General features: G+C 66.6%; 49 protein-coding genes and 1 pseudogene (1 of these 50 running past the window's edge). 12 read left to right on the top strand and 38 right to left on the bottom strand.

The window, feature by feature from the left end; translation table 11 throughout:
- The 4 genes from NQ036_RS08035 to NQ036_RS08020 all read right to left on the bottom strand — a co-directional run.
- Positions 1 to 597: the 5' portion of an excinuclease ABC subunit UvrA gene (locus tag NQ036_RS08035; RefSeq protein WP_257058208.1), read on the bottom strand. 2001 nt of this gene lie to the left of the window's left edge; only the first 597 of its 2598 coding nucleotides appear in the window; the start codon lies at positions 595 to 597; its stop codon lies beyond the left edge, outside the window.
- 61 nt (positions 598 to 658) lie between these two features.
- Positions 659 to 1225 (bottom strand): amino-acid N-acetyltransferase, encoded by a 567-nt coding sequence (locus NQ036_RS08030; RefSeq protein ID WP_257048199.1) that lies wholly within the window; start codon positions 1223 to 1225, stop codon positions 659 to 661.
- Between the two features lie 50 nt (positions 1226 to 1275).
- Positions 1276 to 2610, bottom strand: a complete 1335-nt coding sequence (locus NQ036_RS08025) for an MFS transporter (protein WP_257058207.1) — start codon at positions 2608 to 2610, stop codon at positions 1276 to 1278.
- 53 nt (positions 2611 to 2663) lie between these two features.
- A complete protein-coding gene (locus NQ036_RS08020) occupies positions 2664 to 3827 on the bottom strand; it encodes an amidohydrolase (protein ID WP_257058204.1) in 1164 nt (387 codons plus the stop codon).
- Positions 3828 to 3963: 136 nt separating this feature from the next.
- Here NQ036_RS08020 and NQ036_RS15660 point away from each other — a divergent pair, with 136 nt between their 5' ends.
- Positions 3964 to 4755, top strand: a complete 792-nt coding sequence (locus tag NQ036_RS15660) for a TM2 domain-containing protein (RefSeq protein ID WP_306439980.1) — start codon at positions 3964 to 3966, stop codon at positions 4753 to 4755.
- A 174-nt stretch (positions 4756 to 4929) separates the two neighbouring features.
- Here NQ036_RS15660 and NQ036_RS08005 read toward each other — a convergent pair whose 3' ends face one another.
- From NQ036_RS08005 to NQ036_RS15805, 3 genes are all read right to left on the bottom strand, one after another.
- Positions 4930 to 7467, bottom strand: coding sequence for an ATP-dependent Clp protease ATP-binding subunit (locus NQ036_RS08005; protein WP_257048194.1), 2538 nt, complete (start codon positions 7465 to 7467; stop codon positions 4930 to 4932).
- A gap of 228 nt (positions 7468 to 7695) precedes the next feature.
- Positions 7696 to 7896, bottom strand: a complete 201-nt coding sequence (locus tag NQ036_RS08000) for a hypothetical protein (protein WP_257058200.1) — start codon at positions 7894 to 7896, stop codon at positions 7696 to 7698.
- Positions 7897 to 8403: 507 nt separating this feature from the next.
- Positions 8404 to 8556 carry a PLDc N-terminal domain-containing protein gene (locus tag NQ036_RS15805; protein ID WP_373566583.1) on the bottom strand — a complete coding sequence of 51 codons (153 nt, stop codon included), beginning with the start codon at positions 8554 to 8556 and terminating at the stop codon, positions 8404 to 8406.
- Between the two features lie 205 nt (positions 8557 to 8761).
- Between NQ036_RS15805 and NQ036_RS07995 the strand changes: the two genes are divergently transcribed.
- Positions 8762 to 10021: a sensor histidine kinase gene (locus NQ036_RS07995; protein ID WP_257058197.1), complete on the top strand. Its 1260-nt coding sequence runs from the start codon at positions 8762 to 8764 to the stop codon at positions 10019 to 10021.
- A 115-nt stretch (positions 10022 to 10136) separates the two neighbouring features.
- Positions 10137 to 10883 carry a response regulator transcription factor gene (locus NQ036_RS07990; protein WP_257058195.1) on the top strand — a complete coding sequence of 249 codons (747 nt, stop codon included), beginning with the start codon at positions 10137 to 10139 and terminating at the stop codon, positions 10881 to 10883.
- Here NQ036_RS07990 and NQ036_RS07985 read toward each other — a convergent pair.
- From NQ036_RS07985 to dacB, 15 genes and pseudogenes are all read right to left on the bottom strand, one after another.
- Positions 10877 to 11218, bottom strand: coding sequence for an Lsr2 family protein (locus NQ036_RS07985; protein WP_257048187.1), 342 nt, complete (start codon positions 11216 to 11218; stop codon positions 10877 to 10879). The genes NQ036_RS07990 and NQ036_RS07985 overlap by 7 nt on opposite strands.
- Complete coding sequence (locus NQ036_RS07980; protein WP_257058193.1) at positions 11184 to 11426, bottom strand: hypothetical protein; 243 nt, start codon at positions 11424 to 11426, stop codon at positions 11184 to 11186. Before NQ036_RS07980 ends, NQ036_RS07985 begins: the two co-directional genes overlap by 35 nt.
- A 52-nt stretch (positions 11427 to 11478) precedes the next feature.
- On the bottom strand, positions 11479 to 13011 hold the full coding sequence (gene lysS, locus NQ036_RS07975) for a lysine--tRNA ligase (protein ID WP_257058191.1): 1533 nt from the start codon (positions 13009 to 13011) through the stop codon (positions 11479 to 11481).
- Positions 13012 to 13031: 20 nt separating this feature from the next.
- A complete protein-coding gene (locus NQ036_RS07970) occupies positions 13032 to 13922 on the bottom strand; it encodes a Rossmann-like and DUF2520 domain-containing protein (RefSeq protein WP_257048184.1) in 891 nt (296 codons plus the stop codon).
- A gap of 42 nt (positions 13923 to 13964) precedes the next feature.
- Positions 13965 to 15782, bottom strand: coding sequence for a PH domain-containing protein (locus tag NQ036_RS15655; protein WP_306427586.1), 1818 nt, complete (start codon positions 15780 to 15782; stop codon positions 13965 to 13967).
- A 6-nt stretch (positions 15783 to 15788) separates the two neighbouring features.
- Positions 15789 to 16367 carry a PH domain-containing protein gene (locus NQ036_RS07955; protein ID WP_257048183.1) on the bottom strand — a complete coding sequence of 193 codons (579 nt, stop codon included), beginning with the start codon at positions 16365 to 16367 and terminating at the stop codon, positions 15789 to 15791.
- On the bottom strand, positions 16364 to 16882 hold the full coding sequence (locus tag NQ036_RS07950) for a DUF3180 domain-containing protein (protein ID WP_257048181.1): 519 nt from the start codon (positions 16880 to 16882) through the stop codon (positions 16364 to 16366). Before NQ036_RS07950 ends, NQ036_RS07955 begins: the two co-directional genes overlap by 4 nt.
- Before the next feature lie 54 nt (positions 16883 to 16936).
- Positions 16937 to 17878 (bottom strand): 2-amino-4-hydroxy-6-hydroxymethyldihydropteridine diphosphokinase, encoded by a 942-nt coding sequence (gene folK / locus NQ036_RS07945; RefSeq protein WP_257048180.1) that lies wholly within the window; start codon positions 17876 to 17878, stop codon positions 16937 to 16939.
- Positions 17875 to 18720, bottom strand: coding sequence for a dihydropteroate synthase (folP, locus tag NQ036_RS07940; protein WP_306428191.1), 846 nt, complete (start codon positions 18718 to 18720; stop codon positions 17875 to 17877). The genes folK and folP overlap by 4 nt, the downstream gene beginning before the upstream one ends.
- A 92-nt stretch (positions 18721 to 18812) precedes the next feature.
- Positions 18813 to 19376, bottom strand: a complete 564-nt coding sequence (folE, locus tag NQ036_RS07935; RefSeq protein WP_257048178.1) for a GTP cyclohydrolase I FolE — start codon at positions 19374 to 19376, stop codon at positions 18813 to 18815.
- Between the two features lie 332 nt (positions 19377 to 19708).
- Positions 19709 to 21946 (bottom strand): annotated as a pseudogene (gene ftsH / locus NQ036_RS07930) (ATP-dependent zinc metalloprotease FtsH); the annotation flags it as partial.
- 198 nt (positions 21947 to 22144) lie between these two features.
- Positions 22145 to 22696, bottom strand: coding sequence for a hypoxanthine phosphoribosyltransferase (gene hpt / locus NQ036_RS07925; protein ID WP_257048177.1), 552 nt, complete (start codon positions 22694 to 22696; stop codon positions 22145 to 22147).
- Positions 22697 to 22737: 41 nt separating this feature from the next.
- Positions 22738 to 23946, bottom strand: a complete 1209-nt coding sequence (gene tilS / locus NQ036_RS07920; protein ID WP_257058185.1) for a tRNA lysidine(34) synthetase TilS — start codon at positions 23944 to 23946, stop codon at positions 22738 to 22740.
- Entirely contained in the window at positions 23933 to 25039 is a 1107-nt protein-coding gene (locus tag NQ036_RS07915) for a zinc-dependent metalloprotease (RefSeq protein ID WP_257058182.1), read from the bottom strand. Before NQ036_RS07915 ends, tilS begins: the two co-directional genes overlap by 14 nt.
- Positions 25040 to 26518, bottom strand: a complete 1479-nt coding sequence (gene dacB / locus NQ036_RS07910) for a D-alanyl-D-alanine carboxypeptidase/D-alanyl-D-alanine-endopeptidase (protein WP_257058179.1) — start codon at positions 26516 to 26518, stop codon at positions 25040 to 25042.
- Between the two features lie 169 nt (positions 26519 to 26687).
- Here dacB and NQ036_RS07905 point away from each other — a divergent pair, with 169 nt between their 5' ends.
- Together NQ036_RS07905 and NQ036_RS07900 are read left to right on the top strand one after the other, a co-directional pair.
- The gene (locus NQ036_RS07905; RefSeq protein WP_257058177.1) at positions 26688 to 27176 is read left to right on the top strand and encodes an inorganic diphosphatase; all 489 of its coding nucleotides are present in this window, start codon (positions 26688 to 26690) and stop codon (positions 27174 to 27176) included.
- A 149-nt stretch (positions 27177 to 27325) separates the two neighbouring features.
- Positions 27326 to 27976, top strand: a complete 651-nt coding sequence (locus NQ036_RS07900; RefSeq protein WP_257058175.1) for a VOC family protein — start codon at positions 27326 to 27328, stop codon at positions 27974 to 27976.
- Positions 27977 to 28055: 79 nt separating this feature from the next.
- Here the strand turns inward: NQ036_RS07900 and NQ036_RS07895 are convergent, their stop codons facing one another.
- From NQ036_RS07895 to NQ036_RS07840, 12 genes are all read right to left on the bottom strand, one after another.
- Complete coding sequence (locus tag NQ036_RS07895) at positions 28056 to 28940, bottom strand: CPBP family intramembrane glutamic endopeptidase (protein WP_257058173.1); 885 nt, start codon at positions 28938 to 28940, stop codon at positions 28056 to 28058.
- Positions 28937 to 32800, bottom strand: a complete 3864-nt coding sequence (locus NQ036_RS07890; RefSeq protein ID WP_257058170.1) for an efflux RND transporter permease subunit — start codon at positions 32798 to 32800, stop codon at positions 28937 to 28939. The genes NQ036_RS07895 and NQ036_RS07890 overlap by 4 nt, the downstream gene beginning before the upstream one ends.
- 128 nt (positions 32801 to 32928) lie before the next feature.
- A complete protein-coding gene (locus tag NQ036_RS07885) occupies positions 32929 to 34278 on the bottom strand; it encodes a family 10 glycosylhydrolase (RefSeq protein WP_257058168.1) in 1350 nt (449 codons plus the stop codon).
- A 220-nt stretch (positions 34279 to 34498) separates the two neighbouring features.
- Entirely contained in the window at positions 34499 to 35863 is a 1365-nt protein-coding gene (locus tag NQ036_RS07880; protein WP_257058166.1) for an MFS transporter, read from the bottom strand.
- Positions 35860 to 36444, bottom strand: a complete 585-nt coding sequence (locus tag NQ036_RS07875; protein ID WP_257058165.1) for a nitroreductase family protein — start codon at positions 36442 to 36444, stop codon at positions 35860 to 35862. The genes NQ036_RS07880 and NQ036_RS07875 overlap by 4 nt, the downstream gene beginning before the upstream one ends.
- An 8-nt stretch (positions 36445 to 36452) precedes the next feature.
- The gene (locus NQ036_RS07870) at positions 36453 to 37556 is read right to left on the bottom strand and encodes an Ltp family lipoprotein (protein ID WP_257058163.1); all 1104 of its coding nucleotides are present in this window, start codon (positions 37554 to 37556) and stop codon (positions 36453 to 36455) included.
- 79 nt (positions 37557 to 37635) lie between these two features.
- Entirely contained in the window at positions 37636 to 38157 is a 522-nt protein-coding gene (msrA, locus tag NQ036_RS07865; protein ID WP_257058152.1) for a peptide-methionine (S)-S-oxide reductase MsrA, read from the bottom strand.
- Positions 38158 to 38186: 29 nt separating this feature from the next.
- Complete coding sequence (locus tag NQ036_RS07860; protein ID WP_257058150.1) at positions 38187 to 39698, bottom strand: amino acid permease; 1512 nt, start codon at positions 39696 to 39698, stop codon at positions 38187 to 38189.
- 118 nt (positions 39699 to 39816) lie between these two features.
- On the bottom strand, positions 39817 to 40485 hold the full coding sequence (locus tag NQ036_RS07855) for a peptide deformylase (RefSeq protein ID WP_306439978.1): 669 nt from the start codon (positions 40483 to 40485) through the stop codon (positions 39817 to 39819).
- A gap of 82 nt (positions 40486 to 40567) precedes the next feature.
- On the bottom strand, positions 40568 to 41470 hold the full coding sequence (locus NQ036_RS07850) for a CoA ester lyase (RefSeq protein WP_257048018.1): 903 nt from the start codon (positions 41468 to 41470) through the stop codon (positions 40568 to 40570).
- Positions 41471 to 41631: 161 nt separating this feature from the next.
- Positions 41632 to 43299, bottom strand: a complete 1668-nt coding sequence (locus NQ036_RS07845; protein ID WP_257058149.1) for an L-lactate permease — start codon at positions 43297 to 43299, stop codon at positions 41632 to 41634.
- 297 nt (positions 43300 to 43596) lie between these two features.
- Positions 43597 to 44868 (bottom strand): M20 family metallopeptidase, encoded by a 1272-nt coding sequence (locus NQ036_RS07840; RefSeq protein WP_257058147.1) that lies wholly within the window; start codon positions 44866 to 44868, stop codon positions 43597 to 43599.
- A 96-nt stretch (positions 44869 to 44964) separates the two neighbouring features.
- Between NQ036_RS07840 and kynU the strand changes: the two genes are divergently transcribed.
- From kynU to NQ036_RS07825, 3 genes are all read left to right on the top strand, one after another.
- Positions 44965 to 46302 carry a kynureninase gene (kynU, locus tag NQ036_RS07835; RefSeq protein WP_257058142.1) on the top strand — a complete coding sequence of 446 codons (1338 nt, stop codon included), beginning with the start codon at positions 44965 to 44967 and terminating at the stop codon, positions 46300 to 46302.
- A 130-nt stretch (positions 46303 to 46432) separates the two neighbouring features.
- Positions 46433 to 47008 (top strand): hypothetical protein, encoded by a 576-nt coding sequence (locus tag NQ036_RS07830; protein WP_257058140.1) that lies wholly within the window; start codon positions 46433 to 46435, stop codon positions 47006 to 47008.
- An 85-nt stretch (positions 47009 to 47093) separates the two neighbouring features.
- On the top strand, positions 47094 to 48722 hold the full coding sequence (locus tag NQ036_RS07825; RefSeq protein WP_257058139.1) for an NAD(P)/FAD-dependent oxidoreductase: 1629 nt from the start codon (positions 47094 to 47096) through the stop codon (positions 48720 to 48722).
- Positions 48723 to 48740: 18 nt separating this feature from the next.
- On the opposite strand, the gene NQ036_RS07820 is transcribed toward NQ036_RS07825, so the two are convergent.
- From NQ036_RS07820 to NQ036_RS07805, 4 genes are all read right to left on the bottom strand, one after another.
- Positions 48741 to 49970 carry an acyl-CoA dehydrogenase family protein gene (locus NQ036_RS07820; protein ID WP_257058137.1) on the bottom strand — a complete coding sequence of 410 codons (1230 nt, stop codon included), beginning with the start codon at positions 49968 to 49970 and terminating at the stop codon, positions 48741 to 48743.
- A gap of 71 nt (positions 49971 to 50041) precedes the next feature.
- On the bottom strand, positions 50042 to 51382 hold the full coding sequence (locus tag NQ036_RS07815) for a beta-ketoacyl synthase (protein ID WP_257058134.1): 1341 nt from the start codon (positions 51380 to 51382) through the stop codon (positions 50042 to 50044).
- Complete coding sequence (locus NQ036_RS07810; protein WP_257058132.1) at positions 51379 to 52989, bottom strand: class I adenylate-forming enzyme family protein; 1611 nt, start codon at positions 52987 to 52989, stop codon at positions 51379 to 51381. Before NQ036_RS07810 ends, NQ036_RS07815 begins: the two co-directional genes overlap by 4 nt.
- Positions 52990 to 53077: 88 nt before the next feature.
- A complete protein-coding gene (locus NQ036_RS07805; protein WP_257058129.1) occupies positions 53078 to 54049 on the bottom strand; it encodes a polysaccharide deacetylase family protein in 972 nt (323 codons plus the stop codon).
- A gap of 185 nt (positions 54050 to 54234) precedes the next feature.
- Between NQ036_RS07805 and NQ036_RS07800 the strand changes: the two genes are divergently transcribed.
- The 4 genes from NQ036_RS07800 (at position 54235) to NQ036_RS07785 (ending at position 57437) form a co-directional block, all read left to right on the top strand.
- Entirely contained in the window at positions 54235 to 54726 is a 492-nt protein-coding gene (locus NQ036_RS07800) for a DoxX family protein (RefSeq protein WP_257058126.1), read from the top strand.
- A 116-nt stretch (positions 54727 to 54842) separates the two neighbouring features.
- Positions 54843 to 55223: a hypothetical protein gene (locus tag NQ036_RS07795; protein ID WP_257058114.1), complete on the top strand. Its 381-nt coding sequence runs from the start codon at positions 54843 to 54845 to the stop codon at positions 55221 to 55223.
- Positions 55224 to 55570: 347 nt separating this feature from the next.
- The gene (locus tag NQ036_RS07790; RefSeq protein ID WP_257058112.1) at positions 55571 to 56290 is read left to right on the top strand and encodes a hypothetical protein; all 720 of its coding nucleotides are present in this window, start codon (positions 55571 to 55573) and stop codon (positions 56288 to 56290) included.
- Positions 56283 to 57437 (top strand): XRE family transcriptional regulator, encoded by a 1155-nt coding sequence (locus NQ036_RS07785; protein ID WP_257058110.1) that lies wholly within the window; start codon positions 56283 to 56285, stop codon positions 57435 to 57437. Before NQ036_RS07790 ends, NQ036_RS07785 begins: the two co-directional genes overlap by 8 nt.
- The last annotated feature ends 234 nt before the right edge of the window (positions 57438 to 57671 follow it).

Genomic DNA, 57671 nt, shown 5'->3' with positions numbered 1-57671 from the left:
GGGAAGCACTGCACCGGCCTCGATCGACAGGGACTCATCGGGGACCAGAGTCGTGTCGTCGACCAGGCGCACGGTCCCGGTACCCGAGCACCCGGGGCAGGCGCCGGCGGAGTTGAAGGCCAGGGCCTCGGCGCCCAGGCCGAAGAAGCGCGCGTCGCACACCGGGCAGACGATCTCGTGTTCGCGGGCCACGTTCGAAGTCGGTGCCACATGGTGGCCGTTCGGGCAGGTTTGGGAGCCGATGCGGGAGAACAGCAGGCGCAGCGCGTTGAGCAGTTCGGTGGAGGTGCCGAAGGTCGAGCGGATGCCGGCCTGGCCGGGGCGCTGGCGCAGGGCCAGGGCCGCCGGCACGTGTCTGACACTGTCAACGGCCGGGCGCGAGGCCTGGGTCAGGCGGCGGCGCGTATAGGTTGACAACGCCTCGAGATAGCGCCGCGAGCCCTCGGCATAGACCACGCCCACGGCCAAGGAGGACTTGCCGGACCCGGAGACCCCGGCCACCGCCACCAGCTTCCCCAGGGGGATGTCGACGTCGATGTCGGCCAGGTTGTGGACCCGGGCCCCACGGACCTCGATGACCTGCGGTTGTTCTGACATGCGGCGGTTCGCTCCCTTCGCTCCGGAGCCCGGCCGAGGCCCGTCCTGAGCCCGTCCGGAGTCACTCCAAGTGGACGATCATCCTCGTATTGCCCAGGGTATTCGGTTTGACCCGAGCCAGGTCCAGGAACTCGGCGGTGCCCTCATCGTGCGAGCGCAGCAGTTCGCCGTAGACATCGGGCGATACGGGGGTGCCCTCGATCGCCTCGAAACCCAGGCCTGCGAAGAAGCTGGTCTCGAATGTCAGGCAGAACACCCGGGACACGCCGATCGCGCGGGCGTCGGCCAACATCTGGGTGATGAGCGCCCGGCCCACCCCACGGCGGCGGTAGTCCGGGTTCGTCGCGACCGTGCGGACCTCGGCCAGGTCGGTCCACAGCACGTGCAGGGCGGCACAGGCGACCAGGGTCTCCGTCCCGTCCGCGTGCAGGTCGACGACCAGTTGGAATTCCGGCAGGGCCTCGAAGTAGTTGACGTGGTCCTTCTCCACCAGGATCCGCTGGTCCACCAGCGGGGCGACCAGCGCGCGGATCGCTGCGACATCGGCCACGCGGGCGCGGCGGATGTACAGGCCGCCGGGCAGCGGGCGCGGGGCGAAGTGGTCAGCGGAGTCGGTGTCGGCCGTCATGCGTTCATTCTTCCATTCGTCGGCGGTGGTCGTTTGGGCACCGTGGTGGTTCAGGCGAAGACCTCGTCGTCCGTGCGCTGCGGGGCCAGGGCCAGACAGACCAGGCTGAGCAGGGACATGGCCACGAGCATGATGATGACGGACCAGATCGAGTGTGTCGCCCCGTACAGGCCGGTGGCCAGCAGTGGGGTCAGGCCCGACCAGATGGCCGCGGCCACGCTGTAGGAGAACGACAGGCTGGTCTGGCGCGATCCCGGTTTGAACATCTGCGACATGATCGCCGAGATGGGCGCCCAGGAGCCGTTGACGGCCACGCGGGTCAGGGCGAAGAGCAGGAAGATCAGCCAGATCGGGCCGGTGGACAGGGTGAGGAACATGGGAATGGACAGGGCGCAGAACACGAAGAGCGATACGGCCATGGTGCGCTTGCGCCCGATCTTGTCGGCGAACCAACCGATGATCAGGGTGGAGATCAATTCGCAGAAGGACGCCACTGACAGCACGCGCAGGAACAGATTGGCGTCCATATGGATATCGGACAGCTCACCGGTGGCGTAGCTGGTGGCGAACGTTGTGATGACGTAGTACCCGGCACCGGAGATCGGCGTCAGGCCCACGGCCAACAGCATGGCAGGCCAGTTCTCCTTGATCGCCTGGACCAGGGGCAGTTTCGGCTTGTCGCCCGAGGCCGCGCGGGCCGCCAGCTCCTGCTTGAACACCGGCGTCTCCTCGACCGTGCGGCGGACCCAGTAGCCCACGGCGATCAGCACGGCCGACACCAGGAAGGGGATGCGCCAGCCGCCGGATTCCAGGAATTCCGAGCCGTGCATGGTCAGCAGGGCGAAGATGCCCGATGACAGCAGGGCGCCCATCGCATTGCCCACCTGGGGGAAGGCACCGTAGAAGCCCTTGTACTTCTCCGGCGCGTTCTCCACGGCCAGCAGCACGGCGCCACCCCATTCGCCACCCACCGCCAGGCCCTGCACGACCCGCAGCAGCACCAACAGGATGGGAGCACCGGCGCCCAGGGTCTCGTAGACGGGCAGGCAGCCCACCAGCATCGTGGACACGCCCATGATGAGCAGGGTGAGCACCAGGGACTTCTGCCGCCCGATCCGGTCGCCGATGTGGCCGAACACGATCCCGCCCAGGGGCCGGACGAAGTAGCCGACCGCATAGGTGGCGAAGGACGCCAGGACTCCCACGAAGGCGTTCTGTTCGGGGAAGAACAGCTGTGGGAACACCAGCGCGGCGGCGGTCGCGTAGACGTAGAAGTCGTACCACTCGATCGAGGTTCCGACGAACGAGGCGATTCCGGCCTTCATCGCCTTCTTATGGCTGAATTCCGGGGGCCGGGGTGTGGCTACTAGGGCCTGGTTGGTCATAGTTCCTTCGCTGCCGCATCCACTGATGCATAACTTTTAGTAACAGTGGAAGACTATACACCCGAGGTTGCGCCCAGAGCCGCATCGATCCCGGTCAGGGCCATACACAGGGCCCCATCGCGCACGGCACGGTCGCCGGCCTCGGACACCGCGAAGCGCGCGAACTCCGGACTGTGCATGGGAGGACAACCCTCCCCCAGGCCCAGCATCGGGTGGATCGCCCTGAACCGGTGGGACACATTGCCCATATCGGTCGACCCCGCCAGCGGCGAGGGCCCCGGCAACGGGCGCCCCAGTTCGGCCGAATGCCCGGCGAAGACCGCCTCGAGTTGTGGATCCGGCACGATGTCCAGATACGGTTTGCCGATCTCCTCGATCTCCACGGTGGCGCCGGCGGCCAGGGCGCCGGCGCGCAGGCAGCGCTGCAGGACCTCGTCGACGGCGGCCAGGGAATCCTGCGTACCGCCGCGGACCATGAACTCGGCTTCCGCCAGCGCGGGGATGACGTTCGAGGCGCTCCCGCCCGAGTGCACCGCATAGTGGATCTGCTGGTCGGCCGCCAGCTGCTGACGGTTCAGGCCGATCGCGGTGAGCGCCACCGTCAGCGCGTCCAGCGCGTTGACACCCTTCTGCGGGGCCATCGAGGCGTGGGCGGCGCGGCCGTGGAAGCGCACCGTGTAGCCGGCGCAGGCGTAGGGCCGCATGCCGGTGGAATCGTGGTCGGCGGGGTGGATCATCATGGCGACCGAGGTCCCGGCGAAGGCACCGGCGTCCAATAGGTCGATCTTGCCGCCGGTGGTCTCCTCGGCCGGGGTGCCCAGCAGGCGGACGGTGGCGTGCAGTTCGTCCGCCAGCGGGGCCAGGGCCGCGAAGGCGCCGGCGGCCGCTGCGGCGATGATGTTGTGCCCGCAGGCGTGGCCCACTCCGGGCAGCGCATCGTATTCCGCGCAGATGGTGATCCCGAAGCCCCCGGTACCGGCGGTGGCAAGTAGCGCAGTCTCCAGCCCGCCGACGCCGGTTGTCACCTGCGTGCCGGGAATACCCCGGGCGAATTCGGCCAGGTGGGCCAGAGCGTGGAACTCCTGCGAACCCGGTTCCGGATCGGCGTGGATGGTGTGGCTCAGGGTCACCAGAGCCGGTTCGATCCCGGTGATGGTCGCCCGGGCTGCTGTGGCCGGGGTGTTCTTCGGGTCGGTATTGCGCGTATCTGCTGGCATGGGTTCATTCTTCCACCGCCGAAACCGCGCCCGGTCGTTGCATCCGAGTGTGATGGGGCTTGCGTTAGGCTGAGGGAAACCTGTTATCGACAACATCGCCAAACACAGAATCCGCAAACAGAATCGCAGACCGCCGATGAATGATCAGACCCAACTCGTGGCCGCACAGATGGCCTACGACAATGAGAAGAAGACCCCCCTCCCCGCATGGCTGCTCTGGCTCTTCCTCGGTTCGCTGGGCGCCCACCGCTATTATCTGGGCCGCACGGGCAGCGCCGTCACCATGACGATCCTCTACGCCATCGGCTGGATTCTGATCTGGTTCGTCGGCATCGGCCTGATCTTCTGGATCCCCGTGTGGATCTGGCTGATCATCGACGCCTTCCTCATCAACGGCATCATCAGGGAGGTCAATACGCGCAAGCAGCAGGAGATCTTCCGCCGCTACGGCGTGATGGCCCCGGGCGCCGGCGCCTCGCAGCCCGGCTACGCCTACCCCTCCCCACAGCAGATGCCGGGCGCACCGTCTCAGGGGCAGCTGCCGCAGGGCTACCCCGCAGCACAGAACTACCCCTCGGCTGGGATGCCCTACCCCTCGGCGGGCCAGGCCTATCCCTCGGCACCGGCCTACCCCTCGGCCCCGAATGCGCAGGGCTCGGCGCCCGCACCCCAAGCGCCCTCGGCACCGGCGGCCGGTTCGGCGCCGGTTCAGGGTTCTGCACCGGCGGCCGGCTCTGCCCCGCAGCCGAACGCGGCGCCGTCTGCGCCTCCCGTGTATCCTGCGACCGGCTCCCAGCCCGCAGGCTCCGCTCCGGGCTCGACCCCGGCAGCTCCGCAGTTCCCTTCGGGCCCGCCGGTGTTCGGGTCCGGAAACGCCCAGTGGCCGAACAACAACGTGCCCCCGGCCTCGGGCCCCAACCAATACTGAGCAAACCGCCACTGGGACGGCCGCTGCCGGCACCGCAGCGGTCGTTCCGGCCGCAGCGGCCACACCGCCGCCGAGGCGACACGAAAGGGGCCGGGCAACCAACTTCTTGGTTGCCCGGCCCCTTTCGTACGGTGCGAGGACGGTGCCGGCCCGCGCGGACCGGCACCTGGGCGCTTACTCGCCGGTGACCTCGGCGGAACCGAGTTCGGCGGTCGGCTCCTCGTCCGCGGGAGCGTCCGCACCCACGGCCACCGGAACCCGCTCATTGTCCTTCGCCTCGAAGGTGAACTTCGCGTCGCGGCCCTCGCCCTCGACGTCGACGGACACCGTCTGACCGGAGTGGATCTCATTGAACAGGATCCGCTCGGAAAGCTGGTCCTCGATCTCCTGCTGGATGGTCCGGCGCAGCGGCCGGGCGCCCAGCACGGGGTCGTAACCACGGTCGGCCAGCAGTTCCTTGGCGGCGTCGGAGACGACGATCGACATGGACTGATCGGCCAGGCGCTTGTTCACGCGGTCCAGGAACAGCGAGACGATCTGCAGGATCTCCGGCTTCTGCAGCTGCGGGAAGACGATGGTGTCGTCCACGCGGTTGAGGAACTCGGGACGGAAGTGCTGCTTGAGCTCTTCGTTGACCTTCTGCTTCATCCGGTCGTAGTTCGTGTCCACGTTCTCACCGGACTGGAAGCCCAGGGGTGTGCCGCGGTTGATGTCGCGGGTGCCCAGGTTCGTCGTCATGATGATGATCGTGTTCTTGAAGTCGACCTCGCGGCCCTGCGAATCCGTCAGACGTCCGTCTTCGAGGATCTGCAGCAGCGAGTTGAAGATGTCCGCGTGGGCCTTCTCCACCTCGTCGAACAGGACCACGCTGAAGGGCTTGCGGCGGACCTTTTCGGTCAGCTGGCCGCCCTCTTCGTAGCCCACGTAGCCGGGGGGCGAACCGAATAGACGCGAGACCGTGTGTTTCTCGGAGAACTCGCTCATGTCCAGGCTGATGAGCGAATCCTCATCGCCGAACAGGAACTCCGCCAGCGCCTTGGCCAGCTCGGTCTTGCCGACGCCCGTGGGGCCGGCGAAGATGAACGAACCGGATGGGCGGTTCGGGTCCTTCAGGCCGGCGCGCGTGCGGCGGATGGCCCGCGAGATCGACTTGATCGCCTCGTTCTGCCCGATGACGCGCTTGTGCAGTTCGTCCTCCATGCGCAGCAGGCGCGCGGATTCCTCTTCCGTCAGCTGGAACACCGGGATGCCCGTGGCAGATGCCAGGACTTCCGCGATGAGTTCCTCGTCGACCACGGCGGAGCCCTGGACGCCGTTGCGCCAATCGCGCTCCAGCTTCTCGCGCTCCTCCGTCAGCTGCTTCTCCGCATCGCGGCCCTCGGCTGCCTTCTCGAAGTCCTGGGCGTCGATCGCGGCCTCCTTGCGGTGGCGCGCATCGGCGATCTTCTCGTCCATGGCCTTGAGTTCCGGCGGCTCGGACAGGCGCTGGATGCGCAGCTTGGCGCCGGCCTCGTCGATCAGGTCGATCGCCTTGTCGGGGAGGAACCGGTCGTTGATGTAGCGATCGGACATGTTCACGGCCGCTGCCAGGGCGCCATCGGTGATGGTGACCTTGTGGTGCGCCTCGTACTTGTCGCGCAGGCCCTTGAGGATCTGGATCGCATCGGCCAGCGTGGGTTCGGGTACCTGGATCGGCTGGAAGCGGCGTTCCAGGGCCGCGTCCTTCTCGATGTTCTTGCGGTACTCGTCCAGCGTCGTCGCGCCGATCGTCTGCAGTTCGCCACGGGCCAGCATGGGCTTCAGGATCGAGGCCGCGTCGATCGCGCCCTCGGCCGCGCCCGCGCCCACCAGGGTGTGGATCTCGTCGATGAACAGGATGATGTCCCCGCGGGTGCGGATCTCCTTGAGCACCTTCTTCAGGCGTTCCTCGAAGTCACCGCGGTAGCGGGAGCCGGCCACCAGGGAGCCCAGGTCCAGCGTGTAGAGCTGTTTGTCCTTGAGCGTCTCCGGGACGTCGCCTGCGACGATCGCCTGTGCCAGGCCCTCGACCACTGCGGTCTTGCCGACGCCGGGTTCGCCGATCAGCACGGGGTTGTTCTTGGTGCGCCGCGACAGGATCTGCATCACGCGCAGCATCTGTTCCTTGCGGCCCACGACCGGGTCCAGCTTGCCCTCGCGCGCGGCGGCGGTGAGGTTGCGGCCGAACTGGTCGAGCACCAGCGAGCCCGAGGGCGTGCCCTCTTCGCGACCGCCGGCGGCCACGGGTTCCTTGCCCTGGTAGCCGGAGATCAGCTTGATGACTTCCTGGCGCACCTGGCCCAGGTCCGCGTCGAGCTTGACCAGGACCTGTGCTGCCACGCCCTCGCCCTCGCGGATCAGGCCCAGCAGGATGTGTTCGGTGCCGATGTAGGTGTGGCCCAGCTGCAGCGCTTCGCGCAGGCTCAGCTCCAGCACCTTCTTGGCGCGCGGGGTGAAGGGGATGTGGCCGGTGGGGGCCTGCTGCCCCTCGCCGATGATGTCGACGACCTGTTCGCGGACCTTGTCCAGGGTGATACCCATACCGTCCAGGGCCTTGGCCGCGATTCCCTCGCCCTCGTGGATGAGGCCCAGCAGGATGTGCTCCGTGCCGATGTAGTTGTGCTTCAGAAGCTTGGCTTCTTCCTGCGCCAAGACCACGACGCGACGGGCACGATCTGTAAACCGCTCAAACATGAGCCCTCCTCGAGTCAGTTGAGAGTCCGTTGATTTCTACGACTCTAAACCAGGTGACCCCGGGTTTTATTGCCATTTCGCCCTGGGCCGAAGGCGATTCAGCCAGGGGCGAAATGCAGGGGTGTGAGAGCCCTGCACGAGCCGCGACGCAGCACAGCAGCGGCCATTCCCATGTGGGTTTGCGTTTCAGTTCGACCTCATGCGGGACCGCTGCAGCGCTCACGGCCATCACACACGCGGCTGTCTGGCATCCGCCAATAACCAGAACACGGAGTACAGCACCACCCCGATGGCGGCCAGGGGGACACCCAACGAGCCGAAGGTCGAATATCCGGCCCAGACCGAACCGGCTTCTTCCGACGGCTCGAGCAAGAATCCGATGAGGAAGCTGGCTGCAAGTACTGTCACACTGCCCAGGGCCAGACCCATGATTCCAGCACCCTTTCGCAAAGCACATGAGACTCCTGATCCCAGGAGGCCCGGCACGAGGCAGCCCACGACGTGGAACACCGGATATCCACCAGGCTGGCTGACATCAGCGGCGCCGTCCACCGGGAAGAAGGTCAGGGCAAGAACCCCTGCGATCGTAAACGACAGGCCTCTGAGCATTACCACTACCGAGCTGCTTTCGCAGAAAAGTCATCCATGTCGGGGCCGCACCCGTTTCGCCTGATTGCCTTTCAGACCACCCCAAATCGCCAGCACTTGGCCGATCACGACGGCCAGCAGGGCCAGGCCCAACTCCCACCATCCCTGTGAGGCGCCTCCGCCTTCAAGTGAGGCATCAGCCTGATACCCCAACGCCACGAGGTAAACGCACGCGGCCACGACGCCAACGATTCCGACTCCGGTCACACACAGGCCTACTATCGTCTGCTTATTCACTCTTTACATTCCCTGTCTCTCTTGCTCTTGCGTGCGACACCGTATGGTCGCCTATTCGAAACCGACTCTGGACTTGTAGAGTCCAGTCCAGATAAACCAACCAACAGGGCCGGCGATTGGAACAAACACCACCGCACACACCCAGGCAGAACGAATTAGAATAGAACTTCTTCTTGAACGCGCGATCGATATGAATGCACACACAGCGAGGACCGTGATTGCAAGTGTCAACAATGCGATTAAGATGCCCGAACCACCAGGTTCCAACGGATTCACTTCAACTACTTTCGCTCAAGTATCTACTGGGGTCTAACAGACCTCAGCGCCAGTCTTCTAGATGCAAGCTGCTCCCGTGTCCCCCGATCGGGGGACATTTGGAGCCGCTGCAGGTACGTGCCAAAATCTATCCGTGAGACACCCCAAGCAGGTCCTGCTCAATCCCCACGTTCGCACCATCGCACAGAAGGTCTGGCGGTTCCTCCGGGGCCCGCGCACTGTCGACTTCCCCATTCGGATGGCCATCTTCAGTGAGAGTATTTTCTTTGCCCTGCCCGACAGAGGAGCCGAGTCCGACGATCTTCTCTATGTCGTTCTGAGGTCGGCTCTTCCGCTCTTTATGGTGTTGGCTGCGTTCTGTCCGACTGCGACAGTGATTTTCAGCACCCTGGGCTACATCATCAGTGTCGCTGTCTATCCCGATTTCCTCTGCAGCTACGACATGCCTCTGTCCCTGGCAGTAGTGGTTTTCGCCAGCCGCGGTCGCTGGGTGTGGACGGCGATTGCCACTGCGGTGACTCTGGCTCTTTACCAGTTTGCGTCAGCGCTGGGAAACCCGGAGTTCGAGGGCCGCATCGACATATACTCGATTGCTATGGCGCTGCTATTCGTCGTAGCAGGCTGGGTCGCCTGGTACATGGACAAGCGAATAGCGGAACTGATCCGAATCAATCGCGAGGAAGCTGCCGCTCATGCGCAGCAGATCGCCGACATGAAAATCGGGATCGCCATCGACACCCATGACACCTTCTCACACGTCCTGTCCGCCCAGGCCGCGATGATTCGCGAACTGGCCGGTGGGGACACGAAAGCCGTTGATCCTCGGCTACTGACTGAGCTGTCCATGATCACAGCCAGGGGCCGCCAGCAACTCTCGCAGATGCTGGCCACACTCAAAGAAGGCGACACGGTCCAGGACCAACCGGCTCAGCTGCGGGCAGAGGTTCACACTGCGCTGGCGTCCATTGCATCGGTAACCCGTACTGCAGGATTCTCCGTACAGATCTCCACCGGCACGATTCCCGAATACTGCAGCACCCCGTTCGCCCAGGCAGTGATCTTCATGGTCCACGAACTCGCAACGAACACCGTCAAGCACGCGGCTGACCATGAACGCTGTCTGATCAGCGTCGGACTCAACGATTCGGCCGGGCGGCACGTGCTTCGCCTGGAGGCCAGTAATCCCACCACCACACAGAGCGAGGCCGCACAGCCCTATACCCTGGCCCAGCGGGCCACCGCTTGGAATGGTGTCTGTTCCGCGTGGGTAGAACCCGGTGGCCTGTTTCGAGTCAGAATCGATCTGCCCGTGCCGAGGAATGACAATGAAATGTCCCCCGATCAAGGGACAAGCGGCAAGCCGATTCGTGCTCAGATGGATACATGCGCATGATCATTTCCATCATCCTCGCCTTATCAACCCATCCGCTACCAGCTTCACGCCAGAAGTACTGCAAGTGACTGCGAAACCAGGCCGGATCGTGGGGCCCGGGCAGCCCATTACCGCCATGGTCGTCGACAACGACGGCTGGGTGCGCCGTGGCGTATCCAATATCCTGGCCGCGGATCCTGAAATCACCGTCCTGGAACCCTGTCGGACCGCGCAGGACGGCATCGACACGTACAAGCGGCACCACCCCAGCGTGGTGCTGATGGACGTGGACTTCGGCCTGGACACGCTCAACGGCATCGACGCCACCGCTGCGATCATGGCCGCCGACCCCTGGGCCAATGTCATGCTGCTGACCACCATTACCCCGGGCCCGGGCCTGGCACGCGCGATCGACGCGGGCGCCCGGGCCACGCTGGACAAGGACATGGACCCCGAATCCATCGTCGCCGCCGTCAAAACCCTGGCCCGCGGCGGCCAGCCCACTGACTTCCACTCCCTGGGCCGTTCGCTGATGGTCAGCATGGACTTCCTCCCGCAGGCCCCCATCGGGATTCCGCCGCTGTCGGATCAGGAGCGCCAGGTGCTCACCTTGCTCTACCGGGGCCAGAACTATCGGCAGATCGCAGAGGAAATGCGTGGGGTTGGAAACGGTGAAGACCTACACCAAGCGCATGATGGCGAAGTTCAATGTGAACAATCAACTGCAGTTGATCACCGCCGGCCTGCGCTACCGCTTCCTCTCCGTCTGACCCGCGCTGCCCCTCCCCTCCCGAAGAACAAAGCGATCCCGGCATTCCACAGCTCTTCTGAGCTGTGGAATGCCGGGATCGCTTTGGCGTTCTACGAGGGACTACCTCAGTGAGCGGCCTTGTAGGCGTCCAGGATCGAGGCCTCGATACGGCCGCGGTCGGACACGTCGTAGCCGTTCTCCTTGGCCCACTTGCGCACCAGCTTGGTGTCAGGACCGGTCTTGTAGGTCGTCACGCCACTGTTGCGGGCGCGACCGGCGGACTGGCGCTGACGCGTCACGCGGCGGCCGGCTGCAATGTACGGGGCCAGGACCTCGCGCAGCTTATCCGCATTCTCCGAGGACAGTTCGATTTCATAATCGCCCTGGTCCACCGAGAAGCTTACAGTTTCCGCCGCCTTGCTGCCGTCCATATCATCGGTCAGGACCAGCTTCATTTCGCGTGCCATGGGCACCGTCCTTTGCTTTGTCTGCTACGTCTGGTTGTCCGGAGGCTTCAGCCGGCACATCCTGTGCACCGGCGCCTGCATCCATCTGATCGTAGTACTTCTCCATTTCCTTGCGCTCAATACTGTCGGCCTTGATGACGCTGCGCAGAACGTACCAGAAGACCAACCCCACACAGAGCGAAGGAAGAATTACCTTGATGTATTCCATACCCTACCCCAGATCGGCAGCGGATTAAAACAAATCCGGTGATCAGATGACATCAGTTCTCGATCGGCTTGACCAGCGGGAAAAGAATCGTATCGCGGATTCCCAGGCCGGTAATCGCCATGAGCAGGCGGTCCATACCCATACCCATACCGCCGGTGGGCGGCATACCGAATTCCATGGCGGTGAGGAAATCCTCATCCAAACGCATCGCCTCATCATCGCCCTGGGCCGCGTCCTTGGCCTGGGAGACGAAGCGCTCACGCTGGATCACCGGGTCGACCAGCTCCGAATAGCCCGTGGCCAGCTCGAAGCCCCGCACGTACAGGTCCCACTTCTCCACCACGCCGGGCTTGGAGCGGTGTTCGCGTGTCAGAGGCGAGGTATCGACGGGGAAGTCGATGACGAAGGTGGGCGCCCACAGCCGGTCGGAGTAGAAGTGCTCCCACAATTCCTCGACGTATTTGCCGTGCGAACGGAATACCCCGCCCATATCCACATTGTGTTCCGCGGCGATCGCTGCGAGTTCGTCAACCGTGGTCTCCGGGGTCACGGTGTGACCGGATTCCTCCGACAGCGAATCGTACATGCTGACAACGGCCCATTCCCCGCCGAAGTCGTATTCCGTGCCATCGGCCAGAGTCACCTTGTGCGAACCCGTTGCGTCCATTGCGGCGTTTTGAATGAGTTCCTTCGTCAAGGCGCCGATCGACTTGTAATCGCCATAGGCCTGATAGGCCTCCAGCATTGCGAATTCCGGCGAATGCGTGGAATCGGCGCCTTCATTGCGGAAATTGCGGTTGATCTCGAACACGCGTTCAAGACCGCCCACCACTGCCCGCTTCAAATACAGTTCCGGCGCGATACGCAGGAACAGTTCCATGTCATAGGCATTCATATGCGTGGAGAAGGGCCGAGCCGCGGCTCCCGAGGGAATCACCTGCAGCATGGGGGTTTCGATCTCCATGAAATCGTGTCCCGCGAAGGTGTGGCGCAGGGATTCCATCACCTTGGCGCGCGTCCGCACATTCTCCCGTGCAGCGGGACGCGTGATGAGGTCGACGTAGCGCTGGCGCACCCGCGTCTCCTCACTGAGTTCCGTGTGCATGGTGGGCAGGGGGCGCAGCGACTTGGCGGCCAGCGCCCACTCATCGGCCATCACGGACAGTTCCCCGCGCTTGGAGGCGATGACCCGGCCGTGCAGGAACACATGATCGCCCAGATCCACGTCCTGCTTCCAAGCGTCCAACCGCGCCTTGCCGACCTCGGCCAGGGACAGCATGCCCTGCAGCCGGGTGCCGTCGCCCTCCTGCAGCGTCACGAAGCACAGCTTGCCGGTGTTGCGCACGAAGACCACACGGCCCGTCACGCCCACCACGTCGTCCGTCTCCTGCCCCGGTTCCAGATCCGGGTGGGCCGCGCGGACCTGGGCCAGCGAATGCGTGCGCCCGACGGAGACCGGATAGGCCTGCTGCCCGGAATCCAACAGGCGCTGGCGCTTCTCCTTGCGGATGCGCAGCTGTTCTGGGTCCAGGTGTTCGGGGGTGTCCGTGGGCACATTCGTGCCGTGCTGGTCGTTCTCAGGCATGGTATAAGGCTACCAGCCGGTCACTCCAGCAAATCTGTGAGCCTGAGCGCCGTCTCGTCGCCGATCGTGCCGTTGGAAAGCGCCCTGGCCACCGTCGCACGCGCCAATGCCCGGTACGTCGAGGCGATGGTCGTCGACCCCTGTGTCACCGCCAGTTCGTCCAGGGCCTGCAGGTGGGCCGCCACAGTGTCCACATCCCCGCGGCTGACCGGACCGGTCAACGCCCTGGGACCGGTCTGCAGGGTGTTCGAGACCGCAGCGTCGACCAGCGAGTGCAGCACCCTGGCGGGGTCCTCGACACCGACTTGACCCAGGATGTCCAGGGCCTGCGCGATGACGACCGAGGTGTGGTTGGCCGCATGGGTGATCGCCGCGTGGTAGAGCGCCCGGTCGGCCTGGGCCACCACGATCGGCTCCGCCCCGATCTCCACGACCAGCGCTTGGCCGATCGGCAGCACCGTCTTGGCGCCGGTGACCGCGATGGTCGCCTGCCGCAGCCGGGGCAGGTCCATCGAGGTGCCCGTGAACGTCAGTGAGGGATGCAGGGCCAGCACGATCGCACCGCCCGCGCGGGCCGGTTCGAGCACCTCGGTGCCGTAGCGGCCGGCGCAGTGCATGACGATCTGTCCGGGCTTGAAGCGACCCAGTTTGGCCAGGCCCGCGACCAGGCCGGGCAGTTCATCGTCGGGAACCGTGAACAGCACGAGTTCGGCGCGTTCGACGATCGTCTCCACGTCCAACTGCGGCACCTCGGGCAGCATCGCATCCGCTCGGTCGCGGCTGGCCTGGGACCCGGCGGATACTCCGATCACCGCGTGCCCGGCCCCGCGCAGGGCCGCGCCCATGACGACTCCGACCCGGCCCGCACCAACAATGCCCACGCCCAGGCGGGTCTCGTCCTCGTGGTTCATCCCCGACTCCCCTTCACAGATACTCGTTTCACTTGCATTCCCTCATATACGTGCCCGCCCGTCCATCAGATCGCGGGCCCGTTGGGTGCGCGCGCCCAGGGCCATGAACATGTTCTGCGCCGAAACCGGGTCCACATGCAGAATCCGCGGTTGGATGGGACCCGCGGTCGAATGCAGTTCGATCGTCATCAGGTGGAACCTCCGCTGCAGCGGCCCCTGTTCCAGGCGCAGCGACTGCACCCTGGCATAGGGGACGAAGACGACCCAGCGGTGCAGTCTGCCGCCCCGGATCACCTCCATGTGTTCCAGCGGCGCCGAACCGTTGCGCTTATAGGTCAGCGGATCCAGCCAGCGGGCCACCGCAGGTGATGCCCCGAAGCCCGTATTGCCGGGCTTGCGGTGGTCGGTCGAATCCATCGCGTCGAAGATGAACTCACGAGCGTCGGCGCGCCCCGGGTCCGGCAGCGCCAGGCCCAGCAGCATGAGCGCCTGTTCCCTGCTGCCCACCGGCAGCAGCACCGTCTGGATCGACTTGGCATCGGCGACATCGCTACCACCGGCGAAGTTGTATTCGACCTTCCACCAGTCCGGGCCACGCCACAGCAGGGGCTGGCTCACCCGCACCGCCTGGATCCGGTCGAGCGGAATGACGCGGCGCACGGTGGTCGTCAGTCCCGTGGTGATGGTCAGCCCGTCGGCGGTCAGGGCCACAGAGAAGTTCGCGTACTGCAGGCCGGATTTGGCCTGCGCATAGAACACGGAGACGAAAGCGATCACGATCGGTATCGCCGCGCTCAATAAGGCGCCCAGGGCCTCACCGCCGGCTATGGACACCGCGATAATCACACCGATTATCACTGCCAGGATGAAGAGGACACCCACGATCGTGCCCGCGCTCAGCAGTTGGGAGAGCAGTACCTGATGGGCCGGGATCCGCAGCAGCCGGCCGGCGGCGTCGACCCGCGGGTCGACGGTGTAAGCGGCCAGGGCCTCGCGCAGGGTGCCCTCGATGTCCTGGCCGACGGCCTGGCCGGTGTGCGCCAGCCCCGCCAGCAGGCGCGAACCCACCGAAGTGCCGCGCTCCCCCGTCGCGTCGGCCGGTCCGGCGGACTGCGTGGCGCCGGGGAAGGTCTGAGCGCCCGGGGCCGAGGCGCCACCCGGCTGTGCGCCCGCACCCGGGCTGAGGCGCGGGGCAGCGCCCGGAGCCGCACCGGGACCGGTGCCGGGTCCCGGATCCGGAACCGCGGGCCCGCCCGGCCCCGGTCTCGTGCCCTGCGGCTGAGTAGCGCCCTGGGCTGTGCCGACTGCCGGCTGTTCCCCGGCCTTGGCCGCGCGCACCCTGGCGAGCATCTCATCGCGCAGTTCGAAGGCCTCGGCGCGGCGCAGATAGCCGATGGCGATGTTCGAGTTCTTGCCGCCGGCCACATCGAAGTTCAGGGTCGCCAGGCCCACGATCCGCGCCAGCAGCGGCTGGTTGACGTCGATCGCCTGCACCCGGTCCAGCCGGGCGGAGCGCTGTTTCTTCGACAGCACCCCCTGGTGCAGGTAGACGGCGTCACTGCCCAGCCGGAACCGGGTGTACTTCCAGGTCAGCCAGTTGCCGCCCACCACAAGCGCCAGCACCACCACGAGCACGGCCAGGCCGGCCAGCAGGTACAGCGGATTGTCCGCCGCCCAGCGCCAGATCGCCTTGGTGGGCGGTTCATCGTGTTGGAGATAGGCCTCCACCTGGTCCTGGATGAGCTGGTGGGCGTTCGCCACGGCCACCGCCACGATCGCCACGGCGACGATCACGGTGCGCACCACCGGGGTCAGCGGGTGGACGTGGCGCCAGCCGTTGGTATCCGCGTGCTCGGTCATCGTCGATCACAACCCTGCCAGGCGGTGCTCGCCACGGGCTGCCAGCTCATTGCGCAGCGCATCCGCGCGGGCCCTGGTCAAACCGGGGATGACGGCATCGGATTTCGCCGAGGCCGTGTGCAGTTCCACCGTCGCCAGGCCCAGCAGCCGCTCCAGCGGTCCCTGCCCCACATCGACGAACTGCAGCCGGCCCAGGGGCACGATCGTGGTGCGCTGGAACATGATGCCGCGCTGGATCAGTAGGTCGGTCTCGCCCACCCGGAATCCCATCCGGCGCACCTGGCGGGGGATCAGCACGGCCAGCCAGCCGAACAGCACCACGGTGATCAGGGCCTCGGCGGCCACGATCGGCCAGGCCCAGGATTGCCAAACGGCCAGCACGATGGTCGCGGCGATCACCACCAGCGGCAGCAGCAGCCAGCCCGCCAGGCCGATCAGCCGCAGGCCGACCAGGCGACGGCTCAGCGGCTCCAAGTTCTGCTCCTCCCGCTCCAGCGTGTTCACCGGCGGCTCGGAGGGCCTGCCCGGCACCGCAGCAGAGGGATCATAGGGGGAACTGTGGGAGGGCATATTCGTCTCATTCATGCTGGATCGGCCTCCGGACCGCTCAGACCGGTGTCACGACCCTGGGACTCCCGGCGTTTGCGTTCGATCTCCCGGGGGTCGTCCGGGGGCAGGCGGCAGAACCATTCGACGATCAGACCGACGATGAGCAGGACGACGGCCGCCAGGAATGCCGCTGCGTAGGGTATGGCCAGATGCACGCGCAGCACATCGGTGCTGATGAGCAGGTAGAGCAGGTGGCCGCCGTAGAAGCCGGTCAGGATCGCGCCGGCGAAGGCCGCTGCGCGTGCCATGATCGCCACCCGGGCCGCGCGCAGCGGGTCCATCACCTCTTTGCGGTCCCCGTCGTTCCAGCGCTTGATCGGCAGGCCCAGGATCAACAGGACCAGGGAGAGCAGCACCATCCCGCCGATCGCCGGCCACGGTGCCGGGGGCAGTTGGCGTCCGGTCGATTCCAGCACGTAGCACAGGCAGCCACCGGCCACGAGGCCCACGAGTCCCCACAGCACCAGGGAAAGCGGGCGGATCTTGTTCATCGGTCCTTCTCGGGTCCTTCGGGTTATGGTCCTGCGGTCTGTGGTCCTATCAGTTCAGACGGTTCGGTTGAGACGGCGAATGCCCTGACCGGCCAGCTCAGCGGCCCGCCTGGTCACCTCCACGGTAGCAGTGTCGGGGTCGCTCGCATCGGTTCGAGTGATCGCCGCGGCGCGCAGCCGGGCGGCCGGACGCAGTTCGGCCCAGGGGGCCAACACGAAGGCACGGCCCGCGGCCTGCGGGTGTGGCAGGGTCAGCACCGGATCGGAACTCATGATCTGCACCAGCGGGTCGTCGATGTCCTGCGAGGCGTCGGTCACCCGGATCAGGTCGATGTCCAGGGTGCGCGGCCCCCAGTGCACCAGGCGGCGCCTGCCGTGGGCCAGTTCGATCCCCTGGCACACCGCCAGGAGTTCGCGCGGGCTCAGGGAGCTGGTCACCAGTGCCGCGGCGTTGACGAAGTCGTCCTGTTCCACTCCGCCGACCGGCGCGGTGGAGTACTTCGAGCTGATGGCCTCGACGCTGATCCGCGGGTGTTCGGCCAGGGCCTCAAGGGCAGCGTCCAGGGTGTCGGCGGAGCTGCCCATATTCGACCCGAGCGACAGCACTGCGCGGATCAACTGGGGGCGAACGGCGCGCCGGGTCCGCTCCACGTGCACGGCCACATCGTCGAAGCTGCGCTGGATCGGGGCGTGCGGTTTGTGGACGGTGACTTCGACGCGTTCGGCCTTCGTCAGGCAGTGTTCGGCGATGGTCCCGGCCAGGGTCTCGATCAGGTCGAAGGGCTCACCCTCGACGATCGCCGCGACCTCCTCCGCCAGGCCGCCGTAGTCCACAGTGTCGGCCAGGTCGTCACTGCCGGCGGCCGGGGCCAGGTCCGCATGCAGCACGACGTCGACGATGAAGTCCTGGCCGTCGCGCTTCTCGTGGTCGAATACGCCGTGGTAGCCGAAGACCTTGAGGCCGGTGAGCTCGATCCGGTCCAGGGGCTGGTTCATCGGGCGGTCCCTTCATCGTGGTGGGAGGTGGTGGGCACCTGATCGCGCCCTGCCAGGTCGATCGCGTGCACCACTGCGGCCGCGATCGCCGAGGCCCTGGGTTCGTGCACGCGCACCGCCCAGGCGCCCGCGCGCGCGGACACGGCTGTGATGGCGGCGGTGGCGGCGTCTCGGTCCGCCTCGCTGACCGAGCCCGGGTCCTGCGGGTCGATCAGCCGGGCCAGGAAGCGTTTGCGGGAGCCTGCGACCAACAGCCGGTAGGGCAATTGGACGAACTCGTCCAGGCCGGCCAGCAGCTGCCAGTTGTGTTCGGCGTGCTTGGCAAACCCCAGTCCAGGATCCAGGATGATCCGCTGCGCCGATACCCCGGCGTCCAGCGCGGCGGTGACGCGTTCGCGCAACTCGGATCGGACTTCGCCGACGACGTCCCGGTAAGTGTAGACGGCGTGTTTATCGCTTAAGTACCCGCGCCAGTGCATGAGCACCAGGTCAACGCCGGACTGGGCCGCCAGGGGCAACATGGCGGGTTCGCTCTGGCCGGAGGAGACGTCGTTGAGGATCGTGGCGCCGGCTTCCAGGGCGGCCGCGCCGGTGGCCGCGCGCATCGTGTCGATGCTGATCACGGCCCCGGCCGCCGCCAGTTCGCGCACGACGGGGACGACCCGGCGGATCTCCTCGTCCGGGTCCACCCGTGCCGCACCCGGCCGGGTCGATTCGCCGCCCACGTCGATGATGTCAGCGCCGCCGGCCATGAGCTCCAGGCCGTGCGCGATCGCCGCTGCCTGGTCGAAGTAGCGGCCCCCGTCGGAGAAGGAATCGGGCGTCACATTGAGCACGCCCATGATCTGGGTCCGCTCCGCCGCCGTGGCCGCATTGCCCGGCTGGGGTGTCGCGGTCGCCTCGCCGGGCCGGGAACCCGTGCTGTCGCCCACCGTCACTTGCCCAGGATCAGGCTCATGGCCTCGGCCCGGCTGGCGGGATCGCGCAGCTGGCCGCGGACGGCCGAGGTGGTGGTCGTGGCGCCGGCCTTCTGCACTCCGCGCATCGACATGCACAGGTGTTCGGCCTCGATCACGACGATCACCCCGCGCGGGTTGAGGTGTTCGACCAGGGCGTTGGCGATCTGGCTGGTCAGGCGCTCCTGGACCTGCGGGCGCCTGGCGTAGATCTCCACCAGCCGCGCCAGTTTGGACAGCCCCGTGACATTGCCCTCCTTGCCCGGGATGTAGCCCACATGGGCGACCCCGTGGAAGGGCAGCAGGTGGTGTTCGCAGGTCGAGTACATCTCGATATTGCGCACCAGCACCATTTCGTCGTAGCCCACATCGAAGTTCACGCCCAGGACTTCGGAGGCGTCTTGGCTCAGGCCCGCGAACATCTCCTCATAGGCCCTGGCCACCCGCCCGGGGGTGTTGAGGAGCCCATCGCGATCCGGGTCCTCCCCGATCGCGTAGAGGATTTCGCGGACTGCTGCTTCGATGCGGGGCTGATCGACCATGCTGCCTTCTTCGGTTTCGACTGGGAGGAGTGAACGGGCGGCCGGGTGGCTCAGTGCTGCGGACCCGTGGGGCCCTGGCCCGGTTCACCGGGTTGCCCTGGCTGCCCTGGGTGGCCGGGCTGCTGCGGGCCGGGCTGCGAACCAGGTTCCTGCGGCGGGTACTGCTGACCCGGCTGCGAGGGGTACGGACCTCCCGGGTAGCCCTGCCCCGGCTGCCCTGGGTAGCCCGATCCGGGCTGCGAACCGTAAGGACCCGGCTGACCCGGGTAGCCCGTTCCCGGCTGCGAACCGTAGGAGCCCGGGTAACCCTGTCCCGGGTGCCGGCCCTGTCCGCCCTGCGGATTCTGGCCCGGGTGCTGACCGGGCTGGCCTGACTGCGGGCCGTACGGGCCCGGCTGCGAGGGGTAGGGCTGGCCGGCCGAAGGGTACTGCTGCTGTCCCGGGTACTGGCCCGGCTGACCGTGCTGCCCTGGGTACTGGCCCGGCTGGCCCGGTCCGACCGGCGGCAACACCTGGGTGGGCTGATCGCCATAGGGACTCTGCGGGCCCGGATAGGGCTGCCCGTGCCCGGCCTGCGGACCGCCGGCCTGCGGATGATCCGCCGGTCCACCGTTGCCGTCGGGTCCCTCGGAGGCCAGGCCGGACCAACCGCCCAGGTCCACGACCTGGCGTTCCGGGACCTCGATCGGCGGGATGTCGGAGACGGGACGGTCCGGATCGGCCAACCAGATGTCGCGCTTGGGAGCCTTGACGACATCGGCGAAGATGTCGGTCAGCTGGTGCTGGTCCAGGGTCTCCTTCTCCAGCAGCTCGTGGGCCAAGCGGTCGAGCACTGCGCGGTTGGTCGTCAGCGCCCAGTAGGCGTCGGCGTGCGCGGTGTTGATGAGTTCACGGACCTCGGAGTCGATGGTGTTCATCGTTTCATCCGAATAGTGTTCGTCCGCGTTCCGGCCGGCGTAGGGATCGGAGTTCTCATCGCCGATCTTGACCATGCCCACGCGCGAACTCATGCCGTACTGCGTGACCATCTTGCGCGCGGTTCCGGTGGCCTTCTCGATGTCGTTGCTGGCACCCGAGGTCGGATCGTGGAACACCAGTTCCTCCGCCACGCGCCCGCCCATCGCATAGGCCAGCTGGTCCAGCAGTTCGTTGCGGGTCGTCGAGTACTTGTCCTCATCGGGCATCACCATGGTGTAGCCCAGGGCGCGCCCGCGCGGCAGGATCGTGATCTTGGTGACCGGATCCGTGTTGTTCATCGAGGCAGCCACCAGGGCGTGGCCACCCTCGTGATAGGCGGTGACCAGGCGTTCCTTGTCGTTCATCAGGCGGGTGCGCTTCTGCGGACCGGCGATGACGCGGTCGATCGCCTCGTCGATGATGACATTGGTGATGGCGTGCTGATTGGTCCGCGCCGTGAGCAGCGCGGCCTCGTTGAGCACATTGGCCAGGTCCGCGCCGGTGAACCCGGGGGTCCGCTTGGCGACCATGCCCAGGTCCACGCTGGAGTCCAGGGGCTTGTTCTTCGCATGGACCTCCAGGATGCGCTGGCGGCCCTTCATATCGGGGGCCTCCACCGTGACCTGCCGATCGAAACGGCCCGGCCGCATCAGGGCGGGGTCGAGCACATCGGGGCGGTTGGTCGCCGCGATCAGGATGACGTTCGTGTTCGCGTCGAAACCGTCCATCTCCACCAGCAGCTGGTTGAGGGTCTGTTCGCGTTCGTCGTTGCCGCCGCCCATGCCCACACCGCGCTGTCGACCCACCGCGTCGATCTCGTCGATGAAGATGATGCAGGGGGAATTCTGCTTGGCCTGCTCGAACAGGTCGCGCACACGCGATGCGCCGACACCCACGTACATCTCCACGAAGTCCGAACCGGAGATGGAGTAGAACGGGACCCCGGCCTCGCCCGCCACGGCCTTGGCCAGCAGCGTCTTACCGGTACCGGGCGCGCCGTAGAGCAGCACGCCCTTGGGGATCTTCGCCCCGACCGAGGTGAACTTCTTGGGTTCCTGCAGGAATTCCTTGATCTCCTGCAGTTCCTCCAGGGCCTCGTCGACACCGGCCACGTCCTTGAACGTGACGTCCGGGTGCTCCTTGTTGACCAGCTTGGCCTTGGACTTCCCGAAGTTCATGATGCCCTTGCCGGCACCGCCCATCTGGGACAGCAGGAACCAGAAGATCAGGCCGATGATGATGAAGGGGATCAGGTTGATCAGCAGGCTGGTGACCCACGACTGCTTGGGGACCTCGTCGGTGTAGCCGTTCTCCAGTTTGGCGTCGGAGACCGCCTTGACCACGGTCTCGCCGCGCGGTTCGACGTAGAAGAACTGGACCTTCTTGCCGTAGTCCTTCTTATCGACCTTGAAGTCCTCGTTCAGGGTCATGTCCACGCGCCGGTCGCCGTCGACGACCTTGACCTGTTCGACCTTGCCGTCCTTGAGCAGACTCAGGCCCTGGCTGGTGTCGATGCGTTGGAAACCCCCGCCTGACAGCAGGAGTGTCGCGATGGAGATGACGATGATCGCCAGAATGACCCAGGACAGTGGGCCCCTGGCCATCTTCTTCATACGCGCCTGACCGCTGGAGGGCCCGGTCTTGGCGCTCTTGCCACCGGACTTGGAATCGGATGACGGCCCGTCCTGCTTGTCCGGACGGTTCTTATCGGAGTCGGCCATGGGTCCTCTCGGCGACGATGGGATGGTGCGACGGGCAGTCTAGTGCGCGAAGTTTGGTTTCAGCTGTAGACGCCCGACTGCGGTGGGCGCTCAGCTGTAGACGTGCGGGGCCAGGGTGGCGACGAAGGGCAGGTTGCGGTACTTCTCCGCGTAGTCCAGACCGTAGCCCACCACGAATTCGTTCGGCACATCGAAGCCGATGTACTTCACGTCGATATCGACCTTCATGGCGTCTGGCTTGCGCAGCATCGTGCAGATCTCCACCGAGGCCGCCCCGCGCGAGCGCAGATTGGCCAGCAGCCATGACAGGGTCAGGCCGGAGTCGATGATGTCCTCCACGATGAGCACGTGTGCGCCGTGCAGGTCCGTGTCGAGGTCCTTGAGGATGCGCACCACACCGGAGGACTTCGTGCCGGAGCCGTAGGAGGACACCGCCATCCAGTCCATGGTGATGTGCGAGTGCAGGGCCCTGGCCAGGTCCGCGATGACCATGACGGCGCCCTTGAGCACGCCGACCATCAGGATGTCGCGCCCCTGGTAGTCGTGGTCGATCTGCGCGGCCATTTCCGTCAGCCGATGTTTCAGCTGTGCTTCCGTCACGAGGACGTGTTCGATGTCGGTGCCCAGATCCTGCTGATCCACGGTGCCTCTTCCCCTTCGATGCCTTTGCGATTGCGCTCTTCTCAGCTTACCGTGTGAGCACTGACACGGGTCATGCGCAGTGCGCCGCGCTCCGTGTCCGGTCCGCGCACCCGGGACACGGACACCCCCGGCGGGACCGATACCGCGCCGTGGCGCACCCGCATGAGCAGTTCGTCTACGGCCAGGACGTGCCGGTGGGTCACCTCCTGGCGGGCGCCGGCGGCGGCCAGCCAGTCGCGGATGATCCGATGGCGCAGCGCCGCCGGTTCGGCCGAGGCCGCGGCCGGCAGATCACCCGGTAGTCCCCCCTGATGCCCGGACGGTTTGCCGGCCGGGTCCGCGCCCAAGCGGTGCGCGGCCTCGGCCGCCTGGGATTCCAGCAGGTCCGAATCGGCCGCCAACTGCTCTGCGGTCCTGCCCAGAGCGCGTGCGATGCCCGGGCCCAGCTCCCGTTCGAGCAGCGGCAGCACGGTGCTCCTGGCGCGGACCCTGGCATAGTGCGGGTCCTCGTTCATCGGGTCGTCCCAGACCTGCACGCCCTGGGCCAGGCAGGCCGCACGGGTGACGCTGCGCGCGCATCCCAGCAGCGGCCGCCACACGGTGCCCGTGACCGGCCGCATCCCCGCCAGGCTGCGGGCACCCGCGCCACGGGCCAGGCCCAACAACACGGTCTCGGCCTGATCGTCCAGGGTGTGCGCGGTGAGCACGGCGAGCGCGCCCAGTTCTAGCCGGCGCGCCTCCAGGGCGGAGTAGCGGGCGGTCCGGGCCGCGGCCTCGAGCCCGGCGGGGTCGTCAGCCGCCACTGTGACGCGCACCCCGGTGGCCTCCAGGCCCCAGGCGCGCAGCCGGGCGACCACGCCGGCGGTGTGCGCGGCCGAGCCGGATTGCAGGCCGTGGTCGACGACCACCGCGGCGAAGCGCAGGGGCGGGCGCGTGGGCCCCGGCCGTTTGGACGAGTTCTGCAAGAAGGCCGCTGCGGTGGCCAGTGCCATGGAGTCCGCACCACCGGAGACGCCCAGCAGGAAGGTGTGGCCGGGGTGCTCGCCGGGCTCGGCCCCTGAGGGCTCCGGCAGGTGCGAGGCGAGGAATTCGCGCAGCCGGCGGCGCACCTCGGCGGTGGCGGGGTCAAGACGCGGGCGGGCCGGGGTGGCGGGCGCCCCGACCAGGTCCCGCCGCTCGGTGGATCCGTCGGCGGCGGGCACGGGGCACTGCCCGGCCGGCCCGCCGGCCACACCCTCAGCCCAGGACACGGGCGACCCACTCCCCCGGGGCTGCGATCTCGGACGGGCTCGGCAGCGCCTGGGGGGATTCCCAGACGGCGGCCAGTCCCGCATGGCCCACCCGGCCGGTCACCCCGCGCACGAAGCGGGCACCCGAACGGTACTGTTCCATTTTCTCCGCCAGTCCCAGGGCCCGGGCCACGATCGCACCGAAGCCCGCCCCGGAATCGTCCCTGCGGGTGTCGAAGCGCGCGCGGATCTGTGCCACGCTGGGGATGACGCGTGGGCCCACGGCGTCCATCACGACGTCCGCGTGGCCCTCGAGCAGGCTCATAATGGCGGTGATCCGCTCCAATTTCTCCCGTTGGGCGGGGGTGGAGACGATGTCGAGCAGGCTGCCATGGCCGGTGATCGTGCGTACCACCGCACGGATCGTGTCGAGGACACCGGGCGATTCGTCCTCGGCGGACACCGCGAGCTCCACGATCAGCCCCTCCAGGTATTCGCGCAGCCAGGGTGCGGCCGCGAACTGCACCTGGTGGGTGGATTCGTGCAGGGCCACCCACAGCCGGAAGTCCCGGGGCACAACCTGCAGCCGCTGCTCGTTCGCCGCGACGTTCGGAGCGACCAGCAACAACCGGCCGGTGGGGCCGAAGGGCAGGTACTGACCCAGCACCCGGGGTGCCAATACCGATAGCGCAGCGCCCAGTTCCGCTGCCGCGCCCAAGTCGTCGAGCCCCTGTAGATGCGGATGGGCGACGGGGTCCTGCGCCAGGGTGTGGCCGGCCTGGGCCAGGTTGTCCAGCCCGCGTTCGGTCCCGGCGGCTGCCAGCAGCTCGCCCAACCCGGCGGTGGCCTCGACGTTCGCCTTGGCCCAGCCCAGCCGGTCGACGACCAGGGCGGGGCCCTGCCCGGCCAGCGTGCGGCGGACCCGGGTGTCGGCCGCGGGTGCCAGGCGCATGACGCCGAGCACCAGGTCGGGGGCGGTCTGGGCGGCGTTGCGCAGATCCGCGACCAGGGCTCGGGTCGCATAGCGGCTCAGCCGGGGCCCGGCCGGGGTCAGTTCGCGCACAGTGCGCAGCGCCGGGTGGAGCCGGCCCTCACCGTCCTTGTGCGAGCGCACTCAGCTGCACCCGCAGTCGGCGAGCTTGGTGACATTGGCGTCGTAGAGCTTGCGCACCGCGTCGGCGGAGCCGGGCTTGATCCCGTCTGCCATGAACGCGAACGCCAGGAGCCTGCCGTCCTTGGTCACAACGGTGCCGGCCAGCGAGGTCACGGTGGACAGGGTGCCGGTCTTGGCGCTGACCTTGCCCGCGCCGTCCTTGCTGGCCGGATCCCGGTAGCGTTCGGCCAGCGTGCCCGACAGGCCCCCCACCGGCAGGCTCGGAATGAGCTGGGACAGGTCGCCCCGGCTGGTCGCGACGGTGCGCACCACGTCGGCCATTTCGTGTGGGCTGATCCGGTTGGAGTAGTCCAGGCCGGAGGTGTCGCCCAGGTGGATCGAACCGGTCTCCACCCGCAGCTGCGCCAGCGCGGCGATGACTCCGGCCGGGCCGTCGTCGATCGAGTCGCCCTTGCCCATCTTCTTCGCGACCTCGACGCCCAGCACCTCCGCCATGACGTTGTCGCTGTTCTCCAGCATGTACCTGGTCTGTTCGGCCACGCTGGCGCTGGTGGCGGCGGCGACCCGTTCGGCACCCTGCGGGGCCGTCCGGGGCTTGGCCGGGGTCGTCGCGATGCCGTGTTTGTCCAGGGCCGTGGTGAAGGCCTTGAGCGCCGGGGTCACAGGGTCGGCCATCCGCGGGGCGTATTCCCCTGCGCCGGTCTTGCCGGCGGAGAGCATGAGCGGGGTGATCGGGTTGATCGCGCCAGTGGCCATGTCCGCGCGCGACCAGGCGGAAGAGAAGCGCGGGCCGGAGTAGCGCGACAGATCGACCGATACGGCTGCCTTCTTCACGCCCTGTTTCTTCAACTGTGCGGCGGTCTGCTCGGCCAGGCTGGCCAGTCCCGCGCGGCCCATCACGGATCCCGCATCGGATGCCCCTGCGCCCAGCATGACGTCACCGCCGGCGACCAGGTAGAGGTGCGGTTGCGCGCCCGAGGCGCCTGCCGCCTCGGCCCCGGAAGTCGCCTTGGCCGCGGGGCCGCCTGTCAGTTCCACACTGGTCGTGAACCTCGTCTCCCCGCCCAGCACGCCGAGGGCGGCCGTGCCGGTGAGCACCTTGGTGACCGAGGCCGGGGTCTTCTGGGAGTCCGCCGCGGTCGAGTACAGAACCTTCCCGCTCAGCGCGTCGCGGACCTCGGCGCCGAATTTGCCGGTCATCGCCTTGTCCGACTTCATCCCGCCGATCAGCTTGGCCAGGTTCGCCGGCACCGGGGCGTCATCGGCCAGCGCGCGGGGCGCGGCGGCCTGCTCGATGCCCGGGGTCGGCTCCGGCAGCGGATCGAGCAGCAGGGCCGGCTGCGTGGTCAGGGGGCCGGGCAGAACGTCATAGGCATCCCCGGCACCATAGGCGGCACCCACGATGACGACCGCGGCGCCACCCCAGGCGCAGGCCCGCAGAATCGGATGGCGCCGCTTTCCGCCCTGCCTCTTCGTCACTCTTCAGTCCTCTCAGGTACCCGGCTGCGTCGACACTGGATCGACTCTGTATCGACTCGCCGACATCCTTCTCTATGCTAGAGGAGTATGCCCGCCGCCGGCGCATCCGCTCGTGGGCGAAGGGCATCGAGACGATCCAACGAACAGACAGATAGGACTCGAGGCACTCATGGAACTCCTTGCCACGATCGAAATCCCCGCGGGCTCGCGGAACAAGTACGAAGTCGACCACGAAACCGGCCGCGTCAAGCTGGACCGCTACCTCTACACCTCGATGGCCTACCCCACGGACTACGGCTACTTCGAGGGCACCCTGGGCGAGGACGGCGACCCGCTCGACGTACTGGTGATCCTGCACGAGTCGGTCTTCCCCGGCTGCCAGGTCGACGCCCGCCCCATCGGCGTGTTCAAGATGGAGGACGAGGCCGGCGGCGACGACAAGATCCTGGCGGTCCTGGGCGGGGATAAGCGCTTCGAGGACATCGTCGACGTCAAGGACATCGCGCAGCACCAGCTCGACGCCATCGAGCACTTCTTCGTCCACTACAAGGATCTGGAGCCGGGCAAGTTCGTCAAGGGCTCGACCTGGGCCGGCCGCGAAGAGGCCGAGCGCATCGTCAACGAGTCGATCGAACGCGCCAAGACCGAAGGCCACTGACGCGCCGGGTGGCTCCACTCATGCATGTGTGGCTCGTTAACTCATGAGGTTTCGAGCCACGCGAGCATGAGTGGAGCCACCCGCGTATTCAGGCGGAGCTTAGGGTTGACTAAGTCTCGTTTTCCTGTGCTCTATGCCACGCTGGAGACATGCTCCGCCTCGACCATGTTTCGTTCGCCGCTCAGCCGGACGGCTGTGCCGCGACCGCCGAGCGGATCGCCGAGCAGCTGGGGATCAAGCCCTATGACGGCGGCCTGCATCCGCGCTTCGGCACGCGCAATATGATCTTCCCCCTGGACGACGGCCACTACCTCGAAGTGGTCGAGGCCCTCGAACACCCGGCCGCCCAGATCACGCCCTTCGGCCAGGCCGTCAGAGCACAGTCGGCCCGAGGCGGCGGCTGGATGGGCTGGTGCGTCGCCGTGGACGACACCGACTCGGTCTCCGAACGCCTCGAGCGCCCCTGGGTGCCCGGCAACCGCACACCCGAAGGTGGAGAAGAGCTCCACTGGAAGCAGATCGGGGTCAAGGGCCTGATCGCCGATCCGCAGCTGCCGTACTTCATCCACTGGGAGTCCCCCGCCGAACAGCACCCCTCTGCGCGCATCCGCCTGGCAGTGGCGAAGACCGCCATCATCGCACTGGCGATCGCGGGTTCCCGTGACCGGCTGCGCAATTGGCTGGGTTCACAGGACCCCAAGCCCATCCCGGAGATCAGCATCGACTGGACGGCGCCGGACGGCCTGCCCGGCATCGAATACGTGACCTTCCAGACCGCCCGCGGCGAAGTCGTCATCTGAGTCATCTGACCGGCCGGGCGCGAGGCCGCACCAGGACGGCCCTGTGCCGGCACCAGTCCGACCCCGTGCCCGTACCGGGTCAGCGCGGATCGACCGCGGCCAGGATGCCCGGCGCCAGGAAGCCCGCCGCGTCGATGAGGGTGTGCGCCACGACGAAGGGCATGACCCGGCCCCAGCCCGTCGGGGCCCCCAGCGGCGCGCCCGCGGCACCCACGGCCGCGTTGAAGCCGCCCGCGACCTCGACGGCCCGCAGTTTGCGCAGGTATAGCCAGCCGAAGATCACGCCCATTGCCACATTGCCCACGAAGGGCCCGATCCCCTGGTACAGGTGGTAGCTGGCGCGGAACACCGCCAGGGCCAGGATGACCGTCCACGGCCCCGCCCCCATCCGGCGCAGTCGGTCCACGCAGAACCCCAGGAGCAGGACCTCTTCGAGCACGCCGTTCTTCACCGCGGCCAGGATCAGGACCGGCACCGTCCACCAGTTCGCGCCCAGGTTGTTCGTCTGGATCTCCGCGGTGACGCCCAATGACCGTCCGAGGAAGTACACACCCAGAGTGCCCACACCGATCACGATGAACAGCAGGACTCCTCGCCCGAGGTCCCCGCAGGGCCGGCGCGCATCGAACCCGATCCGCCCACACACCGCACGCAGACTGCCGGGCTGCAGCGTGCCGGGCTGTGGGCTGCCGTGCCCCGGCAGCCGGTCCAGGCTCATGAAGTACAGGGCAAGGACCACCGGCACCAGTGTGAAGCCGATGCCAAGCAGCTGATAGAGCAGATCGAACCAGGGCCGCGACGACACTGAGGTGTTCAGCTGCGCCTGCGCATCGGCCAGGGGCCCGCGGCTGAGCGTATCCGCCAGGTCCACGACGGCGTAGACGGCGGACTTCCCCAAGGACAGCAGCGCGACGAGCGCGAGCTGGAGACCATAGCGCGGCCCAAGTGCCGGCGGAGTGCTCACTCCCCGGGACCCGGCCGGTCGGCGCCGAGTTCACCGGCGGGACCGCTGTCACCCGGCCCGGGCGCGGCCGGACCTCCGGCCTCGACCCGGTCCAGGACCCTGGCGCGCGCGGCCTCCCTGGCCTCGCGCCGATCACGTCTGCGTTCCTTCATCCCTTCCAACAACATGTAGAGCACGGGGACCAGGACCAGGGTCAACAGGGTCGAGGACACTAGACCGCCGATCACCACGATCGCCAGGGGCCGCGAGATGAACACCCCGCCGCCAGTCAGGCCCAGGGCCATGGGGGTCAGCGCGAAGATCGTCGCGAGCGCCGTCATGATGATGGGACGGTAGCGCAACCTGGCACCCTGGACCACGGCCTCGCGCAGTCCCACCCCGTGGGCGCGGAAGTGGTTGATCAAGTCGATGAGCACGATCGCATTGGTCACGACGATGCCGATGAGCATGAGCATGCCGATCATCCCGGTCAGTCCCAGGGGCGTTCCGGTGGCCAACAGCAACCCGATCGACCCGGTGGCGGCGAACGGAATGGACACCAGCAGGATGAACGGCTGGGCCAGCGATTTGAACGTCGCGACCAGGATGACGAAGACGATGAGGATCGCCGCCAACATCGCCAGTCCCAGCTGGGCGAAGGCGTCGGTCTGTTCCTGGGTCGCGCCACCCATGTCCGCGCTGACGCCCGAGGGCAGGTGCGTCTCGTCGACGACCTTCTGCACTGCGGCACTGGCCGCGCCCAGATCGTCACCGGACGGGGTGACACTGACCTTGGCCGAACGCAGACCATCGGAGTGCGAGATCACCGGCGGGGTGGACACCGTACGTACCTTCGCCACGTCCTTGAGCTTGACGGTCTTGGCCTTCGGCTGTGCATCGGCCGAGGACGGATAGCCACCGGGCACCTGGCCCGACGGCATCTGGCCCCCTGGGTACTGTCCGCCCGGTGCCTGCGGATAACCGCCGGGCACCTGAACATTGGGCATCTGCCCGCCGCCGGGGATCTCTTGTCCGGGTCCGGTGGGCTGCCCGGGGCCGGTGGGCTGCTGTGTGGGGGCCGGGGTCGTCGGCTCCTGGGTGGGTGACGCTGTGGCTGTGGCCGTCGGCGTTTGAGTCGGGGTCTGCGAGGACGTGGGATCCGGTGAGACAGTTCCCCCGGCGCGCGCCACCTGGCCCCCGGCCTGCGGAGCCGCACCGCCGGAGGCACCCGCGCCGCCGGCAGCCGCACCTCCGGTGGAGGTTCCCCCGGCGGATGCCCCGCCGGCCACGGTGATCTTGAGGTTCTTCAGTTCGTCCACGTCGGTCACCTGGCCGTCGAACAGCAGCACCTTGTGCGTGACATTGTCGAAGACAACGTTGCCGATCGTCTGCCCGTCCATCGCGCGGGCCACCGCCTGGCCGATCGCGGCCTCGCTCAGGCCCTTCTTCGCCGCCTTGCGATGGTCAACGTCGACGCGCACGACCTCCTTCGTGGCGGCTTGGTCGTTCTCCACCTGTTGCACGCCATCCGCGCCGCCCAGGGCCTTGCTCAGGGACGCGGCGGCCTTGCGCAGGTCCTCGGTGGAATTCGCCGTGAGGTTCACATCGATCGTCGAACCGCCGACCGTGGACTGTCCGTCCGCCAGGGTGACCTCGCCCGCGTCGTCGAGCTTCGCGGTGGCCTCCCGGATCCGGTCCCCGACCTGGGCCGGGTCCGCGTCCCCGCGCACGTTGATCAGGTAGCTGCCCAACAGGCTGCCACCTGACGATCCGAAGCCGAACTGATCGTCGCCCACACTGAACTGGAAGGATTCGATGCCGGGGTCGCGGGCCAGCAGCTGTTCGACGGGCTTGGCCCGGTCAGCCGCCTGTTCGATGCTCAGGCCGGCGGGGAAGGTCTGTTGGACCTGCAGCGAGTCCTCGCCGGTATCGCCCAGCAGCTCCGTCTTGAGTTTGGGCACCATGGCGAAGGTCAGGACCAGGACGACCACGGCCGCGACGAGCGTGATGAGCGGGTGCTTGGTGGTCCAGCCGATGACCGGCAGGTAGGTGCGCTGCAGCCGGGTCGCAGGCGCGCGCAGGCCCGCGAGTTCGTCGACTGCTGCGGGGGCCTCGGCCGCCGAGGTCCCGGTAGCGGCACCGCCGAGCGGGCCCAGGGCTGCGGCACTTCGGCCGGCGGCACCACCGGCCGCGCGCAGCGGCACGGTGTCCTCCCCCGAAGTGCTCGGCTCCCCGGCTTCGTCTTGTGCGGGCTCACCGGCTTCGGCCGAATGCCTGCCGTTGCGCTCGGCCCGGTGACGCCGGCGCAGTGCCGCCACGGCAGTGCGCTGTTCTGCACGGATCTCCCGCTTCTGGTCCCCGCTGAGCCGTACCCGGGCTTCGCGGGCGCGCAGGAACCAGTAGGCCAGCACCGGCACGATCGTCAGTGCCACCAGCAGGGAGCTCAGCAGTGCGATCGTCACGGTCAGGGCGAAGGGGCGGAAGAGCTCTCCGGTCTGCCCGGAGACGAAGATGAGCGGGGCGAACACGGCCACCGTTGTCAGGGTCGAGGCGGTGATGGCGCCGGCGACTTCGCCCACGGCCGCCAGGATATTGGAGAACTTCGTGGTGCCGTCTGAACCTGCGGCCTGCCTGCGTCTAATGGCCTCGATGACGACGATCGAATCGTCGACCACCCGGCCGATCGAAATCGTCAGTGCCGCCAGGGTGAGCATGTTGAGCGTCTGCCCGCCCTGCCACAGCGCGATCAGTGCGATGAGCAGCGACATCGGGATGGATATCGCGGTGATGACGGTCGCGCGCACGCTGAACAGGAAGACCAGGATGACCAGGACCGCGAAGATCAGACCCAGCACGCCCTCAGTCATGAGGTCCTTGATCGAATCGTCGATGAATGGCGACTGGTCGAACAGAGTGGTGAAGTCCGGATTGCCGACCTTAGCGCCCAGGCCGGGCAGTGCATCGTTGACCGCACGGGCCACGTCCACGGTGTTGGCGTCCGGTTTCTTCGTCACTGACAGGGTCAGGCTGGGTTGCCCGTTGGTGCGCGAGACGCTGGTTACCGGCGCGTCCTTCAGCGCGACGTCGGCGACCTTCGACACCTTGACCGGGCCGTCGCTTCCAGTGACGACCAGGTTCCGGATCTGTTTGACCGAGGCGATGCGCTTGCCCACTTCGACCGGTGCGTTCTGCTTGCCGTCGGCCAGGTCACCGGCCGAGGTCGGGACCCCGTTGGCCTGTAGGACTCCGGCGAGCTGTTCGACGGAAACGCCCTCGTCTTTGAGGTCGTCCTTGTCGATGACGATGTCGACCTGTTTGGTCCGCCCGCCGGAGACCGTGGCCGAGCGCACCCCGTCGACCTTCTTCAGTTCGGGGACGACGACGTCGCGCAGATCGCTCGCCAGCCGTTCGGTGTCCGCTGCTGTGGCGTCACCGCCTGTGGCAGCGGGATTGGCGGAGACCACCAGGACGGGCAGGTCCCCCATGCCGCCGCTGATGACATTGGGTTCGACGCCGTCGGGCAGTTGGGACTGAACCTGGGACACCGCGCGCTGGAGTTCGCGGACGATATCGTCGGAATCGGTGCCGTATTTGGTCTGCACCGTGATCTGCGAGGAGCCGGTTGAGGACTGGGAATCCACGTGTTCAACCGATTGCAGACCGGTCAGCGCCGTTTCCAGCGGATCGGTGACCTCGCGTTCCACGGCTTCGGGGCTGGCACCCTGGTACTGGGTGACGACCACGGCCTGAGGCAGTTCGAAGCTGGGGAACAGCTCCTTCTTCAGGGTTGATGCTGCGATCACGCCGAAGAGCACTGCGCACACGCAGATCAGTGCGATGAGTGCGCGGTTCTTCAGGCTGAGCTTCGTCAGGAGGTTCACGCGCCCAAGGCTACCGGCACCGTCTGACACGGTCTATGCAGGTTTCCCCACCCCTGCATGCTGCGGACCTCGGGGCAACCTCCGAGGCGCGTCCCGGCTGTGCAACGGCCACCTGGGCCGCAGCTTGGTCAGTGCGTGGGAGTCACGCCGCCGCTCATCCCGCCGTTGCCCTGGACGACTCCGCCGGACATGTCCACCGCGCCACCGGACATCTGCGGCTTCTGTGCAGGCGGCGAGGGCTTCTTCGGCGGCTTGGTAGCCGGCCACGGCACGGCCCTGCTCTTCCACTTGCCGTTGGCTATCCGCGAGAACACCTTCCACTTGTTCTTCATCATGTCGTGGGCGGAGAAGAACACTTCACCGGTGATCTGCGGGATCTTCGCATCGAAGCCCAGATGGTTGTCCAGCTCATTGCGCCCGAACTCCTCGCCCAGACGATAGGCCCCCTGGCCGATGAACAGACGGACCTTCGTGCCCTTGACCACCCCTGCCCACCAGCGCGCCAGGGTGTTGTAATCGGCCACTTTGAAGCCCTGTTTCCAGTACAGCTGCGGGACGACGTAGTCCACGTACCCCTTTTTGATCCAGGCGTATGTGTCTGCGTAGTTATCGCTGTAGGACTCGCCGCCGTGGGTGTTCGACCCACGTGAGTCGTTCTCCCTGTTCCGCCAGATGCCGAACGGGCTGATGCCGAATCGCACTCCGGGGCGCACCCGCTTGACGCTGCTGTGGATGTCGGCGACGAAGGAAGTGATGTTGGCCCTCCGCCAGGCGCCTCGGCTCTTGCCGCCACCGTGCTTCTTGAAGGCCTTGTCGTCGTCGAACTTCTTCCCGTCCACGGGATAGGGGTAGAAGTAGTCGTCGAAGTGGACCCCGTCGATCTTGTAGCGGCCCACAACCTCCAGGACGACGCTGCGGACATGGCGCCGGACCTCGGGCAGACCGGGGTTGTAATAGACGGAACCCGCATAGCGCACAGTCCACGACGGGTGCTTCTTGCCCGGATGGGATGCCGGCAGCTTCTTGAAATCCGCACTCGAGCAGATCCGGAACGGATTGAACCAGGCATGGAATTCCAGGCCGCGCTTGTGACACTGGTCGATCTGGTAGGCCAGTGGGTCGTAGCCGGGGTTCTTTCCCGCCTTCCCGGTGAGCCACTTGGACCAGGGTTCGAGCTTCGAGGGCCAGAAAGTGTCGGCATTGGGCCGCACCTGGCCGATGATCGCGTTGAACCTGTATGCCTGCGCACGGTCCAGAATGCCGCGCAGCTGCGACTTCTGCCGGGATACGGACAGGCCCGTATCCCCCGGCCAGTCGACGTTCTCCACCGTCGACAACCACAGGCCCCGGAATTGGGTGCCGGCCGCTTCTGCGGGCTGGGTCGACGTGGGTCGGACGGCCAGAACGGTCCCCAGGGCAGCGCTGAGCACGCCCGCGGAACCGAACAGCCGCAGGGCCCTGCGGCGGTCGAGGTTCACTGATGTCTCCTTGCGTGGGAAGTGGCCCGGCCAGGAGTCCCCGGGCACACGGGAAGTCTAACCGCCGGGCACCCACCGGCTGATGAATTCCCAGTCCCCCGCGCGCCGCCCACTCCGCCCTTACAGAGTTCCACTACTTACCGAAATGTTGATTGGGAACGGTCCCATAGGGGGTTTTCAACATTTCGGTAAGTAGTGGAACTCAAGCGGAAGGACGGGGTTATTTCGGAGGGGTCACGGTCGGGGCTTCACCCACCACCTGTGGGGCCGTTTCACGTGCCGGTGCCCAGGCCAGCAGGGCGACCACCACGATCAGGCCGGAGACACCGAAGGCCACTGCATAGCCGAAGGTGTCGGCCAACCAGCCGGCGACGATCGGCCCGAAGATGGAGCCGGCATCCTGGGCCATCTGGAAGCGCGAGATGACCCGGCCGGCCGCGCGCTTGGAACCCACCACATCGGCCACGGCCGCCTGCTGTGCCGGGTTGAGCATGCCCGCGCCCACCCCGCCCACCAGGCTCAGGGCCAGAAACACCCACAGCACGCCGGAGAATCCGATCGCGATGGTCGTGGCGGCCAGCACCGCCAGGCCCGCCACCACGAAGGGTTTGCGCCCGTGCCGGTCCGACCAGCGGCCGACCATCGTCACCGATGCCGTGTTGCCGATGGCGAACATCGTCAGGGCCAGACCCGCCGCGGAATGGTCCGCGTGCAGCACCTGCACCACGAACAGCGGGTACAGCGAAGTCCTGGCGCCGAGTGCGGCCCAACCGTTGGCCAGCCCGCCCACCAGCGAAGCGCGGTAGGCGGTGTTGCGCCAGGCCTCGTGAATGCGCATGGGCGGCAGGGGCGCCGCGGCCGCAGCGCCCTCCCGCCGCTCCGCCGTCTGATCGGCGGCCACAGGCCCCGAGGCCGCAGCCCCGGCAGGTGCCTCGGCGTCGATGTCGACCCGCCTGTCGCGCGGCCGGCGCGGCTTGGCGCCGATGTCGCCCAGGCGCACCCGGACGATCACCGCCGCGATCACCAGGCCGGTGCCGTAGACGAAGAACGGCACCCGCATGCCGAACCCGGCCAGCAGTCCACCCACCACCGGGCCCACGATATTGCCCAGCAGGAACGAGGTCGCGTACATCCCCGTGGCCCGCCCGCGCGCGGCGGGCGGGGCCAGCCGGATGATCAGCGCGGTGGCCGAGATCGTGGACATCGACGAGCCGATCCCACCCAGCGCACGGAAGACCAACAACTGCCAGTAGTCCTGCGCGAACCCGCAGGCGTACGTCGAGACCGCGACGATCCCGATGCCCACGATGTAGACGGTGCGCTCACCGTAGCGGTTGAGCAAACGGCCCGAGGCCGGGGCCATGACCAGGCGGAACAGGGCGAAGGCGCTGACGACGACCGTCGTGGCCATGATGCCCATGTCGAAGGACGCGGCGAACTGCGGCAGTACGGGGGCGACGAAGCCGAACCCGAAGGCTACGATGAACGCCGCGGACACCAGCACCCAGATCTGGTGGGGCAACGGCGCCTTCGGCGGGCGCGGCGGCAGCGGGGGCCTGGCACTGCGGGCCGGCTTGGGGCTCACTTCCCGCTGCCGGGCAGGTGGCCCAGGAACCGATCAGGATCCAGCGGCCCCCGCTTGGAGGCGGCCAGCTTCTGCTTGAACTTCGGATCGATGGTGCCCACGTAGAGCCACCCCATGAGCAGTTCATCGTCGTCGAGGCCATGGTAGGCGCGGACTTCGGGGGCGTTGGCGGCCAGGCCGCTGCGCCACATCACGCCCCAGCCGGCGGCCCACAGGGCCAGTTCCAGCAGATGAGCCGCACCCGCAGCGGTCGCATGCTGCTCCCATTCGGGAACCTTGTGGTTCTCCGTATGGCGGGCCACCACCGCGATCAGCAGGTCGGCGCGCAAGGGCTTGGTATTGACCTCGCCGTCTTTCCGCTCCGTACCCGAGGCCGCGTCCAGGGCCCGGCCCAGGCCGAGGCGTTCATCGCCGCGCAGCGTGATGAGGCGCCAGGGCCGCAGGGACTTGTGATCGGCCACCGGGGTGACCGCTGCCAGGAGTTCGCGCAGCTCCTCGTCACCCGGCGCACCGGGTCCGACCTTGGACACCGAACGCCGGGCGGCCATCGTGGCCAGGGTGGGGTTTTCGAAGATACCCATGTGAGTCCTTACTTCAGGGCCTTGTCGGCACCGTACTTGGCCTGCTCCGAGGTGAATCCCTCGAATTCCAATTGGTCGATCAGCCGCTCACGCGACATCTTCGTGCTCTTGAGGTACTCGGACGCCTTCTTCGCAGCCTGCTCGTTCCAGTCCGTGGTCTCGTCCACGGACTTCACCCCGTGATCGGCCTCGGCATCGGTGAATTCCTCGAATTTCAGCTGTTTGAGCAGCCCCGGCTTGGAGAATGCCATGCTGTCCAGATATTCGGCGGCCTTCTTATCGGCCTGCTGGGTCCAGTCGACGTTCACGTGGTTGGCCGCCCAGGTGGCGTCCTTGGTGGAGATCTTCTCGAACTCCAGCTGCTTGATCAAGCCCTTCTTGGAGAATGCCGCGGTGCGCAGATAGGAGTTCGCACGGTCCAGGGCCGTCTGCTGCGAGGAGGTGCCCGCCGCGGCATCGGAGCCCGTGTCGGAGCCGGCGGCGTCGGCAGCGGCCTCGTCCGAGGCCGCATCGGCTGCCGCGTCGGAACCGGCGTCGGCATCTGCCGCGTCCTCGGCCGCCGTGTCCGAGTAGCCGTCGGAGGCGGAGTCGGCCGAGTCCTCGCCGACCGCCTGGTCCTGGCTGGCCGGCGCGATGGGATCGTCGAAGCCGGACGACTGCTCGCTGACCGCGGCCGCCATGGAGATGGCAACGACGATCGAGGTGACGATGCCGATCACGACGCCCAGTCCCCACCAGATGATGGTGACGATCCAGCCGATCCGCTTGTTCTGCTGGTAGCCGGCCAGTTCGCCGCCCCGGCTGTCGCGGGTCTTGCCGCACAGCACCAGGATGATGTCGACCAGGGTCCAGATACCCAGACCACCGGCGGTGATGAGCTTGACGATGCCCGTGCCGATCTTGCCCAGGTAGAACCGGTCGATGCCCCAGCTGCCCAGCAGCAGCGCCAGCAGCCAGGTGACGACGAAGGACTTCTCACCCTGCGCTACGGGACCACCGGCTACGGGTGCGGCCGGGTAGCCGCCTGCGGGGTAGCTTGCCGGGTCATTCGATGTGGGGAACTGGTTCGGATTCGACGGGTCGTGGGGAGGAGGAGGGGGGACACTGGACAAAACGATGGTCCTTTCGGGCACTGCGGCCGGATGGAATGGATCTGGAGGTGGGGCGGATCCATCGTACCGGGGGCAGTACTCACCTCATCCAGTCGGCCCACTGCCGGCGGGCGTGGGCGACTTTCGGATCGATGATGAAGGTGCAGTAGCCGTTGAACGGATTGCGGTTGTAGAAGTCCTGGTGATATTCCTCGGCAGGGTAGAACGTGCTCATCGGTTCCAGGCTGGTCACGATGGGGCGCTCGTAGAGTTCTTGCCATGTGTCGATCGCGGCCTGGAAGTGTTCGCGCTGGGCCTCGTCTACATAGAACATCGCGGACCTGTACTGCGTGCCCACGTCGTTGCCCTGCCGGTTCAGGCTCGTCGGGTCGTGCCCGGTGAAGAACTCGCCCAGGATGACGTCCTCTGGCACCTGTTCCTCGTCGAAGGTCACGCGCACGGCCTCGGCGTGCCCGGTGGCCCCCGTGCACACGGCACGATAGTCCGGGTCCGGCAGGGTCCCGCCGATGTAGCCGGATTCCACGTCCACCACGCCCACCGTGTTGCGGTAGACGGCGTCCAAGCACCAGAAACAGCCTGCGGCCAAAGTCAGAGTTCTCACGTGCAGGTCAACGGCGCGGGTGGGCCCGGTTATTCCGCCTTCCCGGCCCGCGCGGCCTTCCCGGCCTTCTCCGCACGGCCCAGGCGGGAGTGCCCGCGCGACCAGGTGAAGTAGACGACGACACCGATGATCAGCCACACCACGAAGCGCAGCCAGGTGTCCATCGGCAGGTTCATCATGAGGCACAGGCAGGCGATGACCGACAGGATCGGCAGGACGGGAACCCACGGGACCCTGAAGGAGCGCTGCAGGTCCGGCCGGGTGCGGCGCAGCACGATCACGCCGATCGACACGACCACGAAGGCGGCCAGGGTGCCGATGTTGACCATCTCGGACAGGGTGGACAGCGGTACGAAGGCCGCGATGATGGCGATGATGATGCCGGTGCAGATGGTCAGCCGGTACGGGGTCTTGGCCTTCGCACCTGTTTTCGAGAACCACTGGGGCAGCAGGCCGTCGCGCGCCATCGCGAAGCCCACGCGGGTCTGGCCCATGAACAGGATCATCGCCACGACGATCAGGCCGATGCAGGCGCCGATCGCGATGATCGTCGCCATCGAATCCATCCCGACGGCCTGGAAGGCCGCGGCCATGGGCGCTCCGCCCTCCGCGTCGATGTCCTTGTAGCTCTGCATGCCGGTGATGACGAAGGTGACGAAGATGTAGAGCAACACGACGATCGCCAGGGACGCCATGATGCCGCGCGGCAGATCCTTCTGCGGGTTCTTGACCTCCTCGGCGGTGGTGGCGACGACGTCGAAGCCGATGAAGGCGAAGAACACGATCGCGGCCCCGGCGAAGATGCCGCCGACCCCGAAGGTGCTGGGCTGCATGCCGAAGAGCGCCTGGACCATGGGCTGGTGCATCAGCCCGCCCTCGGCGGCGGCCGGCGCCTCGGCCGGCGGGATGAAGGGCACCCAGTTGCTCGCCTTGACGAAGAACAGCCCGGCGATCACGACGATCGCCACAACCACCAGTTTGATGCCGGTGATGACCAGGTTGATCCGGCTGGAGAGCTTGACCCCGGAGACCAGGACGAAGATCAGGCCGATGATCAGCAGCCCGGCGGGCAGATTGACGAACCCGCCCTCGACCGTGGCTATCGCCTCGGGTATTGCGAACGGAGTCTTCTCCAGGACTATCGCCAGATATTGGCTGAACGACGTGGCCAGCGCGGCCGAACCCAGGGTGAACTCCAGGATCAGATCCCAGCCGATGATCCAGGCGATGAACTCGCCCAGGGTCGCATAGGCGAAGGTATAGGCGGAACCGGCCACCGGCACCGTCGAAGCCAGTTCGGCGTAGCACAGGGCCGCCAGGGCACAGACGATGCCGGCGATGACGAAGGACAGGACCAGCGCGGGCCCGGCCTTGGTCGCGGCGGCCGTACCGGTGAGCACGAAGATACCGGCGCCGATCGTAACGCCCACCCCGAAGACCGTCAGGTCCAAAGCGGAGAGGTTCTTCTTCAGCGCGTGTTCCGGCTCCTCGGTTTCTGCAATGCTCTGTTCCACCGTCTTGGTGCGAAACAGTGAGGACATGGGGAAGCCTTTCCATGGGGGCGCGACTGCCCGACCGTTGGAGTCGGACGCCGAAAGTGTGTAGGACAGGATTGTATGCCCCAGGCTACCCACGGAACCGCACCAGGGGTAGGCCAGGTCACATGATCGGGGTGTCCGGCAGCTCGAAGCCCAGAGCCAGGGCGGCGGCCTGCGCGTCGGGCTGGTTCCACCAGCGCGCCACCTGCTCATTCGTCGCCAGCGAGCGCATCTCGGCCCGATCCAGGTACAGGATCCCGTCGAGGTGATCGGTTTCGTGTTGGACGATCCGCGCCGACCAGCCGGTGACCTCGCGCTCGTAGGCGGTGCCCTCATTGTCCTGGGCCGACAGGATAATCTTCCGGTGGCGCGGCACCACGGCCTGGTATCCGGGTACGGACAGGCAGCCCTCGTAGAAGGACGCGAGCTCGCCGGAGGCATCGCGGTACTCCGGATTTATCAGCGGGGTGAAGGGCAGCAGTTCGCGTTCGCGCACCCGGGCGACGTCCTCGGGCACGGTGGCAGGGTCCTCGACCACTGCCAGGCGCAGGCCGATGCCCACCTGTGGGCAGGCCAGGCCGACGCCGGGCGCGGACCTGACGGTCAGGCGCATGGCCAACAGCAGCTGCAGCAGCACATCGTCGTCGACCTGCCCGTCGAAGGGCACGGTGGGCTGGCGCAGGATAGGGTCGCCCGCCTCGACGATGGGGATGGTGCCGTCGCCGCGCTCCGCGGCCTCCAGGGCGATTTCGATCTGTTCGGACACGGCGCGGTCGCGGCTTCTCATCATCTTTCAAGAATAGAGGAGGAGCCCACGGCGCCGGGTGCCGAGGCGGCACGCGCCCCCGCACCCGGTCCGGCCGAAGCCGGGCCTATTCCCCCGCCCGCTCCAGGACCCGTGCGGCGTGCTTGAGCAGGGGCGCATCGATCATCTTGCCCTGATAGGCGAAGGCCCCCTGCGAGGACGCAGCCAGTTCGGTCACCGCCCTCGCCCACTCCAGCTGTGCGGAAGTCGGTGCGAAGGCCTCGCGCACCACCGGCACATGTGCGGGATGGATCGACACCTTCGCGTCGAAGCCCGACTCCGCCGCGTCCAGGGCCTCCGCGCGCAGACCGTCGAGGTCCTCGATGTCCGACCAGATCGAGTCGAGCGCCAGCTTGCCGGCGGCCTTGGCCGCCAGCAGGCTGTGGCTGCGCACGTGCGTGGCCACCGCGCGATAGCCGCCGTCGGGCCCGCGGCTCGAGGTCCCGCCCAGTCCCGCGACCAGGTCCTCCGAACCCCAGAACAGGGCGATGACGTTCGGTTCGGCCGCGATCTCGGCCGCGCGCAGGGTGCCTGCGGCCGTTTCGATCATCGCCACCACCTGGTAGTCCGCCAGCGCGCGCACATCCGCCGGAGATTCCGTCTTCGGCAGCATCACGTGCGTATAGGGCAGTTCCTCCAACAGCTGCGCGTCTGCGGCGAAGAACTCGGTGTCACGCGCATTGACCCTGATCACGGTGCGCTCGGGCGACAGACAGCCGGCCGGGTAGACCAGGCCGGCTGCGGTGACGGCCGCCTTCTGCTTCTCACCCGAGGCCTGCGCAGCCAGCGCGGCCTGCGTCTCCGCGGCCACGGCCTCGCGCAGGGCGGTACGGGCGACGGGCTTATCGGCCGGCGCCACCGCGTCCTCGAGGTCGATGATGGTGACATCGGAGCGGTCGGCGGCCTTCGCATAACGGTCGGGACGGTCGCCGGGGACGAACAGCCAGGCGGGACGGAATCGGAAGCTCACAGGCGTCCTCCTTCATTGTGTTTCCACTTCATCGTGTTTCAGGGTGTCGCGTGATAGCCCGCGGGGCCGCCGACCGGGTGGCTTCCCACCGGATGGTCGATGGCCCCGCACGCCCAGCCTACGACAGGAGGTGCGCCCGCGGGGCGGTCCGTCTCAGCCCCTCAGTTCAGCCCTGAGATCATCCAGCCCAGCACCGGGGTCGACTGGAGGTAGACGATGATGCACAGCAGCGCCAACAGGCCGACCGACCAGCCCAGCACCTTGCGCAGAATCGTCGCCTCCTGCCCCGGCAGGTTCACCGCGGTCGCGGCGATCGCCAGATTCTGCGGGCTGATCAGCTTGCCGACCACGCCGCCGGTGGTGTTCGCGGACACCGTCAGGTTCGGATCAATCCCCGCACCGGTCGCCGCGGTGTTCTGCAGCGAGGCGAACAGCGCATTGGCCGAGGTGTCCGAACCGGTCACCGCCGTGCCGATCCAGCCCAGCACCGGCGAGAGCAGCGCGAACATCGGGCCGGTCTGGGCCAGGAACACGCCGACCGACTTCGTCTGGCCGGAGAAGTTCATGACATAGGCCAGCGCCAGCACCAGCACGATCGTCAGGATCGCCCCGCCCATCTTCACAATGGTCGCGCCCAGCTCCTTGACGCCCTCGGCAGGCGTCAGGGTGAACCTATCTCCGGAGCTGCACACGGAGTACACGATCGTGACGATCACACCGGTGAGCAACAGCAGGAAACCCGGAGAGGACAGCCACGGAAGTTCGAACACACCGGACTTCAACGGATTGCCGTCGGCATCCACCAGCCCCTTGGCCAGACCCGGCCACGGGATATGCGCATCGGTGGCCTTCAGACCCGCGGCCACTGCCGGCACCAGCTTGGCCACGCCGAACACGACGACCAGCAGGATATAGGGGAACAGGGCCAGCCAGATCCGCGCGCCGGAGAGCTTCTCGGCGGCCTTCGGCTTCTCGATGCCCATGCGCTCGCGGGCCTCGTCTGCGCCCTTGGGTTTGAAGAACATCATGAAGATCACGGCCACGGCCATGCCGACCAGGGCCGCGACGATATCGGTCAGTTCATAGGAGAAGTGGTTCGCACAGAAGTACTGGGCCACGGAGAAGCACACGCCGACGACCAGGGTCAACGGCCACAGCTGCTTGATGCCCTTGATGCCATCGAGCAGGAACAGCAGGAGGAACGGGATGAACCAGGCCAGCAGCGGGGACTGGCGTCCGACAATCGCACCGATGTGTTCGGCGTGCAGACCCGACAGCTGGGCTGCCGTGGTGATCGGGGTGGCGATCGCACCGAAGGCCACGGGAGCGGTGTTGGCGACCAACACGGTGGTAGCCGCCTTCAGGGGCTTGACGCCCAGGGCCATGAGCATGGTGGCGGTGATCGCCACCGGGGCGCCGAAGCCGGCCAGGGCCTCGAGCAGGCCACCGAAGCAGAAGGCGATGAGGATCGCCTGGACGCGGATGTCGCCGTGGCCCACCAGGTCGAAGATCGAGCGCAGGTCCTCGAACCGGCCGGAGCGCACCGTCAGGCCGTAGAGCCAGATCGCCATGATGACGATGTAGAGGATGGGGACCAGGCCGAAGGCCGCACCCTGCGTGGCCGAGAGCAGGGCGAAATCGGCCGGCATCTTGAAGCCGAAGATCGCGACCACGATGGCCACGACCAGTGCCGCGGCGCCGGCGGTCTGCGCGCGCGTGCGGAAGACGGCGAGCATGACGAAGAAGACCAGCAGGGGGATGATGCCGACCAGGGCGGACAGAAACAGACTGTCTCCGACGGGCGCCACCTCCGGGGCGAATGTGTGCATACGTGACTCCTATGTCCTCATGTGTCCATATGTGCGGATGTGCCGCACCGACGCGGTGGGATACCGGGGTCGCCGATATCCGACTAAAACGTTAAGCGACAATACAACCAAAACACATGAAACACTTAACCGAGAGCTAGTGCGAACGCTCACATCCCATTTCGCAACCATCCTGACCTGGGGTTATGCATAGATACAAGATAAATACCCGGGGTATCCCACGAGTTTTCGAGAATAACGCGCACTTCCCTTATCGTGGAATTCCCCGGGTGGTGGAACCCGAATGTATGGAATCGGTCAGCTGTGGGCTACTCCGGTTTCCGTCGTGTGGTCGATCCGGGTCGACAGCAGGCGCTCGCGCTGCTGCGGATCCAGAGCCAGATCGATCGCGGTCCAGGCCATCGCCAGTCCGGACTCCCACATCGCCTCGTCGGCTTCCTCGGTCACGGTGTAGGCGGCGAACTCCGGCTGGTGATTGCCCGCCCCGCCGGCGTTCAAGCGCACCGAGGGGTGGATCGTCGGGATGAGCAGCGAGATGTTCGCCATGTCCGTCGAGCCGGCCTTCTCCTTCAGGTACGCCTCATCGGCATTGTCGAAGGTCCGCCCCAGGGCCTCGGCATTACGCTGATAGGTCGCGGAGAAGGGGTAGTCATTGCGGAACTCCGAGTACGCCGGCCAGTCCTCCTTGATCTCGAACGAGCAGCCGGTGGCCGTGGCCCCGGCCTCGAAGCACTTGAACAGGCGCAGCTTGAGCTCCTCGAGCTCCTCCATCGTATTGGCCCGACCGTTGTAGTACATGCTGGACTCGCCGGGGACGATGTTGGGGGCCTCGCCCGCCTTCGTCACGATGCCGTGGAGCAGATTGCCGGGGCGCAGGTGCTGGCGCAGCAGGCCGATCGCAACCTGCGCCACCGTCACGGCGTCGCCGGCGTTGATGCCGTTCCACGGCGCACCGGCCGAATGCGCGGTCTTGCCGTGGTAGAGGACCTCGTAGTCGTTGATGGCGCGCGTGAAGTGGCGGGACTCCTCGTCGGTGCCGGGGTGGACCATCATCGCCGCGTGCACTCCGTCGAAGGCCCCGCGCTCAAGCATGAAGACCTTGCCCGCGCCCAGCTCCTCGGCCGGAGTGCCGAACAGCTTGACGGTGATCCCCAGTTCATCGGCCAGGCCGCCCAGAACCGCCGCAGCCAGTACGCCGGAGGAGCCGATCATATTGTGCGCGCAGGCGTGGCCCACCTCGGGCAGGGCATCCATCTCCGAGCAGATTCCGATGACCAGCTCGCCGGTTCCCTTGGTCGCGGTGAAGGCGGTGTCCAGGTCCGCGACTCCGCGCTCCACGGTGAAGCCCTGGCCCTCGATATAGGCCACGAGCTTGTCCGCGGTCTTGAACTCCTGATAGGCCGTCTCCGGCTCCGCGTGGATCGCGTGGCTCAATGCCACGGTCGCCTCGCGTAGCGCCTCCGCCGCGGTCCGGGCGGTCTCCTTGAGCGCGGCGCCGGCGGAGGACTCCGCGGCCGCGTACTGGGCGATCGGATTGGGCTTGCTGGTTGTCTCCGGGCTGACAGACACGGTTGTCCTCTCAAAGTTTGCGATATCGGGCCGTGGACGGCCCAGAACAATCGTACCGACAGCATAGAGTGAGGTGAGACACGCGAAAGGACTCTTATGAACAACACGCCATTGACCCGCGCGGATCTGCTGGCCCTCGACGCGGCGGACCCGCTGGCGGGCGTACGGAACACCTTCGAGCTGCCGGCCGGGGTCATCTACCTGGACGGGAACTCCCTGGGGCCCAAGCCCGCCGGCGCACTCGAGGTGGCGCGCCGGGTGATCGAGGGGGAATGGGGCACCGGCCTGATCCGCTCCTGGAACGACGCCGGCTGGTTCGAACTGCCCGCGCGCCTGGGCGACAAGGTGGCGGGACTCCTGGGCGGGGCCGAGGGGACGGCCGTAGTCACGGACACGACCTCGGTCAACCTGTTCAAGACCGCGGCGGCGGCATTGCGGATCCAGGCGTCCGACCACCCGGACAAGCGCACCATCTACACTCAGCGCGAGAACTTCCCCTCCGATATCTACATCCTGACCGGGTTGGCCGAACAGCTCAACCAGGGCCGGGCCGGCGGAGCCGCCGAACTGGACACCTGGGAATCGGTGCCGGCCGGCGCCGCACCCTACCGGGTCGAATTGGTCGACGACGCCGAAGTCGTGGCCTGGGGCGATGGTTCCCGCCCGGTTCCCGAGGACGCGGCACTGATCGTGCTCACGCACGTCAACTACCGCACCGGCAGGCTGTTCCCGATGGCCGAGGTGAGCCGGGCCGCGCACGCCGCCGGCGCTCTGACGGTGTGGGACCTGTGTCATTCGGCAGGGGCCCTGCCGATCGCCCTGCGCGCCGACGGCGCCGACTTCGCCGTCGGGTGCACCTACAAGTACCTCAACGGCGGTCCGGGATCACCCGCGTTCCTCTGGGTCGCCCCGGAGCACGTGGACAGGTTCTCCCAACCCCTGTCCGGCTGGTGGGGTCACACCGCGCCGTTCGCCATGTCCCCGGAGTACGCCCCGGCCGATGACGTCAGACGGTATCTGACCGGAACGCAGGGGATGCTGTCCATGTCGGTGGCCGAACTGGGACTGGACATCGCCGCCGGCGCGGACATCGCGGCGGTGCGCGCGAAGTCCCTGGCGATGACGGACCTGTTCATCCGCCTGGTCCGCGAGCGCCTGGCCGAACATCCGCTGACCCTGGTCACCCCGGAGGAGCACGCCGAACGCGGCGCCCAGGTGAGCATCGCTCATCCGGAGGGCTTCGCGGTGATGCAGGCCCTGATCGCCCGCGGGGTGATCGGGGACTACCGCGAGCCCGAGGTGCTGCGTTTCGGCTTCACTCCGCTGTACCTGAGCTATGCGGATGTCTGGGACGCGGTGGAGGTGCTGCGCGAGGTGCTCGACGACAAGCTGTGGGACACCCCGGAGTACCGCAGGCGCGGCGCCGTCACCTGAGGTATCCACTGAACCACCCGGCGAACCCGGGATTCCGCTTAGCACTCGGGGTTCGATACACTTCTGTATTGAAATACAGTTCTGTATCGAATCCCATCTGCGTATCATCTGCTATCAGGAGTCAGCCGGTTTGAAGAAGTCCGCTCTGTCAGTCCTCCCCCTCGCCGCCACGGGCCTCCTGGCACTCGTCCTATCCGGTTGCGGTACCGGCACCTCACCGACGAAGACCGGAGACGACCTGACCCCCGCACCCACGGTCTCGCGCGGCGATGACCACAAGGCGAAGTTCGGCGACACGGTCGAATTCGACGATGGGCTCAAACTGACGGTGAAGACGAACGGCACCGAGAAGCTGCACAAGAAGGGCAAGGCCGATGACTGCCATACCGGCGATCCGGTCCGCCTGTACAAGCTGACCTATGTCAACGACACGGACGATGATTACGATGCGGCCGAGGACACGACCTACAGCCTGACCTACGAGAACTCCGATGGGCTCGACGACACCGCCACCGAGGTGACCGACACCCACGATGAGGACCACAAGATCAACGGGCTGCAGGACATCGACCCGATGGAGCCCGGTGAGAAGAAGTCGAAGACCATCGGCTTCTGCGTGCCCAACCGGGACTCCTCCGTCACCCTGACCGTGGACACCGACCGCTCGGAGTACACCCCGCGCACTCCGGTGGAGTACAAGGGCTGAGCACAGCCGCCACCCGGGCCGGGCCGGTATGGTCCAGCCCGGTCCGGCCGGGCGGCGGCCCCCGAACACCGGATACAATCGTGAGATGACTCACAACAATGACGTTGTCCCCATCCCCGTTTCCGTCGACGTCCTCATCGTCGGCGCCGGCCTGTCCGGGATCGGCACCGCCTGCTATCTGACCCGCGAGCGCCCCCAGGACGACTTCCTGATCCTCGAGGCACGGGCGGAATCCGGGGGAACCTGGGACAAATTCCGCTATCCCGGCATCCGCTCGGATTCCGACCTGTTCACCTTCGGCTACGAGTTCCGGCCCTGGAGCCGGTCCAATGCGATCGCCGCCGGCGGGCTGATCCGCAGCTACATCCGCGACACCGCCGCCGAATACGGCATCGACGAGCACATCGTCTACAACACCAAGGTGCTGGCGGCCGACTGGGATTCCGAAAGCGCGCGCTGGACCATCACCGCCGAACGCGCCGGGCAGACCATCACGGTCACCGCCCGCTGGTTCGTCAGCGCCTCCGGCTACTACGATCACGACCGCGGGCACTCACCCAGTTTCCCCGGCCAGGACGACTTCGCCGGCACCATCGTCCATCCGCAGGACTGGCCGGAGGACTTGGACTACGCGGACAAGCGGGTCGTGGTGATCGGCAGCGGCGCCACCGCCGTCACCCTGGTACCCGCCCTGGCCGGCTACAGCGCGGATACCGGGGCCAAGGCCTCGGCCGGGGATGACGCAGCTGCGGCAGGTGCCACCGGCCCGTCGGGTGCGAGCGCGGCGGACAGTGCCGCGTCGGGCGTTCGCGCCGGGGCGGCGGCGCACGTGACAATGCTGCAGCGCTCCCCCACCTTCGTCCTGCCGACCATGACCGAGGACCCCGCCGATGTCCGCCTGCAGCGCTGGCTGCCCGCGCCGCTGGCAGCCAGAGCGACGCGCTACCGGCACATCGTCACCCAGCGCATGGTGTGGCGCAACGCCCAGGACCATCCAGATGAGATGCGCGCCTACATCCGCGCGGCCAATGCCGAGGCCCTGCCGGCGGATTATCCGATCGACGAACACTTCAGCCCCAGCTACAACCCGTGGGAACAGCGCCTGTGCTTCGTGCCGGGAGCCGATATGTTCCAGGCAATCAGCGCCGGCGCAGCCGATGTCGTCACCGACACGATCGACACCTTCGTCCCCGACAGCATCCGGCTGTCCTCCGGGAGGGTGTTGCCGGCCGACATCATCATCACGGCGACTGGACTCGAACTCATCCAATTCGGCGGGATCCGGATGAGCGTCGACGGGCGGGCGGTGGACCTGCCGGCGACCGTCGCCTATCGCGGCTGCATGCTCAGCGGGGTGCCGAACTTCCTGTTCGCCATGGGGTATTTGAACAATTCGTGGACGCTCAAGCTGGGGCCGCTGTGCCGCTATTGGCTGCGCCTGTTGGCGGCGATGGACGAACGCGGGGCCGATGTGGCGGTACCCGATGCGCCGGCCGCGGGCACCGAGTTGACTCCGATGAACACCTTCGCCGCGGGCTATGTGCAGCGGGCACAGGACACCATGCCGCGGGCCGGCCTGGAATTCCCCTGGACCGTGCCCGAGGACTACACGGACGACAGGCGGATTCTGCGCGGGGATCCCACGGCCGAACCCCATCTGCATCTGGGGCCGGCGCGGGTGAGGGCGCGCAGGGCACGGGCCGCTGCCGACTGAGTCGGCAGAGTTCAGCACTCAGTCGTCGAGCCAGGCTGCGGCGAAGAGCGCGCGGGCCGAATCCTCCGGGGCCGGGTGGAAGATCCCGGCTGCGGCGTCCCGGTACAGGCGCGCGGCCTCGCCGGAGGCGTTGAACGAGGCGCCACCGCCCAGGATCAGCGCGGTCTCCGTGGCCCGGCGGGCCTGGGTGCCGGCGTTGATCCGCGCAGTCAGCAGGCGCTGCGGCCAGCCCGCCCCGTGGTCGGTCAGTTCGTCGAAGTCACGCGTATAGGCGTCGATCTGCGCATTCACCGGCATCTGGGCCATCGCGGCATCGGCCAGGCGCACCCGCCATTCCCCGACCTCGGCCAGGGTGGTACCGCCCTTGGCGGACTTGCGGCGGCGCAGCGCTGCCGCGCCCAGTTCCAGGCCGCGGCGGGCCACCCCGGCGTAGACAGATGCAATGAGCAGCTGGAAGTTCACGGTGATCCCGAAGACCAGCAGATCCTTGCCGGCGGCCCGCCCCGGCTCCATGGTCCGGGCGATCCGGTCGGGGCGCATCACTGCGCCGTCGAGGATGGTGGCGCGCGACTGTGAGGCGCGCATGCCCAGCACGTCCCAGTCCTCCGAGGTCGTCACGCCCGGCAGGGATTCCGCGGTGCCGGACAGCTTGCCACCCAGCGCACCGGGGCGGTCCAGGAAGCCGTAGACCAGACGCGGATCGTCCGGGTCGGAGTCGTCGGTCGCGTGGACGATCAGGCGCGTCCACGCCGGCGACAGCGAGGTGAAGATCTTCACGCCCGACAGCGCGTACCCGCCTGCGTCCGGGCCCGAGGTGATGGGGACTGCGCGCGTATTGGCGCCCTGTAGCACCCAGTCGTTGGACGGTTCGCTGATGCCGAAGGCGAAGACCTCGCCCGCGGCGGCCTCCTGCAGCACCCAGTCCAGGGAGTGATCACCGCGGGCGCGCAGCGCATGGGCCACACCCGTGCACATGAGGTGCATGTTGATGGCCAGCGCAGTGCCGGGCGCTGCGGTGGCCAGGCGGGTCTGCAGGCGCGCCACCTGGTTCAGACTCAGGCCGGGGCCGCCGAATTCCTCCGGTACGAACAGGGTCAGATAACCCTGGGCCCGCAGGTCGTCCAGGTCAGCGAAGAAGAAGGTGTTCTGCGCGTCGTAGTCCGCAGCGCGTGAACGCAGGGTCTCCAACAGGTCGTCGGGCAGGTAGGTTTCGGCGAGTTCCGCGTGGCGGGCTTCGCGGTCGGTCATGGTGTTTCCTTCACTGTTTCGAGGAGTGGATTCGAGGGATGGGTGGGGTGTTTATGGGTTCATGGACACGGTCATATGCGCGAGAGCACGAGCGAGGCGTTGTGCCCGCCGAAGCCGAAGGAGTTCGACAGCACATGGTCCAGGTGCTCGACGCGCCGGGCCGCGGTGACCAGGTCGAGATCCGCGAAGGCAAGATCGGGCTGGGCCAGGTTGATCGTCGGCGGCAGCAGCTGGTCTTCCAGGGTGGCGATGGCGATGATCGCCTCGACCACGCCGCCGGCGCCCAGCAGATGGCCGGTCGAGGACTTGGTCGCGCTGATCGGCGGTGCATCTGTCCCGAACACGGTGGTCACGGCGGCCAGTTCTGCGGCATCCCCGGCCGCGGTCGAGGTCCCGTGCGCGTTGATGTGCCCGATTGCCGCGGGTGCCAGGCCGGCATCGGCGAGGGCACGGTGCATCGCCTGGGCCGCACCCCGGCCATCGGGGTGCGGGGCCGTCGGGTGGAAGGCGTCCGAGCTGTCGCCGAAGCCGGTGATCCGGGCCAAGGCGCGGGCGCCGCGGGAGGCTGCGGATGAGGCGGATTCCACTAGGATCGCGGCAGCTCCCTGGCTCATGACGAAGCCCCGGCGGTTTGCGGCGAAGGGCCGGCTGGCGGCGGCGGGGTCGTCCTCGCAGCCGCTGGCCAGGGCCCGCAGGTTCGCGTTCGATGACAGGTTGACCGGGCCCAGGCAGTCCTCCATGCCCACGACCAGCACGGCATCGGCGTAGCCGTGGCGGATGGTGCGCAGTGCCCGGCCCAGGGCCACCGTTCCCGATGCGCAGGTGGCGCTGACCGAGTCCGCCGGGCCCTGGATTCCGTGGCGCTGGCTGATGACGGCGGCGGCGGAATCGGGGGCGCCGTGCATTGCCAGGCTCAGCGGCACGCGGCGGGGGCCTTCGGCGTCGAGGAGTCGGGTGGCCTGTTGCATGGCGCGCACGGGGCCGGAGCCGGTGCCCACCGTGACCTGGATGCGCTGTGGGTCCCAGGGCAGGTCCAGGGCTGGTTTGGGGCCCAGCGGCGCATACCCGGACGGGGCCTCGGCGGCACCGTCCGACGCTTTCGAGTTCAGGCGATCGCCCGGGCCCAGGGCCCGCGAAAGGGCCTGTGCCAGGGCCTGGTCACCGGCGGCCACGGCCCAGGCGACCACGGCGTCCACCCGGCGGGCCTGCTGGCGGGTGAGCACGGCCTCGGCGTCGAAGCCGGTGACCCGGCCGCCGATCCGCACGGCCAGATCCGCGAATTCCGGATCGTCGTCCAGACGGGTGATCGCGCTGCGGCCGGAGCGCACGGCGTCCCACAGGGCGCCGGGGGTCATGCCCGAGGGGGTGATGGCCCCCAGGCCCGTGACGACGACTTCGCGGAGTTCGCTCAAATCCGCTGCACCCCCAGCTGGTCGGCATCGTGGCCGCCGGATTCGGCCAGCACGATGAGTTCGGCGGTGGCGCCGCGGCGGATCTTGCCGCCCACGGTGCGCGGCAGTTTGTCGATCTTGTACCAGCGGCGCGGTACGAACTGCGGGGCCAGATTGGCGCGCGCGTGCATGATGAGCTCGGACTTCGAGGGGAAGGTCGAGGACTTGCCGACCTTGGAGTGGGACACGCGTTCCTCGATCGCCAGGGCCACGATCTGACCCAGGGACTCACTCGGCAGGGCGACCGCGCACACTGTGTTGAGGCCTGCCAGGGTTTCGAAGGCCCGCTCGACTTCCGGCAGGGACACCTTGTGGCCGCCGGTGGCGATGATGTCGCCGGCGCGCCCGGCCAGGCTGATCTTGCCGTCGACGGTCCGGCCCATATCGTGCACGGTGCCCCAGCCGGCGGCGTCGCGCAGGTGTTCGGAGCTGGTCGAGGAGACGTAGCCGTCGGACACGGCGCCGCCGGAGATCCAGATCTCGCCCAGTTCTCCGTCCGGCAGGACCGCTGCGGGGCCGTCGCTCAGGGCCAGTTTGGGATCGCGGATCTGCACCTTGATGCCGTCGTAGATGCTGATGAGCGTGCCGTCGCCGTCGCGGGAGTCACCGATGAAGCCCAGTTCGGCAGCGCCATAGTAGCTGACGAGGCGGGCGTCGGGCAGCGCTGCGCCCACCAGGTCGCGGGTGCGGGCGGACAGGTTCGCCCCGCCCACCACCATGAGGTTGACGCTGGTGAAGCGCTCAGGGTCGCGCAGGGCTGCGGCGGCCAGGCCCTGGACCACGGCGGGGACTGCGACGATCCGGGAGATCTTCTCCTGGGCGATCCGCGTGCCGATTTCGATGGGCGCGAATTCGTCGGCCACGTGGATGCTGCCGCCCGAGGCCAGGCATTCGATCAGCGCGTAGAGCGTCAGGCTGTAGGACATGGGGCCGGGTGCCAGGGTCTGCACCTGTGGGTCCGGTTCCAGATACGCCGAGGACACGGCGAAGTTGTTGCGATACTGTTCTCTGGTCTTCAGGAAGGCCTTGGGCGCCGAGGTGGTGCCGGAGGAGAAGAGCATGAGGAAGGGCTCTGCGCCGTCGCGCACCGTGGGCTGAGCCAGGTCGTCGAATCCGTCGACCCACTGGGATTCGTGGGAGTGGAATTCCTTGAGGCTGATCGCAGTGCCGGTCCATCCGGCGTTGGCCAGGGCCGCGGGCAGGTCCGGGCTGTCCGTGATGACCAAGCCGATTCCCGTCGAGGTGATGACGTGGACCTGGTGCTCCATGGGCCAGCGCGGGTCCACCGTTGCCGAGACCGCGCGGAAGCCGGCCAGACCCGCGACGATGCGCGCAGAGTGGTAGGCGGATTTGAGGCTGACGGCGGTGATGGGGATGCCGCCGGTTTCGGGAGCGGGGGCAGGGGGATCGGACTGTTCGGCATGCAGCATGGACACGGATTTGAACATGTGCGCGGAATCGGTCACGAGCTGCGCATAGCTCAGGGATTCGCCCGGGGCGGGGCCGACGATGGCGGGCAGATCGGGGGTGCTGTCTGCGACTTCGAGGATTTTGCGCGTTATGGGCATATCTCTAGTCAACCACCCGGCACTGACCTGCGTCACACCAGTCCATCACCACGGCCCGCCCCCTCAGTCCTTGGCCCCATCCAACAGCTCAATCCATCACGCCGAATTCGAAGCCCAGCTTCTTCAAGCGCTTGACCACCGGGGTGATCGAATCGACGGTCGGCTCATTGTCCTTGTAGTCGTGCATCAGGATGACGGCCACGCGCGTGTCCGTGCCGATCGTGGACAGGGCCCGCTGAGCGCGGCCGGATCCGGTCGAGGAGGCGGTATCCGTGCCGTCGCCGTTCTCCGAGTTCCAGTCGATCCAGTTCATGCCCTTGGCATTCAGGGCCTTGTCCGCGGGCTTCATCCCGTTCCAGCCGTGGCCGCCGGGGTAGCGCCAGGTGTGGGTGTTGAGTTCGGGATCGACGGCCTCGCGCAGATTGGCCAGGGTCTTCTCGTATTCCTTGACGATGGCCTTGGGCTTGGCAACCCGGCCGGGGTAGAGCTTGTGGAAGTTATGGCTGTAGCTGTGGATCGCGACGGAGTGGCCGGCGGCGATCTCGTCTTTGAGGTGGGCGGGGCTGCCCTTGCGCTCGACGCCCAGTTCCCCGCCGATGACGAAGAAGGTGGCGGGCACGTCATTCTTCTTCAGCTGTTTGAGCACTTTGGGGGTGGTGTTCGTGGGGCCGTCGTCGAAGGTCAGGAAGGCGATCTTCTTCTTCGGGTAGGTCTTCGATTCCTTCTTCTTGCCCCACAGCCAGTCGTGGACGTCCTTGGACTTGTAGACGTAGCCGGCCTCGTCCGCCGCATAGCTGTGGTTGGTGCCCGGCTTCAGGGCCGTCGGGTCCTGGGTTTCGGTGGGCTCCGCCGCGGCCGAGGCCTGGGCGCCGCCGGTGCCGTTCGTCGCGTTGGCAGCGTCGTTGCCGCTGTCGTTCGAGCTGGTGCCCGAAGTGCAGCCGGTCAGTGCCAGTGTCACCGCCAGGGCCGATGCGGTCAGGGTCTTGGCGAGCACGGCGGTGCGGCGGGAGGCTGCAGAGCGCTCAACGGAGCGTGCGACAGAGCGGGGGCTGGTCTTCATCCTTCGATCCTCGCACAGCCAGTGAGGAGTCTCAACCGGGGTGGGAGTGCACAGACTCCCAGCCCATACCATCCGGGCATTAATTTAAAACTCAACTATTTCTCCTAGAGTCTGCGGGACCAGCAATCATCGATCCGACGACAGGCGGCCTCCGCCGTCGGATCCCAAATCTCGAAGGAGCATCGATGTCCACCGACCGCATGCCGACCGAAACGACCAAGACCAGTCCAGCCGGGACCTCGGCGGATTCCGACCGCAGGCTCTTCGCACTGCCGACCGCCGTCCGGGACTGGGTTCTGCTCATCGCCCGAGTCCTGCTGGGTGTCGTGCTCATCGCCCACGGCTATCAGAAGTGGGGCATGCAGGGATTCGCCGACGGTGTCGAGATGTTCGCGGGCATGGGCGTGCCGGCCCCGGCAGTAGCACTGGTGTTCGCCCTGGCCGTTGAATACGTGGGCGGCGCACTGATGATCCTGGGTCTGTTCACACCGATCGTCGGCCTGCTGGTCGTGCTCGACATGATGGGCGCCTTCGCCCTGGTCCACGCCGGAGCGGGGATCTTCGTCTCGAGCGGCGGCTGGGAACTGGTCGCCGTGATCGCCCTGGCCGCGGCGACCATCGCCGCGGTGGGCCCGGGCCGGTTCAGCCTGGACCGGGCTCTGGCCAGAAGGCGCTGAGGGCAGGGCCCGGCCGAGGCCCTTCCTACGGTGTGCGATCGCGGTCGGTACTTGTTGTACCGACCGCGATCGCGTGCGTTGAGCGGCGCTTGAGCGCACCTTCGTAGACTTGCCCCATGGTTCTCGAGGCCTCTCTCCCCCGCCCTGCATCACCGGCCGAACGCGCTGTCATCCGCGCGATGGCTGAGCGGGCGAGGAGCACTGATGGTGCTGCGGTCACAGATGGCCTGCGCAGGCAATGGTCGCTGCAGGCCGACGGCTGCACAGTGACGGGCCACTGCGATTGCGGCACCTGCCCGTCCGTTGAGCTGGGCGATGCGGCCGGCAATCCGGTTCCCGATGGCACCGGCCCCCGAGTCGTCCTTTCCGCCGGTGCACGCAATCCAACCAGAGGCGTCCTGCTATTCATCGACGGGGACCGCCTGTCATACCTGGAGGTCTACCCGATCGACGATGATCCGGTGGAGCTGCCGGAGCCGGAGGAATTGGAGTTCTAGGACAGGGTTGCTCACGCAACGGCTAAGAGGACGTCAAAGTCGACCAAGAAGTAGCCAGTAGCCGGGCGTCCGAGGTAATCAACGCCCGGTTACTGAAACTTATGCGATTTCCAATGCCGGAAGCCCATCCAAAATCCGCATCGTTTCCAGGCTGAGCGTTACGATCCAGCCCAGCAGGTCGATGATGTAGCGATGAGCTTCGTCTGCAATGCCATCAGCAGCCCCCCCACAGGCGAACACAGATATTCTCACCAGCGCAAGAGCTAGACGACACTCCAAGTGCTCACTTTTGGTGAAAATCTAAAGCGTATGGTAATGTCATTAACAGAATATGAAGGAGGTCCGTGATGTCGGATAGCTCAGGGCGCGAGTGGGCGCTACAGATGCTAGGCCCCGATGGGGTGCAGGTTCGAGAGATTATTCCAACGATCATCCGACTGTGCCACGAGAAGATGGCCAACGCGCAAGCAGAAGCCGAGATGGCGCACTCCGGGGTGTATGGGCAGATCTGGCGCAAATGCCTCTCCGAGTTCATAGAAGCTCTCGGCGGCCTCCCCACAGCCGAGCTCGTCCCACAGCGGGGCTACACCCTAGTCTCCTTTAACGGTGTAATTCTATTCCCGTGGCGCTTCGCGCGAGACTCCTACACCGATCTCAACTCCCGCCCTTTCGGCGTGTCAGCCACTCGCATTTCTTTACTTACCCAAGCTCCAGAATTCAGCCAGCAGAGGTTTGACATGGAGTTCCCACACCCCGAATTAACAAAGGAAGAATTAGACCTTGGGATTGAGGCCCAAGCAATCAGAGACGCCTACCCAACTCATAAAGTGGTCGTCATAGCATATGCAAGCAGCCCATCTAAATTATTCAGCATCCGCTGGGGCGATGCAGTACTTGGAACCGACCGCCGCCTGACCTTCAATACGTTAGAGTCATTACTCGACGTCACTCCAAACAATCCGGTCAATGCATCTCCATCAAAAACTGACGGATTCTCTACAGGACCAATCCCCCGCCCCCTCCTAGGCGCAAAGGAGGAGGAAGCAGGCGGAGAGACTCATGCATAATCAAAAATCATTATTCTCTATATCAAGCACCACAGACTCGATTGATCTCACCACAGTCGCCGACGGATTCGATCCTGCGCGTCTTACACAAGCACGTCAAGCTGCAGGCCTGTCAAAAGCAAAGTTAGCCGATTACGTTGGAGTTACACCCGCAGCCATCGGCCAGTATGAATCAAACTCTTCCACACCACGCAGAGACATTTTACCCATTCTTGCTCACGCACTAGGCGTCCCAGTTACATATTTCACAACAGGCAGGCCGATCGGCCGAGTAGATGGATCTCAAGCACATTTCCGGAGCTTACGTTCAACATCGGCACGAGACCGCGCTAAAGCCGTAGCCTTCATCGAACAGGTCTGGGAACTTACGTTCACACTAGAAAAAAAGATCCGTTTTCCAAATGTTAACTTACCACAAATTGACCTAAAAAACGCAGACCCCGTTTATGCAGCACAGGCGCTTCGTGCACATTGGGAACTGGGCTCCAAACCGGTAAAACACCTGGTAGCCACAGTTGAATCCCATGGAATAGTCGTTACTCTTCTATCTGTAGCCAACACAGACGTTGCACGAGTCGATGCTTTCTCTACCTCATCTCTAGCTAGGCCGATAATTATCGTCACACCCGAGCGAGCAAGATCTGTATTTACCTACCGGTTCACTATCGCTCATGAGATCGGGCACTTATTGTTGCACAGAGATTCCACCCCGGGAGACAAACAACAGGAGCGAGAGGCCGATCAATTTGCTGCTGAATTCCTTACACCAAACTCTCAGATCGTCAACCTTCTACCGCGCACTGTAAATCTTCCACAGCTAGATAAGTTATCCCGCCATTGGGGAATTTCAGTTGATTCTCTACTATTGCGAATGAAGGAGCTCGGTATAGCATCAGATTCAGCGATCCGACGAGGATACCAAAAGCTTAACCACCTGCGGAAGTCCGGGCTTGAAACGACTGAGCCTGTAAATGCATACCCTGGCGAGCTGCCCTCTATGCTAAATCAAGCTGCCGAAATGGCTGAAACAACAGGTTACGGAGAGGCCGCTCTCGCTCAAGATCTGCGATGGTACCCCGCACGAGTGCGCGAAGTCCTTGGAATGGAAGACTCCCGACCAGACTTACGTATTGTAGGCGGCGACTAATTCGATTACTTCGTATAGTAGATCACCCGATTTGATAGAATATCAGCATGATCGAAAATCAGAAAACGAACTCTTCTAATTTATGAATTTATCGAGCATGTCGTCCTTAGCCTCGATTTTTCACGGGTTGGGGTTTGTGCTTGATCGCGGCGTCGTTGTCTCATGTTGTAGGTGATTGTACTGTTCGGGTGTGATGTGCCTGCGCGTGTCGCCGCGGTGGTCGGGCCGTTCCAT

Origin of the sequence: Brevibacterium sp. 91QC2O2 (assembly GCF_024580695.1) — a bacterium.
In the GTDB taxonomy this organism is placed as follows: Bacteria; Actinomycetota; Actinomycetes; order Actinomycetales; family Brevibacteriaceae; genus Brevibacterium; species Brevibacterium moorei.
This window is presented reverse-complemented; position numbering and strand designations above follow the sequence as displayed.

What these genes read in the sequence shown, in the direction of transcription:
- NQ036_RS07950 (WP_257048181.1), bottom strand. Translation starts at nt 16,882, where the DNA reads ATGAACAAGATCCGCCCGCTTTCCCTGGTGCTGTGGGGACTCGTGGGC.
- NQ036_RS08020 (WP_257058204.1), bottom strand. Translation starts at nt 3,827, where the DNA reads ATGCCAGCAGATACGCGCAATACCGACCCGAAGAACACCCCGGCCACA.
- NQ036_RS07990 (WP_257058195.1), top strand. Translation starts at nt 10,137, where the DNA reads ATGGTCGTCGACAACGACGGCTGGGTGCGCCGTGGCGTATCCAATATC.
- folE (WP_257048178.1), bottom strand. Translation starts at nt 19,376, where the DNA reads ATGGTCGATCAGCCCCGCATCGAAGCAGCAGTCCGCGAAATCCTCTAC.
- folK (WP_257048180.1), bottom strand. Translation starts at nt 17,878, where the DNA reads ATGAACCAGCCCCTGGACCGGATCGAGCTCACCGGCCTCAAGGTCTTC.
- NQ036_RS07955 (WP_257048183.1), bottom strand. Translation starts at nt 16,367, where the DNA reads ATGAATGAGACGAATATGCCCTCCCACAGTTCCCCCTATGATCCCTCT.
- NQ036_RS07845 (WP_257058149.1), bottom strand. Translation starts at nt 43,299, where the DNA reads ATGCACACATTCGCCCCGGAGGTGGCGCCCGTCGGAGACAGTCTGTTT.
- NQ036_RS07785 (WP_257058110.1), top strand. Translation starts at nt 56,283, where the DNA reads ATGCATAATCAAAAATCATTATTCTCTATATCAAGCACCACAGACTCG.
- NQ036_RS07820 (WP_257058137.1), bottom strand. Translation starts at nt 49,970, where the DNA reads ATGACCGACCGCGAAGCCCGCCACGCGGAACTCGCCGAAACCTACCTG.
- NQ036_RS07980 (WP_257058193.1), bottom strand. Translation starts at nt 11,426, where the DNA reads ATGGAATACATCAAGGTAATTCTTCCTTCGCTCTGTGTGGGGTTGGTC.
- NQ036_RS07810 (WP_257058132.1), bottom strand. Translation starts at nt 52,989, where the DNA reads ATGCCCATAACGCGCAAAATCCTCGAAGTCGCAGACAGCACCCCCGAT.
- NQ036_RS07790 (WP_257058112.1), top strand. Translation starts at nt 55,571, where the DNA reads ATGTCGGATAGCTCAGGGCGCGAGTGGGCGCTACAGATGCTAGGCCCC.
- folP (WP_306428191.1), bottom strand. Translation starts at nt 18,720, where the DNA reads ATGGGCGTGCTCAATGTGACGCCCGATTCCTTCTCCGACGGGGGCCGC.
- NQ036_RS07805 (WP_257058129.1), bottom strand. Translation starts at nt 54,049, where the DNA reads ATGAAGACCAGCCCCCGCTCTGTCGCACGCTCCGTTGAGCGCTCTGCA.
- NQ036_RS08030 (WP_257048199.1), bottom strand. Translation starts at nt 1,225, where the DNA reads ATGACGGCCGACACCGACTCCGCTGACCACTTCGCCCCGCGCCCGCTG.
- kynU (WP_257058142.1), top strand. Translation starts at nt 44,965, where the DNA reads ATGAACAACACGCCATTGACCCGCGCGGATCTGCTGGCCCTCGACGCG.
- NQ036_RS15655 (WP_306427586.1), bottom strand. Translation starts at nt 15,782, where the DNA reads ATGACCGAGCACGCGGATACCAACGGCTGGCGCCACGTCCACCCGCTG.
- NQ036_RS07855 (WP_306439978.1), bottom strand. Translation starts at nt 40,485, where the DNA reads ATGATGAGAAGCCGCGACCGCGCCGTGTCCGAACAGATCGAAATCGCC.
- NQ036_RS08025 (WP_257058207.1), bottom strand. Translation starts at nt 2,610, where the DNA reads ATGACCAACCAGGCCCTAGTAGCCACACCCCGGCCCCCGGAATTCAGC.
- NQ036_RS08000 (WP_257058200.1), bottom strand. Translation starts at nt 7,896, where the DNA reads ATGGGTCTGGCCCTGGGCAGTGTGACAGTACTTGCAGCCAGCTTCCTC.
- NQ036_RS07875 (WP_257058165.1), bottom strand. Translation starts at nt 36,444, where the DNA reads ATGGGTATCTTCGAAAACCCCACCCTGGCCACGATGGCCGCCCGGCGT.
- NQ036_RS07985 (WP_257048187.1), bottom strand. Translation starts at nt 11,218, where the DNA reads ATGGCACGCGAAATGAAGCTGGTCCTGACCGATGATATGGACGGCAGC.
- NQ036_RS07970 (WP_257048184.1), bottom strand. Translation starts at nt 13,922, where the DNA reads ATGAACCACGAGGACGAGACCCGCCTGGGCGTGGGCATTGTTGGTGCG.
- NQ036_RS08005 (WP_257048194.1), bottom strand. Translation starts at nt 7,467, where the DNA reads ATGTTTGAGCGGTTTACAGATCGTGCCCGTCGCGTCGTGGTCTTGGCG.
- NQ036_RS07860 (WP_257058150.1), bottom strand. Translation starts at nt 39,698, where the DNA reads ATGTCCTCACTGTTTCGCACCAAGACGGTGGAACAGAGCATTGCAGAA.
- lysS (WP_257058191.1), bottom strand. Translation starts at nt 13,011, where the DNA reads ATGCCTGAGAACGACCAGCACGGCACGAATGTGCCCACGGACACCCCC.
- NQ036_RS15660 (WP_306439980.1), top strand. Translation starts at nt 3,964, where the DNA reads ATGAATGATCAGACCCAACTCGTGGCCGCACAGATGGCCTACGACAAT.
- NQ036_RS07795 (WP_257058114.1), top strand. Translation starts at nt 54,843, where the DNA reads ATGGTTCTCGAGGCCTCTCTCCCCCGCCCTGCATCACCGGCCGAACGC.
- NQ036_RS07900 (WP_257058175.1), top strand. Translation starts at nt 27,326, where the DNA reads ATGCTCCGCCTCGACCATGTTTCGTTCGCCGCTCAGCCGGACGGCTGT.
- NQ036_RS07905 (WP_257058177.1), top strand. Translation starts at nt 26,688, where the DNA reads ATGGAACTCCTTGCCACGATCGAAATCCCCGCGGGCTCGCGGAACAAG.
- NQ036_RS07825 (WP_257058139.1), top strand. Translation starts at nt 47,094, where the DNA reads ATGACTCACAACAATGACGTTGTCCCCATCCCCGTTTCCGTCGACGTC.
- NQ036_RS07800 (WP_257058126.1), top strand. Translation starts at nt 54,235, where the DNA reads ATGTCCACCGACCGCATGCCGACCGAAACGACCAAGACCAGTCCAGCC.